The following is a 52,767-nucleotide window of genomic DNA, read 5'->3' on the forward strand; positions in this document are numbered from 1 at the left end:
AGAGGGGCAGGTGCTTGTCACCCGTCCCGACGACGAGCGCGAATCGCGTTCGCTGCATGGCCTGACCCGCACCCTGATCAACAACAACATCATCGGCGTGACCCAGGGCTACACCAAGGGCCTCGAGGTTGTCGGCACCGGGTACCGCGTTGCGCAGAAGGGCAGCTCGATCGAGTTCGCTCTCGGCTTCTCGCACCCCGTGCTCGTCGACCCGCCCAACGGCATCAGCTTCACGGTCGAGGGCAACAACAAGGTCACCGTGAGTGGTATCGACAAGCAGGCCGTCGGTGAGGTTGCTGCCAACATCCGAAAGATTCGCAAGCCGGAGCCGTACAAGGGCAAGGGCATCCGCTACGCCGGCGAGGTCGTGCGTCGCAAGGCCGGAAAGGCTGGTAAGTAACCATGAGCGTCAAGACGAAGTCCGACGCCCGCGCGCGTCGCCACACCCGTCTTCGCAAGAAGGTCGTCGGCACCACCGAGCGTCCGCGCCTGGTCGTCACCCGCTCTGCCCGTCACGTATTCGTGCAGGTCGTCGACGACAGCAAGGGCCACACGCTGGCCTCGGCATCCACCCTCGAAACCGACCTGCGGTCGTTCGACGGTGACAAGACCGCCAAGGCCCGCAAGGTCGGCGAGCTCGTCGCCGAGCGTGCGAAGGCAGCCGGCGTCGCCGACGTCGTGTTCGACCGTGGCGGCAACCGCTACGCGGGACGTGTCGCGGCGATCGCCGACGGCGCCCGCGAAGGAGGTCTGAACCTGTGAGCGAGAACAACAACCCCGTGGAGAACGACGTGACCACTGCCGAGGGCACCGAGCCGGTTGCCGAGGCCACCGCGGCCGAGGGCGCCGCGACGACCGAGCGCGAGCGTGAGCCGCGCCGCGGCAGCCGCGAGCGCAACCCCAACCGGGACCGCAACTCGCGTGACCGTGGCGACAACCAGTTCCTGGAGCGTGTCGTCACCATCAACCGTGTCTCGAAGGTCGTGAAGGGTGGACGTCGGTTCAGCTTCACCGCCCTCGTGGTCGTCGGTGACGGCAACGGTGTGGTCGGCGTTGGCTACGGCAAGGCCCGTGAGGTCCCGCTGGCGATCTCGAAGGGTGTCGAAGAGGCCAAGCGCAACTTCTTCCGCGTCCCGCGCTCCGGCTCCACCATCCCCCACCCCGTGCAGGGTGAGGCGGCAGCCGGTGTGGTGCTCCTGCGTCCCGCAGCTGCCGGTACCGGTGTTATCGCCGGCGGTCCGGTGCGTGCGGTGCTCGAGTGCGCCGGCATCCATGACGTTCTGTCGAAGTCGCTCGGCTCGTCGAACACGATCAACATCGTGCACGCGACCGTGGAGGCGCTCCAGCAGCTCGAGGAGCCGCGTTCGGTTGCCGCTCGTCGTGGTCTTGACTTCGACCAGGTCGCTCCGGCTCGTCTCGTCCGTGCCGAAGCTGAGGCTACGGCCGCACAGAAGGTAGGTGCCTGATGGCTGCTCGGCTGAAGGTGACCCAGGTCAAGTCCAAGGTGAGCGAGAAGCAGAACCAGCGTGACACGCTGCGCTCGCTCGGTCTCAAGCGGATCGGCGACTCGGTCGTCCGTCCCGACGACGCGCAGACGCGCGGTTACGTCAAGACCGTCGCTCACCTCGTGAAGGTTGAGGAGATCGACTAATGGCAGACAACGAGAACGTCGAGGCTGCAGAAGCAGTAGCCGCGGCGCCCAAGAAGGCCCCGGCCCGCAAGGCTCCGGCCAAGGCTGCTGCCGACGCGCCCGCTGAGAAGAAGGCACCCGCGCGCAAGGCTCCGGCCAAGGCGGCTGCTGACAGCGACGCCCCGGCAGAGAAGGCAGCGCCCGCCAAGAAGGCTCCGGCCAAGGCGGCGGCAAAGAAGGATGTCGCACCCGCGACCCGTCCCGGTGTGCTGAAGGTGCACCACCTTCGTCCGGTTCCCGGCGCCAACACGGCGAAGACCCGAGTCGGCCGCGGTGAAGGCTCGAAGGGTAAGACCGCGGGCCGCGGTACCAAGGGCACGAAGGCCCGCTACCAGGTCAAGGTCGGTTTCGAGGGTGGGCAGATGCCGCTGCACATGCGCACCCCGAAGCTCCGTGGTTTCAAGAACCCGTTCCGCGTGGAGTACCAGGTCGTGAACCTTTCGACGCTGGCCGAGCTCTACCCGAAGGGTGGAGAGGTCACCGTCGGTGACCTCGTGGCCAAGGGCGCAGTTCGCAAGAACGAGAAGGTCAAGGTCCTCGGTGACGGCGACATCTCGGTCAAGCTCACCGTGACCGTCGACAAGGTTTCGGGTTCGGCCGAGCAGAAGATCATCGCTGCCGGCGGGTCCGTAGCGACCGCCGCCTCGGCGAAGTAGTACCTGGAAAGAGGGGCCGGAGAGATCTCCGGCCCCTCTTTCGGTTAGCCTGGACGTTGGCGCGCCCGAGCGTGTCGGCATCCCCCTTGGAGGAATCCTCTTGTTCAGCGCCATCGCGCGGGTGTTCCGCACTCCCGACCTTCGTCGCAAGATCGGGTTCACCCTGGCCATCATCGCCTTGTATCGCTTCGGCGCGCACGTGCCCACACCGTTCGTGGACTTCCCGAACGTGCAGCAGTGTCTTCGGGAGTCGACTGGCACTGAGGGTCTGCTTGCTCTCGTCAACTTGTTCTCCGGTGGGGCTCTGCTCCAGCTGTCGATCTTCGCCCTGGGCGTCATGCCCTACATCACTGCGACGATCATCGTGCAGCTGTTGCGCGTGGTCATCCCTCACTTCGAGGCGCTCTACAAGGAGGGCCAGGCGGGGCAGGCGAAGCTCACGCAGTACACCCGCTACCTGACGATCGCGCTCGCGCTCCTGCAGTCCACGACGCTGGTCACCGTTGCCCGCAGCGGTCAGCTGTTCGGCACGTCAAGCGTGCCCGAGTGCCAGCAGCTGCTCACCAACGACGCGTGGTGGGCGCAGTTGCTCATGATCATCACGATGACAGCCGGTACTGGCCTCATCATGTGGTTCGCCGAGCTCGTTACCGAGCGCGGTATCGGCAACGGGATGTCGATCCTGATCTTCACCTCGATCGCCGCCGCCTTCCCCGCCTCGCTCTGGGCGATCTGGCAGTCGCGTGGTTTCGAGACCTTCTTGCTCGTCGTCGCTGTCGGGATCGTGGTGGTCGGGCTCGTGGTGTTCGTCGAGCAATCCCAGCGCCGCATCCCGGTGCAGTACGCGAAGCGGATGGTGGGTCGTCGCACCTACGGCGGAACCAACACCTACATTCCGATCAAGGTCAACATGGCCGGCGTCGTGCCCGTCATCTTCGCCTCGTCGTTGCTGTACATCCCGGCGCTCATCGCGCAGTTCAACCAGCCTGCGGCGGGGGAGACGGCAGCTCCGTGGGTCGTGTGGATCAGCAACAACCTCACCAACGGTGACAGCCCGATCTACATGATCGTGTATTTCCTGCTCATCGTCGGCTTCACCTACTTCTACGTCGCGATCACCTTCAACCCGGTCGAGGTCGCCGACAACATGAAGAAGTACGGCGGGTTCATTCCCGGCATCCGTGCTGGCCGCCCGACTGCCGAATACCTCGACTACGTGCTCACCCGCATCACTCTTCCCGGCTCGATGTACCTGGGTCTGATCGCTCTGCTTCCGCTGTTCGCGCTGGCGCTGGTCGGGGCGAACCAGAACTTCCCGTTCGGCGGGGCCTCCATCCTGATCATCGTCGGCGTGGGCCTTGAGACCGTGAAGCAGATCGACGCACAGCTGCAGCAGCGACACTACGAAGGGCTTCTCCGATGACGCGCTCCGCCGACCTTCCCTCCGCTCGCCTGCTGATCGTCGGGCCGCAGGGCTCGGGTAAAGGCACGCAAGGGGTTCGCCTGGGCGAAGCGCTCTCGATCCCCGTGATCTCGACCGGAGACGTGTTCCGCGCCAACGTGAGCGCCGGAACGCCGCTCGGTCAGCAGGTCAAGGCGATCATCGAAGCTGGCGATCTCGTGCCCGATTCCCTCACGAGCGAGATCGTGCGGGATCGCCTCACGCAGGATGACGCGAGCAATGGCTTCTTGCTGGACGGCTATCCCCGCAACCTCGGTCAGGTCGGTGACCTCGATGCGTTCCTCGAGGGCCGCGGCCAGGCACTGGACGCCGTCATCGAGCTCTCTGTTCCGCGCGATGAGTCGATCGCGCGCCTGAGCCAGCGTGCCATCGAGCAGGGGCGGACCGATGACACCGAAGAGGTCATCGCCAACCGGCTTGCCATCTACGAGCGTGAGACCGCGCCCATCCTGGACGTGTACCGCGAGCGGGGGATCGTCGACGCGATCGACGGCGTCGGCTCGCTCGACGAGATCGCTGACCGTATCGCCGCCGCCCTTGCTGCGCGCGGCATCACCGGCTGACCGGGCGTCGTGCTGCGTCGATCGATGTACAAGACCCCCGCTCAGTTGCGAGCGATGGTCGAGCCGGGGCTGATCACTGCCGCTGCCCTGGATGCGGTTCGCGAGCTCGCCGCGCCGGGGGTCACGACGCTCGAGCTGGATGCCGCGGCATCCGCGGTGATCACCGGTCGAGGCGCGCGTTCGAACTTCCAGCTCGTGCGCGGCTATCGGCATACGGTATGCGCGTCGGTGAACGAGCAGGTTGTGCACGGCATTCCAGGCGGGTATGTCCTGCAGCCGGGTGACATCCTCTCGGTTGATGCCGGAGCCGAGTATCACGGCTGGAACGGGGACTCCGCGTTCACCGTCGTCTTGGCAGACCCCGATCGGCCAGAGCTCGTGGCGGCACGCCAGCAGCTCTCGGATGTCACGCGCGGATCGCTCTGGGCCGGCGTCGCTGCCCTCGCGAAGGCGTCGCACGTCGGTGAGGTGGGAGCGGCGATCGAGAGCTATGTCGAAGATCACGCGCCCGAAGGCGGGTACGGCATTCTTCGGGACTATATCGGGCACGGGATCGGTCGGAAGATGCACGAGGCGCCGCCGGTGTTCAACTACCGCACGAGCGACCCGGGGGCCGAGGTGCGACCGGGTCTTGTGCTGGCCATCGAGCCCATGGTCGTCGCCGGCGATCAAGCGACGTTCGTCGAGGATGACGACTGGACAGTTTCGACCGACGACGGCACAGACGGCTCACATTGGGAACATAGCGTTGCCGTGCACGATGGTGGTATCTGGGTGCTGACGGCGCCCGATGGCGGCGCCGCGGAGCTCGCTCCGTTCGGTGTCACCCCGCAACCGATCGCCGGGGCCTGAGCGGCGCACGCTGGCAGGCCCGACGGACACCCCATCCGAAGGAAGCAAACATGGCAGCAACCACGAAGTCGAGCAATTCGTTCGCCATCTGGGTCAGCGTCGCGGTTGTGGCGGCGCTCGTCCTGGTCGGAGCTCTCGTGGTGTGGATGAACAACACGGCATCGGCACCAGGGCCTGTTCCGGCTGCCGCGAACATCAACACCGAGACCGGTGGGATCGCAGTCGGCGACGGGGCGAACAGCGTAGACACCTACGTCGACTTCATGTGCCCCTATTGCAACCAGTTCGAACAGACCGAGGGTGAGACCATCCAGCAACTCATCGATGACGGGTCGATCACGCTGAACGTCCACCCCGTCTCGATCCTCGACCGGGCATCGCAGGGCACCAAATTCTCCACCAGGTCGGCAAGCGCGGCCTACTGCGTTGCCGAGTCGGACCCCGATGCACTGCTGGACTTCATAACCGCCATGTACGCCCAGCAGCCGGCCGAGTCCTCGCCAGGACTGACCGACGACGAAATCGTCGCGATCGCCGAAGGCGCGGGGGCCACCAACTCCAGCGCGTGCATCAGCGATGGCACCTACATGGACTTCGCGACGACGATGACCCAGAACCTCCCGACGAACCCTGCCACGGGCGGGGCGAGCACGCCTGCGCTCGTCGTCAACGGAGAGTACGTAACCGTGACCTACGATCCGCAGACCGACATTGTCGCTCGCCTGAACTGAGCGCGACCGGCCCACCCAGCCGAACGGCCGCAGCAACGGCCACACATAGCACCCGGAGGAAGACACCATGGCAGCTCCCGCAAAGAAGAACAGCTATTTCGCCATCTGGATCAGCGTCGCCGTGGTTGCGGCACTGGTTCTGGTGGGTGCCCTGGTGGTGTGGATGAACAACACCGCGGCCGCTCCGGGTGCTGCACCGGAGGGGCCGGGCATCAACTCCTCGACCGGCGCGATCGTGGTCGGCGAGGGCGCTGACGAGGTCGACGTCTGGTTCGACTTCTACTGCCCTCACTGCCAGGACTTCGAAGACATCTACGGCCCGACTCTCGACGAGCTCGTCACTTCGGGAGACATCACCCTGAACCTGCATCCTGTCGCCCTGTCGGGCCTGAATGCGGCATCCGGTACCGACTTCTCGAAGCGGTCGGCCAGCGCGCTCTACTGCGTCGCGACGCAGGACACCGATGCTGCCTTCGCGTTCACCCAGACGCTCCTGACAGCTGATGTCACCGGTTCAGGATGGACGGATGAGCAACTCATAGCCCTCGCGGCCGATTCCGGGGTGACGGGGATCGACGAGTGCGTCACCCAGCGCACGTACGTCGATTTCGTCGACGCACAGACGCGGGAGATTCCGGTGAGCCCGCAGGGCGGGCAGGGAACACCGACGCTGGTGATCAACGGCGAGTACATCGCCCTCACCGGCGACGTGAACGTCGACATCGTCGACCGGCTGAGCTAACACTCGTCGGCGCGAACGATGCCCCCCCGGACGTGGATCCGCGGGGGCATCCTTCGCTTCTGGCAGGCGATGCGCCGGTTCGGCGGGGCGACTCTCGGCGACTACTCGGGGTTCTGGATCCGTTCACCTCTGCGTTGCCTTCGGCGGTGAGGCTGGCGGGGCGCCACCCCTCCGAGACACCGGCAGCGAGTTCGGCGCACCATCCCTTGCACCGATCCGCAGGAGTACTCGCCATGCGCCGACGCCTTGCCGCCGCCCTGTCCGTGATCCTCGGGCTCTCGTTCGCCGTCGCCGTCCCTGCGGTTGCCTCTGCCGAGCCGGTGCAGGCTCCGCCGGTGGTGATCAACGAGCTGCAGTCCAACGATCCCTCGAAGGCCAAGGACTGGGTCGAGCTCTACAACCCCGGCACCGAGGCCGCTGACCTCTCGGGGTGGAAGGTGCGCGACAACTCCTCGGCGGGCGAAGCGCTGCCGCAGAACACGGTCGTGCCCGCAGGCGGGTACCTCGTGCTGTCGCAGGACACACACTTCACCTTCGGGCTGGGTAACGGCGACGAGTTCCACCTGGCAACCCCCGATGGCACCGAGGTCGACTCCATGACCTACGCCGCTCACCCCACGACCTCGTGGGGTCGGTGCCCCGACGGGCAGGGCGCGTTCGGCAAGACCGCAGCGCAGACGCCGGGCGAGCAGAACCTGTGCACCGTGAACCCCGCCGATGTCGTGCGGATCAATGAGGTCGAATCCAGCGGAGGCGACCCGGCTGACTGGGTCGAGCTCACCAACACCTCCGACACCACCGTCGATGTCGGCGGACTGGTCATCAAGGACAACGACGACACTCATGCCTTCGTCATCCCCACCGGCACGACGATCCCCGGTAAGGGCTTCGCTGCCCTCGTCGTGGATGCCGCGGAGCTGGGGAGTGCGAAGTTCGGGCTGGGCGACAAGGACTCGGCACGCCTGTTTGCCGCCGACGGCACGACCCTCATCGACAGCTACACCTGGACTGCTCATGCCTCGACCACCTACGGTCGCTGCCCGGACGGCTCGGGAGCATTCGTCACGACGGCGGCATCCACCAAGGGCGCAGCCAATAGCTGCCCGCTCCCCGCCGGTGCCGACAAGGTCACCATCACCGAGGTCTCCTCGGACCCGTCGGACTGGGTCGAGCTCTACAACGCGGGCGCGAGCGACGTGGATGTCTCGGGGTGGCGGGTCGACGATGACCAGACCCGCACCGATGTGCTTCCGGCAGGCTCTATCGTGCCGGCGGGCGGGTACCTGGTGCTGTCGCAGAACACCCACTTCACTTTCGGCCTCGGCAAGGGCGATCAGTTCCACCTCTACCTTGCCGACGGCAAGACGCTCATCAGCGAGACCACCTGGCCCGCGGGAGCCCACGCGACGCCGTCCTGGGCGCGGTGCCCCGACGCCACCGGCACCTTCTCGCTCTCGGCCGTCGCGACCCCGGGAGCTGCCAACGACTGCCCCACGGGGAACCCGGTCGACAAGCTCGTGCTCAACGAGGTCGAATCCAACGGCGACGGCTCGGACTGGGTCGAGCTGTTCAACCCCACCCGCCAGGCGATTGACGCTGGCGGTCTGGTGCTCGCCGACAACGGCACCGCCAACAACGTCACGATCCCCGCCGGCACGACCATCGCCGCCGGAGGATATTTCGCGATCGATGTGACCGGCCTCGGCTCGGCCGACAGTGCGCGTCTGTTCGCCGCCGACGGGACGACCCTCATCGACAGCACCACCTGGAGTGCGCACGCGACCCAGACCTGGGGTCGGTGCCCGGATGGCGCGGGAGCGTTCGGACAGACCGCGACGGCCACGCGGGGATCAGCGAACGACTGCCCGCCTCCGGCCGGGTACCAGGATGTCGTCATCAACGAGGTCGAGTCCAGTGGCGGTGACCCGGGTGACTGGGTCGAACTGTTCAACACCGGCGCTTCCGCCATCGATGTGAGCGGCTGGATCGTGCGCGACAACGACGACACCCACACGCACGTCATCGAGGCAGGAACCACGATCCCCGCGCAGGGCTACCTCGTGGTGCTCACCGAGGCAGGCGCCGGCGGATTCGGGCTCGGCGGAGCCGACTCTGCGCGCCTGTACCTGCCGAACGGTACGACCCTGGTCTCCAGCTACAGTTGGGCCACGCACGCGGGGGTCACCTACGGGCGCTGCCCGGACGGTACTGGCGAATTCGGTCTGACCTACTCGGTGACAAAGGGTGCGCGCAATGACTGCTCGCCCGTGCGCATCAACGAGATCGACTCCAAAGATGCGGCCCCGGTCGACTGGATCGAGCTGACCAACATTGGCGCATCGCCCGTGGATGTCTCGGGCTACGTGCTCCGCGACGACAAGGACACCAGCGCTGTCGTGATCCCCGCGGGCACGACGCTGGCGCCCGGTTCCTATCTGGCCATCGATGTTGACGTGCAGGGCGGGTTCGGGCTGGGTGCTCCGGATGCTGCGCGCCTGTTCGCCGCGGACGGCGCGACGCTGCTCGACAGCTACAGCTGGACCGCGCATGCTGCGACGTCGTACGCGCGGTGCCCCGACGGCAGAGGGAACTTCGACACAGCCCAGCGCGTGACGAAGGGTGCGGCCAACGACTGCGTCGGGTACGCGGCCCTCGGGCGCTGGCCGGGCAACGTCGGCGTGGATGCCGTGTCGGCCCCGGCCGCCTACGGTCAGGACATGAGCGGGTTGGCCTACGAGGCCACCGGCTCGGGACGCGGGACGCTGTGGGCCGTGAACAACGGCACGGGAACTCTCGACAAGCTCGAATGGAACAGCACCGCCAAGCAGTGGGTCCGTCCCGCAACCGGCGACTGGAAGGCAGGCAAGACGCTGCGCTACCCGGGCGGCGCGGGCGCCGTGGATGCCGAGGGCGTGACTCTCGTCGGCGGCAGCGCAGCGAGCGGCGTGTATGTCGCCTCCGAGCGCGACAACACTGCCAGTAGCGTGAGCCGACCCTCCGTGCTGCGCTTCGATGCGGCGGCGTTCGGGACCGAACTGGTGGCCATGAGCGAGTGGAATCTCGCGTCCCTCCTCCCGACCCTTCCGGCCAACGGCGGGCTCGAGGGCATCACCTGGATTCCTGACGCGACACTCGTGGCGCAGGGCTTCCGTGATGAGAAGGTCGGCGGCGCTTACGACCCCGCCGCCTATGCGGGGCACGGCGACGGTCTGTTCTTCGTCGGGGTGGAAGGCACCGCGCGCATCTACGCCGTGGCGTTGCTCCCCGGTGGTCAGGCGAGTCTGATCGCCACGATCGACCCGAAGCTCGCCGTCGTTGCCGATGTCACATACGACGCGGCATCCGGCATGCTCTACGCGGTCTGCGACGACGCGTGCTCGGGCGAGATCCACGCGATGCGCATCGCCTCTGCAGGCTCGGCCGCGGGAACCTTCCAGACCGTGGCCGCCTACGCGCAGCCCTCGGGCATGCCCACGGGTGTGGGGAACGAGGGCTTTGCCATCGGAACCTGCAGCGCGGGAATCGCTCCGGTGTTCTACGCCGATGACAACGCCGCAGGCGGTATTGCCTTCCGCGAGGGTGCGATGTACTGCAACACCTACCGCGACAGCGGGGATGCCGTGCTGCTGAACCTGCTGAACATCAACGACTTCCACGGCCGGATCGATGAGAACACCGTCGCCGTGGCCGGCACGATCGAGCAGCTGAGGTCGATCGCGGGAGCCGAGAACACCCTGTTGCTCTCGGCGGGAGACAACATCGGTGCTTCCCTGTTCGCCTCGGCCACGGCGGAGGACCGACCCACGATCGATGTGCTGAACGCGCTCGGTCTTGCCGCCTCCGCGGTCGGCAACCACGAGTTCGACCGAGGATTCGCGGATCTGCGCGACCGGGTGGATCCTGCTGCCCAGTTCCCCTACCTTGGCGCGAACGTCTACACGGCGGGCACGAAGACCCCCGTATTGCAGGAGTACGCCCTCGTCGAGACGGCGGGCCTGACCGTGGGAGTCATCGGCACGGTCACGCAGGAGACCCCGTCACTGGTCTCTCCCGGGGGCATCGCGGGCCTCGACTTCGGTGACCCCGTCGAGGCGGTGAACCGCGTGGCTGCGCAGCTGAGCGACGGAGACCCGAGCAACGGCGAGGCCGATGTCATCATCGCCGAGTACCACGAGGGCTCGGCTGACGGTGTCGCTGAGGGTGCCACCCTCGAGCAGGAGATCGCGGCGGGAGGCGCGTTCGGGCGGATCGTTACCGAGACCGCCCCGTCGGTGGACGTCATCTTCACCGGGCACACGCACAAGGAGTACGCGTGGGACGCGCCGCTGCCTGGCGGCGGGACCCGCCCGGTGCTGCAGACGGGGTCGTACGGCGCGAACCTCGGCCAGGTGCGACTGTGGGTCGACCCGGCTACGGGGGCGGTGCGCTCCTACGACGCTCGCAACGTCCCGCGGACCACGTCCTCCGGCACGAGCCTGGTGGCTGCCTTCCCCCGTGTCGCGGTGGTCAAGCAGATCGTGGATGACGCACTTGCCAATGCCGCGGTCGTCGGTGGCCGCACCGTGGGCTCGGTGACGTCGGACATCACGACGGCATTCACCGGGGGTTCCTACGTGGGCGGCGTGTGGAGCGGAGGTACTCGCGACAACCGTGCGGCGCAGTCCACGCTCGGCAACCTCGTCGCCGATTCGCTCGTGGCGAGTTTGTCCGACTCCTCCCGCGGCGGCGCGGAGATCGGTCTGGTCAACCCGGGCGGGCTCCGCAACGAGTTGCTCTACAACGGTGACGGAGTCATCACCTACGCCGAAGCCAACGCCGTCCTGCCGTTCGTCAACAACCTCTGGACCACGACGCTCACGGGCGCGCAGGTCAAGAAGGTGCTGGAGGAGCAGTGGCAGCGAGACAAGGCCGGCAAGGTCCCCTCCCGCTCCTACCTGCAGTTGGGTGTGTCGCGGAACGTGTTCTACACCTACGACGCGGCGCGCGCCGAAGGGGATCGCATCACCGGCATCTGGATCAACGGCGAGCCCATCGACCCGAGTCGCGACTATCGCGTGGGATCGTTCAGCTTCCTGATTCAGGGTGGCGACAACTTCCACACACTGGCGCAGGGCAGCGCAACGCGCGACTCGGGCCTCATCGACCGCGACGCGTGGATCGACTACATCGCGGCGAACTCCCCGCTGTCGCCGGACTACGCCTCTCGCAGTGCGCAGGTCAGCGGCGTGCCGGCGACGGCTGAGCGCGGTCAGAGCATCACTGCCGCGATCTCGGGGGTCAACCTCACCTCACTCGGTGCTCCTTCGAACACCACCGCCCTGGTTTCGATCGCGGGAAGCGCCGCGATCTTGGACCCCGTCACGATGGCCGATGGCGCGATGACAGCCAGCGTCACCGTCCCGCAGGATGCCCCGGCCAGCACAGCTCTGGTGATCAACCTGGAGCCGTCCGGCACGACCATCCGGGTCCCGCTCACGGTTCCCCGCGTGGTCGAGCCGACCCCGACCTCGGAGCCTTCGCTCGAGCCCACCCCGACTCCGACGCAGACCGGGAGCTCGCCGGGCGAGACTGCCGCGCCGGTTCCGCCGGCCGAGACGGCGCTCACCCCCACGACGCAGGGCGCGATCCAGTCGCAGGGCGGGACGACCTTCGAGCAGGGGAAGACGGTGACGATCACGGTCGGCGCCCAATACGCGGGGCAGACCGTGGCGGGCTGGATCTTCTCGACCCCGACCTACCTGGGTACGGCGGTGGTGAGCGCGGCGGGAACCGCGACCTTCACGATCCCCGCGGATCTGCCGGTCGGCGCACACCGCCTGGCGGTCACGGACGCGGCAGGCACGGTGATCGGCTGGGTGTACGTCCAGGTCGAGGCGCTCGCCGCGACCGGCGGAACGGCCGAGTCCGTCGGCATGCCCGTGCTGCCCTGGGCTGCCGCAGTGATCCTTCTCGGTGTGGCGCTTGTCGTCATCCGTTCCCGCCAGCGGAAGGCCTGAGACACCGTATTCGCCGTGACGCACCGCGCGGAGGAACTGTGTCTCGCGCGGTGCGTCGTGTTTCACGCGGGATGCTGTGGCTCGTCAGTGCGAACGCGGGTTGTGGGCGACTGAGCGCAGCAGCGGCGTGCGCGGCGGTGCCACGAGGGGAACCCCTGCAGACAGGAGTGCGTGCTGCAAGGGTGCGACCTGAAGCGCGTCAGCCATGCTCCATCGGGCGAACCCGGCGAGGTGGCGGCGCAGCCGGTCCTCGCGCTGTTTCTCACGGATGAGCGCGGCTGTGGTCGTCGCGGCATCGCCGGAGTACTTTCCGTAACCGTCCGACTCACCGGCGACGCGTGCGGTGCGCCAGAAGAAGTCCAAACGGTAGGCATGTCCCTCGACGGTCGTTTCAGCTTGGATCTCGGGCATGGCGAAGCCGCACCACTCGATCACTGCTCGGCTGACCGATTCGCCCACGGACTCGGAGTAGCGGGTGAGGCGGGGAAGCAGCCACCGAAGCGTTGATCTGCCGCGCCGCGCGGAACTCGCATCCGCGAGTGTTTGGAGGTCTTCGCTGTCCACTCCGCGCGCACGTGCTGCATCCCCCACCGCGAGTCCGAATGCGGGCGGGAGCACCCGCATGAGCGCGATCGATGTGTCGGCCAGTCCGGTCGCGCTGATCCCGGCATCCGTCACCGTGTCGCAATCGTCTGTCGAAGCGTGGACCCGCACGTCTCCGTATGCCCGCGACGTTCCGCCGACATCAACCGTGTGGATGTGCCGGGGATGTCCGAACAGCGGGAGCCCGAGCAGCGCTGCGGCGGATTCGAGGGAGAAGACGGCGTGGGGATTCACACGTGCGTATGCATGGACTCTCGCCAGATAGCGTTCCCAGGGCGCGAGTCCTGCCCACTCTCCTGCTGGGGCGTAGATGCCGGGCCTCACGCGAACATGGTCGCGCACGCGGATGCCGGTGAGTGCGGCATCCGCCGCCCGGATCAGCACCGCTGGACTGGGTCGGAAGATGTCGCCGGCGACACGCGTGACGTTCATGGTGTCATCGTCGGTTCCGGTGAACATGATTGCCGGCGCGGATGCGCTCCCTGTCGCAGCGGGTGCACTCCGTGCGTGTTGGGGAGGAGCCGGACGGGGTTCGATGAGACGCCGTGTGGCGTGTGAGACACCGCGCGTTGCGGCGCGTCTCGCCGCGAAAACGGTGCCTCAGCCGGAATGCGGTGTTTCAGCGCGCGCTGGCAGGGCAGGCTGCGCTCGGAGCGGGGGAGCGGCGGCGACACGCCCGAGGTTGCCGGGGTGTTCACTATCACGTACTATTGATCTTTGGTGCTTTGCGCCTGCCTTGGCGTGTCCGGGCGGAGCGGACCGGCACCGACTCCCATCCACCGCAGACCGACCGGTCTGCATAAGCGTGAGCGAGGCTATGGCCAAGAAAGACGGTGTCATCGAGATCGAAGGCACAGTGTCCGAGGCGCTGCCCAACGCGATGTTTCGCGTTGAGCTGACCAACGGACACAAGGTGCTCGCAACGATCTCGGGAAAGATGCGGCAGAACTACATCCGCATCATCCCCGAGGACCGCGTCGTCGTGGAGCTTTCGCCCTACGACCTCACCCGCGGCCGCATCGTCTACCGCTACCGCTAGGCCGGTCGAGAAGTAACGCCCCGGGCATCCGTGCCCGCCCGGCGAAGACAGCGAACAGGAAACATCATGAAGGTCAACCCCAGCGTCAAGCCCATCTGCGACCACTGCAAGGTCATCCGCCGGCACGGCAACGTGATGGTGATCTGCAAGTCCAACCCGCGCCACAAGCAGCGCCAGGGCTGAGACGGATGCCGCTCCGGCGGCCCCAGAACCTATAACTCAATACACACAGGCAGGGTCAGAACCCGCATCCGGATGCCGGATGCGGGGGACACCTCGGGACGAAGGCCCGGGCACCGATTCTGCTCCACACCTTCGACATACTCCGCGGGGAAACCCGGGGGAAAGAGAGAACCGACATGGCACGTCTTGCCGGTGTCGACATCCCGCGCGATAAGCGCGTGGTGATCGCCCTCACCTACATCTACGGCATCGGCCGTACTCGCTCGCACGAGATCCTCGCGGCGACCGAGATCAACGAGGACATCCGCGTGAAGGACCTCACCGACGACCAGCTCGTCGCCCTCCGCGACTACATCGAAGGCACCTACAAGGTCGAGGGTGACCTCCGCCGTGAGGTTGCCGCCGACATCCGCCGCAAGGTCGAGATCGGCTCCTACGAAGGCCTGCGCCACCGCCGCGGCCTGCCGGTGCGCGGACAGCGCACCAAGACGAACGCGCGTACCCGCAAGGGCCCGAAGCGCACCGTCGCCGGCAAGAAGAAGGCCGGAAAGAAGTAAGGCGCGGAAGGTTTAGGAGAAAACGCATATGGCTACCCCCAAGTCCGCAGCGCGCAAGCCGCGCCGCAAGGAGAAGAAGAACATCGCCGTGGGCCAGGCCCACATCAAGTCGACGTTCAACAACACGATCGTGTCGATCACCGACCCCTCCGGTGCAGTGATCAGCTGGGCATCCTCGGGTGGCGTCGGCTTCAAGGGCTCGCGCAAGTCGACGCCCTACGCCGCCGGCATGGCAGCCGAGTCTGCTGCCCGCCAGGCGCAGGAGCACGGCGTCAAGAAGGTCGACGTCTTCGTCAAGGGCCCGGGTTCGGGTCGTGAGACCGCGATCCGTTCGCTGACCGCGGCCGGCCTCGAGGTCGGCTCGATCCAGGACGTCACGCCCCAGGCGCACAACGGCTGCCGCCCGCCCAAGCGCCGTCGCGTCTGACGCAGCCCCGTTCCGGGCCGGCTCTTTGCCACCCGGGTGAAGCATTTCGGATGCCGGGGCGTGCGCCTGCGCGCTGCGCCTCGGCATCCCCGAGAAAAACTCAACACCTCACCCATTGCACGTGTCATATAGCGGGCACGTGATCGAAAGGAACACATCGTGCTCATCGCACAGCGTCCCACTCTGACCGAGGAGAAGATCGGGGAGTTCCGCAGCCGTTTCGTCATCGAGCCGCTTGAGCCCGGCTTCGGTTACACGATCGGTAACGCGCTGCGTCGCAGCCTCCTGTCGTCGATCCCCGGCGCCGCCGTCACCAGCATCCGCATCGACGGCGTGCTGCACGAGTTCAGCACCATTCCGGGTGTGAAGGAGGATGTCACCGAAATCATCCTCAACATCAAGCAGCTGGTCGTCTCCTCCGAGCGCGACGAGCCCATCACGGCCTACCTGCGCAAGACCGGAGCCGGCGAGGTCACCGCCGCCGACATCTCCGCTCCTGCCGGTGTGGAGGTTCACAACCCCGAGCTGGTCATCGCGACTCTCAACGAGACGGCGAAGTTCGAGCTGGAGCTGACCATCGAGCGTGGCCGCGGTTACGTCTCGGCGACCCAGAACCGCAACGAGTACGCCGAGAGCGGTCAGATCCCGATCGACTCGATCTACTCGCCGGTGCTCAAGGTCAGCTACCGCGTCGACGCCACCCGTGCCGGTGAGCGCACCGACTTCGACAAGCTCATCCTGGATGTCGAGTCCAAGCCCTCGATCGCCCCGCGCGACGCGGTGGCATCCGCCGGTCGCACCCTGACCGAACTGTTCGGCCTCGCCCGCGAACTGAACGTCGAGGCCGAAGGCATCGAGATCGGCCCCGCGCCGGTCGAGACCGTCATGTCGAACGAGCTGTCGATGCCGATCGAGGACCTCGACCTGTCGGTCCGGTCTTACAACTGCCTCAAGCGCGAGGGCATCAACACCGTCTCGGAGCTCGTTGCCCTCTCGGAGACGCAGCTCATGAACATCCGCAACTTCGGCCAGAAGTCGGTCGATGAGGTTCGCGACAAGCTCATCTCGCTCGGGTTGAGCCTGAAGGACTCGGTTCCCGGGTTCGACGGCGCGCACTTCTATGGCGGCTACGACGACGAGACCGTCTGACCGGTACCCGAAACGGATGCCGCGGCATCCTGACCGACTTTCCCTGGAGTAATTGACATGCCCAAGCCCACCAAGGGTCCCCGCCTCGGAGGCGGCCCCGCCCACGAACGCCTGCTGCTCGCGAACCTCGCCGCGGCCCTGTTCACGCACAAGTCCATCAAGACGACCGAGACCAAGGCCAAGCGCCTGCGTCCCCTCGCCGAGCGCCTGATCACCTTCGCCAAGCGCGGTGACCTCCACGCCCGTCGCCGGGTGCTCTCGGTCATCGGTGACAAGGAAGTCGTGCACATCCTGTTCGCCGAGATCGCACCGCTGGTCGCCGAGCGTGAGGGTGGCTACACCCGCATCACGAAGGTCGGCAACCGCAAGGGCGACAATGCCCCGATGGCGGTCATCGAGCTCGTTCTGGAGCCCGTGAACCCGAAGCCGAAGTCGGCGAAGAAGGCTGCTCCGGCTGCCGCTGCGCCGGCTGCGGAGGAGGCTCCCGCTGAGGAGACGCCCGCCGCCGAGGCCCCTGCTGCCGAGGCCCCGGAAGAGTCCACCGACGCCGCTGCTGAGGCCGGGGCCGAGTCGCCCGAGGAAGGCGCTGCTGCTGAGGCCGCCGCCGAGGACGCTGTTGTCGAGGCTCCCGCCGAGGACGACGCGAAGTAAGCACCTGCCACCTGCGCCGTATCCGTGGCGTGGATGGATCACACACCGCATCCTCGGTGAGACACCCCGTGTCGGGGAGAGTCTCGCCGAGGATGCGGTGTTTCGCGTGTGTGGAGGGCGTGCGTAGGGTGGGACGGTGACCGAGAGCACCTTGCCTGCGCCGATTCCTGAGAACGCCGCGCCGACGGATGTGCGGCCGCTGTCGGAGCGCGTCGGAGCGCCCGAGACGGTCGCCGAGATCCAGCATCCGGATGTCGCCACCTGGCGCCCCGCAACGCGAGCGGATCTCGACGAGATGGTGGTCCTGGTCGACGCGTGCGACAGGGTCGACCATCCGACGTGGTTGACGCCGCGCGAGGACGTCGAGGAGATCTTCGAGCTCTCGCACATCGACCCGGAGCGTCACACGCGACTGGGCTTCACGGCCGACGGTGACCTCGTCGCCATGGCCGGCATCCTGGTGCATCCGTCCCAGGACAAGCATGTGTATGTCTATTGCACCGGAATGGTGCATCCGGGGTGGCGCCGCCGCGGTATCGGCACGGAGGTGCTGCGCTGGGAGTACGAGACCGCCCAGACCGAACTGGCGCGGACGGAAGCCGAACTCCCGGGTGCGATCTTCCTTCACGCGTACGAGCACGACGCTGATGCTCGTGCGCTGGGTGCGCGGCGCGGCATGCCCGAGGAGCGGTGGTTCACAACGATGCTCCGTGACCTGTCTCAGCCCATTCCCGATGTGCCGCTGGATGCCGGATCCCCGGGCCTGCGGATCGAGACCTTCGGCCCGCAGTGGCGGGATCCCACGCGCGTGGCGCGCAACGACGCGTTCCGTGACCACTGGGGAAGCCTGGAGACTCCGCCGGAGCGGTGGGAGCGATTCGTCGGCGGCGCGCAGTTCCGCGACGACCTCTCTCGTATCGTCGTGGATGGCGACCGCGTGGTGGCGATGGCACTGGCTACCGTCAACGAGGATGACTGGGAGGTGCAGGGCTACACGTCGGCGTATGTCGCGCTGATCGGTGTCGTTCGCGACTATCGCGGCAGGCGCCTAGCCCCGGCGGTGATCACTGCGCTGCTGAACGCGGCGCGGGATGCGGGGCTTGAGAAGGTGAATCTCGATGTCGACACCGAGAGCCCGACGGGCGCGAACAGCCTGTACGGCAGGCTCGGGTTCGATGCCACCGACCGCGAGGTCGCCATGGTCTCCCGGTTCTGAACGTCGCCGGCTCCGCAGCGCTGAGCCCACACCTTCGCGCGCGAGGCCACAGGATTCTTCGAACGGAAGGTGCGGGTTCGGAGCAAGCCGTGTGGGTTCGGTGGGAGGACGGGGTTCGGCGGGAGGACGGGGCCCCCGCAAGAACGGGGGCTACTGCGCGATGCGAGCGTCGGCGCGGGTGGCCTCGCGGTAGGCGCGGGTCTCGGTGAGGTACTCGTCGATCGCGCGCTGGTTCTCGGACTGACGGATCGCGGCGAGGACCGTATCGGCATAGATCTGGCCGCCCGAGGTTCCGGGATGGATGCGGTCACCGGCCAGGTAGTCCACGTGCGGGTCGATGGCGCTCGCCCAATCGGCGATCATCGTGCCCGGATGCGCGGCCGCAAACGCCGTGATGTCGCTGTTGACGCCCGGGATCCAATCGCGCGGCGCGTAGGCGTTCACGAGCACGAGGGTTCTGTCAGGGCCGGCAGTGGCGGCCATCCGTTCATAGGCATCGTGACTGATCGGGCCGTTCGTGCCGAGGGCGATGACGACGTAACGGCCCAACTGCCCGGCAGCAGCGAGCTGATCGATGATGCCCGGTCCCGCCCACGAGGAGCGCGACACCGCAGCATCCACCCGGATGCCGGGAAGCGTGTCATACAACGAGGGAGCGGCCGCGAGCATGACCGAGTCGCCGACAGCGGTGATCTCGCCGCCCGAGATCGGGGTCGGTGACGGGGCGGGCGGCCTCACGGCTCCGTCGGCGAGAGAGCCGTGAGGCGCAGGCTCATCGGGCTGCGGTCGGGCATCCGTCGACGGTGTCGGGCTGGCGGACGCGGCATCGACAGCTGCCTGGCCCTCGGCGACAACTGCCTCACCGGATGACACGCTCGCTCCGGTGAGGGCGGCGGCGACAGTCCCGAACACGAGGGCCGTTGTGGCCAGGCTCCCGATGACGGTGCCCCACAGCGCCCCGGCATCGACCCCGACGCGTGCCCGTGCCGCACGCCAGGTCCCGCGGAAGCCGAGACGTCGCACGGGTGTTTCCAGGAATCGGTAGGAGGCCTCCGCAATGACGACGGTAAGCGCCAGGGTCAGTAGGCCGGCCCAGAGCGGAACTCCCGCCTCCGGTGCTGTGCCCTGCACGGCGGCGACCAGCAGCACGAGCAGGGGCCAGTGCCAGAGGTAGAGGCCGTAGGAGCGCTCGCCGATCCAGCGCAGGGGGCGCGCGTCGAGAGCGTCGCCGAGCCGCGCGTGGGGCCAGACTGCCGCAACGATCGCGATTCCAGCCAGCGCGCTTGCGGCGGCGATCGTCAGGGGGAAGGTGAGGACGGAGTCGGTGGGCGCGAGAAGGGACAGCCAGATGAGGCCGGCGACGGCGGCTGCGCCGAGGACCGTGGCGCCGCGGCGGACCGCCCTGCGCTGCATCCACAGCGCGGGCGCAGCCAGGGCGTGGTGCAGCACGAACGCGAGTGCGACCCCGAGAAGGATGCCGAAAGCGTGAGAATCGGTACCGTAATACGCGCGGCTGACGTCGCCCGTCGACGACACGATCTCGCCCATCCACACGGCGGATGCTGCTGCCATCGCGACCGCCGCTACAACCCGCGCCCAGGTGCGCGGCAGCAGCAGGATCAGCGGCAGCATGAGCGGCCAGAGCACGTAGAACTGCTCTTCGATGCCGAGTGACCAGAGGTTCCGGTAGAGCTCCGGCGTGGTTCCGCCGAAGTATCCCTCGCCGATGAAGATCGCGACCCAGTTGTAACTGAAGGTGAGGGCGCCGGCGATCTGGGCGCCCAACCGGACCAGAACATCGCCGCCGATGATCCACGCGGCACTCGAGCACACGAGCAGGAGCAGAACCAGCGCGGGCAGCAGGCGCCTGGCCCGTCGTCGCCAGAATCCGACGAGGCTGATCCGGCCGGTCGCGGAGCGCTCGCGAAGCAGCAGGGTGGTGATCAGGAAACCACTGATCACGAAGAAGACATCGACGCCGATGAACCCGCCGACGAACCACCACTGCGGGAACAGGTGGTAGACGACGACGAGGATGACGGCGAGCGCGCGCAGGCCATCCAGGCCAGGCAGTCGGGCGCCCTGGCTGGCGCCCTGGCTGGCGCCGGGCGTGACACCGTGAGGGTCGGTGGGGAGGGGGCTGGACATCGGTAGCTCGATGGGGGGTGCGGGTTCGGGCACCCAAGTCTACGTCCGGGCGGGGGGTGTTCCCTGGGGCTGCGCCGGGTGCTGATTAGGCTGAAGAGGTGCGCATCCGGCTCGACATTTCCTATGACGGCTCGCACTTTCGCGGGTGGGCCAGGCAGCCGCATCAACGGACCGTGCAGGGAACCATCGAGGGCGCGATTTCTCGCGTGCTCGGGGGAGATCCCCGGCTGGTCGTCGCGGGCCGAACGGATGCCGGGGTGCACGCGAGCGGCCAGGTTGCTCACCTGGATCTCGACGACGGGCAGGCCGCGCGGCTCGCATCCACGCGTCGGCGCGGTGAGGATGACGACGGCGTAGCGGCGCTGGCCCGTCGCATCCGCGGCGTGCTCGGCGCGTACGCCGACGCCGCGGTGACCCGCACGTCGATCGCGCCCGACGGCTTCGATGCGCGGTTCTCGGCCGTGTGGCGCCGCTACGAGTATCGGGTTGCCGACGATTCCGTTCCCTACGTTCCCCTGGAACGGCACCGCACCACCCTGGTGCGCGGTGAGCTCGATGTCGCGGCCATGGATGCCGCAGCCGGCGCACTGCGGGGGTTGCATGACTTCGCCGCGTACTGCAAGCCGCGGGAGGAAGCGACGACGATTCGCACGCTGCTCGATTTCGGATGGGTGCGCGAGGCCTCCGGCGTGCTGGTCGCCACGGTTCGAGCTGACGCGTTCTGCCACAGCATGGTGCGCGCGCTGGTGGGTGGGTGCGTTGCGGTCGGTCAGGGACGACTCACCGTCGACGATGTCGTGCGCATCCGTGACGAACTCGTCCGTGTTCCCGAGGTCAAGGTGCTGGCTGCCCGCGGGCTCACCCTCACCGAGGTCGGGTACCCGGCCGATGAGCTGCTCGCGCAGCGCGCGTCGCAGACCCGCGCACGGCGGGACCTCGACACCGACTAACGAGGGCGGGCGCCCGCGGATGCGTAGACTGATCCCACCCCTGCGCGGGGTGAGGTTGGTGATCCCGAGGGGGGATGGAGATGAAGGCCGTTGGTCGCAGCGACGCGAGCGTCGGCATCCGTGAGGGTCAACCGGTGCGCGCTCTCGCGCGGGCGGGTGTGATCGCCGGATTTCTCGTGCTGCCGCTCGCGCTCGCCGGGTGTGGACCCGCTCCGTGGAACAACTGGGGCTACGAGACTTCGAGTCCGACGCCCACGTTCACCCGCCAGACCGTTGCCCCACCGGTCAAGAACGACCTCTCCAGCGGCTCGACGCAGCGAGACCTCCAGGCCGGTGCTGTGAAGGCCACCGTCGACTACTGGTCGACACTGTCGATGGACAAGTGGACTGCTGATGCGCTCAAGCCCATCAGCCTGTCGCTGATCACGGTGGTGGAGCCCAACGACGGTCAGAAGGTCTACTTGCAGCGGGCGACGATGGTCGCGGTGCCGCAGAGCGACACCGGAGATCTCGCTCCGCTGAATCCGCAGGTGGATGCCGCGAGCGTCAACCCCGGCTATCTCGTGCTCTCGCCCTACAGCTACTCCCAGAACTTCACTGTCGGTCCGGTGCCATCCAACGCGATCTCGGTGACGGTGCAGTTCACGTACGACTTCCTCGTACAGACGACGCCGACCTCGAGCGAGTACGCGAAGCAGACGGCATCCGACACGCTAACGATAGCCATCGCGCAGCAGTAGCACGAGCGCGCAGCAGTAGCGCTTCCCGACAGGAGAGTCAGGTGGTGACGCGCTCCCAGCGGTCGCCACCCTGCGCCCGGGCCGCTGCTGCAGCCTCGGCCGTCGTCGTAAGCAGGGCGTCAAGGTCATATCCCGATGTCGCGACGCTCGCCCAGCCGACGCTGGCTGAGGTGGTCACGGTGATCGGAGCCTCCGGGTCGCGCACGGCGATGTGTCGGAGGACGTCGCGCACGAGCTCTCGGATGACTGCCTCGGGGCGCGAAACCAGCACGATGACAGCGCTGTCGGGAGCGATCGCGACGTCGGCATCCGTGGGGAAGACCGCGACGACGCGAGACTGGACCTCGCGGATGAGTCGACCGAAGATGGCGGGGCCTCCCGCCGCTTGCAGATCTTCAGCGTCGTCGAGTTCGATGCGCAGCAGCGACCAGGTACCGGCATCCCGCGCGGCTGCGCGTTCGAGACGTTCGCGGGCTGTCCCGACGAACCGATCCCAGTCCCGCTGCGGCGCCCCGGACTCGATCGCTTGCGTCCCGGGGGTCACGAGCGGCACCAGTGACACAAGGGCGCAGACCATGTACACGAGCATTCCGATCGCGTTGAAGATGCGCGTCGACGCGAAGGCCTCGGCCGTGGAGAGCGGGGTGAACAGGGCGCCGATGAGCACCGCGACGCCGGTGAGCGCGTAGACCGCCGAGGAGATGACGATGGGCCACAGCACGCGCTCGGACCGCTCCGGGATGCGCCGCCACTCGAGGAGGAACAGCGCGCCGAAGATCGAGGACACGAAGAACACGACGCGGTAGGCAAGGCCGAACAGGTCGGAGTCCCCGACCGCCAGGAGAGCGCCGATCGAGGCCGCGGCGACCACGGCGCTGATCCATGCATACGTGCGCACCTTGCGGTGGGCGCGCAGTCCCGACCACAGCAGCGCCGGGGCGCCCATCAGCAGACCCATCGATCCTCGCCGCAGTTCCTCGGACTCGGCGGCAGTCGCAGCGAGATAGCCGAAGCAGGCCACCATGATGCCCATGAACGTCAGCGACCACAGCAGCGTCGAGCGGCGGGGCCGCGCGAGAAACGCCAACCCGACGAAGAGGATGGTGCCGAGGGTTGCGATGGTCGCGTGGGCGATACCGATGCTCGCGCCGCCGAGGTCCGGCCAGGGCAGCTCACCGGGTGCAGGAAAGAACATCACGACTCCGGGGCGACGGAACGGGGGAGGTGAAGAGTGACCGTCGTGCCGTGACCGAGTTCACTCGTCATCGTGAGGGTGCCACCGTGTGCTGTCACGATCTCGCGCGCGATGCCCAGACCAAGCCCGGTGCCAGGCGCATGCTCCTGGGCGCGCGTACTGCGAAACAGAGGGTCGAACACGTGCTCGAGATCCTCGGACGCGATGCCGATGCCGGTGTCGGCGACCACGATCACGGCGGTGTCCCCGTCCAGCGACGCCGAGACCTTCACCGATCCGCCAGCTGGCGTGTACTTCACGGCGTTGCTGACGACGTTGTCGAGAACCTGGCGAAGGCGGAACACGTCGCCATCCATCCACAGGTGAGGGGGGAGGTCGGCGTCCAGCGTCACGCTCTGTTCTCGAGCAGTCGCAGCGAAAGCTTCTCCGACGGCGGCCAGCATCGGGACGAGGTCGAACGAGCGGCGGTCCTGGGTGGGGGTGAATCCGCGGCGCGAGCGTTGCAGCATCGTCGAGGCGATACCGAGCATCCGTTCGCTGGCGGAGAGGATCGTCTCGAGGTGGTCCCGGATCTTCGGGGTCAGCTCGTCCTCTTCTTCGAGTGCTAGGTCGGCGTGGCCGATGATGACGGTCAGCGGATGCCGCAGCTCGTGGGAGGCCACCGCCGCGATCCGCTCGCGCTCGCGCTCGGCCTCGGTAACCGCGGTGATGTCGTGGGCGACGAGCATCGTCGATGCAGAGTCGTCGGCTGACGAGGTCAGCGGCATGGTTGTCACCGACAGGGCGTGCCAGGTGCCTTCGGCGTCGAAGATCCAGACGCGGGCATCCTCGAAGATCTCGCCGCGCTGCGCACGCGCGAAGGTCCGCTCGGATGCCGGAATCGCCGTCCCTTGCAAAGATGCGTACTCGACGGAGGTGGGCGGTGAGCTGGGGTCGTTGAGGCTCGTGCCGTAGAGGCGGTCGTAGGTGGTGTTGGCGGCCAGCAGTGATCCGTCACGAGCGAAGCGCAGGATGCCGACATCCACGCCATTGATCAACTCGATCGTGCTTCGCTCAGCAGCCGATACCCGTTCGAGCGTGGTCTCCAGACGCCGCGTCTGGCCGAGAAGCAACCGCTTGAACGCCCGCGTCTGGCGCATCGTGATGTTCGCCGTGACACCCAGGAAGGTGACGCCCAGGAGCACCGTGAACAGTTCGACGGCGCCGGGCGGTTCGGTGGAGGTAGCGGCTTCGATCAAGAGGGAACCGGCGATTGTGACGATGGCGGCCGCGAGGGCCCAGCGCGTGAAGTGCAGGCCGATCCACATGATCGGGAAGACCCAGAAGAAACCGAGCGGCAGGATCGAGGATGCCGCCATGAACCCGACGGCGACGATGTCGGCGAACGGGATGATCAGCGGCGACCACCGGGGTGCGCGGGCCCAGGGTACGACAAGTGTCACCGCGGTTGCAGCGATGATGATGGCCACCCCGGTGAGCATGAGCCACGACTCGAACAGTTCCGGCTCGTAGCCGAGCGATACGACCGAGATGATGATGATCGAGACGCCGAGGGAGAGCTGCGTGAGCCAGATCGACCTCACTCGCATCGTCGCGCCGTCGACGTCGCGGAATTGCGCGTCTCTTGCGCTCACCTTGTGCTCCCCCTTAGGCAGCGTTGAGTTCAGGCCTTTGTTCGTATCGTATACTTCCAGCGCATCCGGCTTGTGGAACCCGCCACGAGCCCGAGATAACCGCGGAATATCAGCCTTCGATGCCCTGCACGTCGGCCCGCTCAAGGAGAAACCATGGCCACCGCCCCGCAACCGTCGCGCACCGTACGCCGCGTCGTGCTCGGCGCCGCCGCACTGGCTTTGGGCGCCTCGTCCTTGACCGGATGCCAGCAGATCGCCGAAGCATTCAATTCGATCCAGGGTGAAGCACCCAGCACCGCATCGACGGCGACACCGGTGCCGCAGCCGGTCTCGACGACTGCCGCGATGGACTTCGACTCACTGTTCTCGTACGACGGGTCGGTTTCGTTGACGACAGATGTCGCATCCGACCTCGAGGTCGTGCTCGATGTGTGGGCGGCTGACCCGAAGCGCACCCGCGAGTGGACGCCGAACAACGAGAAGGTGTTCGGGTTCGCGATCAACGCGTACGACCGTCGGGTCGATGACAAGGCAGTGTTGGCGCAGAAGCGCCGGGTCTATGTGTCCTCGATCTCGATCACGTCACAGACCGCACAGACCTCGGGGATGGTGCAGCAGCCGTTTCAGTTCGCCGCCGACCCCCGGACGCTGGTGCCACCGGACACGCTGCGCTCGGACCGTGGGCTGCTGCTCAACAGCTATCAGGGCGGGCTGCTCGTTCCCGAGACGACGATCTTCATGCTGCCGGCCGACACCTACGGCATCACACTGCAGTTCTCGTTCGGCATCTACGTCGAGGGCACGGCAAACGACGATGCCTCGTTCGCGCAGCAGACGATCTATCAGTACCTGCCGATCGCGATCTACAACGATCAGGGCACGCTGAACATCGTGGCCAACCAGCCGACAACGGCGCCGCAGGGCTGATCGGGCCACCGCGCCGCGCCGCCCCGGTCAGGCGATCGCGCCGCCCGCCGGACTGGTCTTGAGGTCTCTGGTGCCGGGTGGAGCTGCGTCGGGCCAAACAGCGGCGAGCTCCTCCTCGGAGCGCAGTGCATAGCGCGTCACGCGGACCTCGATCGCTTCGCGATAGTCGAGGTTCGGCACGGCTCTCGCCGTCGCGGCCTTCACCACGTCATCGAGGTTCTCGATGCGCTGGTCGCCTGACACCGCGACGACGTGGCGACCGACCCGACCACGGTGGGCGGCATCGGGCAGCAGCTCATGAAGCGCCATCGACGCTGCGCGGTCGACCGCTACTGCTGCCGGGCCACCGAAGGCTGCGCGGATGAGGGCGAGGTCGGGAACCTCGACGACATAGACCGTCACTGCACCGTGGGAGGCGATATCTGAGCGCAGCGCATTGATGATGTATTCGATCTGGCGGGCTCGAGTCTCGAGCGCGCGATCGCTCCACCACACTGCAACGCACAGTGCCGTCACGAGCGCGATGCTCAGGACGGATGCCGTGAGGGGAGAAAAAAGGGTCCGGAAGGTGGGAGCGCTCTCACCGACAGCGAAAAACAGCACGATACGGATCGCCGAGTATGCGGCGTAGATCGCAAAGATGACTCCGATCAGCCGGAAAGGTGCGATGGTTCGTGCCGGCAGACGGAAAGCTTCGACCGCGACGCCCCCGCACCCCACGGCGACCAGGATCAGCCGCAGCACGAAGCCGTCGGTCGGACCTCCGATGACGGCGCTGACCGTTGCGCTGGTGACGAAGGTGACGGCGACGGCTCCCGCAACGACCCAGCCTGGGGCCATCGAGTTCTCGCGCAGCTGTCGCATTCCCGCCCAGGAGTATGCGGGCCCACCGACCAGTGCCGCGTTCGCCGCGGCGATGATGATCGGCGTCGGGTGTTCGGGCACGAGAGCTGATGCGATACCGGCAACGACTCCGCTCAGGGCTGCGGCCGCGGCAAAGCGCAGGAAGTTCCGCCGTGCGGCGCGGCCACCATTGGGGACCGAGGCTGCGGGAAACTGGACGAGGGCCGGAGCAGCGATCACAACGGCGATCGCCAGGACGGCAGACAACTCCAGTACACTCATTTTGCACTTCTGTTTCTCGGGGCCTCGGGTTTTCACCGGAGGCTTTCTTGAGGAAAACCTGAGGTGATGCTCTTCGACAACAGACCGGATGCTTGAGCCGAGTGTAGCAGTGTGGTAACAGCACTTCGGATGGCACGCGGATTGATGGAAGGAGCGTGCTGATGTCCCACTGGGAAGCCCCGTACGTTCCTCCGTACCCGCAGCAAGGTCAGCCCGCGATCGGGCAGTACCCGGGCACGGCTTACGCGGGTCCGCAGTACGCGGATCCGGCCTCCGGCCAGCAGTACGCGCAGCCGCAGTACGCGCAGCCGCAGTACGACCCCCGGTTCCCGAACGCGCAGGTCGAGACCTCTCACGCCGAGTTCACCGACGAGTTCGAGTCGGTGCTCGAGCGCATCTCTGTGCACCGGTCGACGATCGGATGCGTCATCCCCTGCTACAACGAGGAAGAGTCGATCGCCGGCGTCCTCGAGGGTCTGCTGCACCAGACGCGCGTGCCGGACGTCATCCATGTCGTGGTCAACAACACGACTGACGCGACTGTCGCCATCGCTTCGCAGTATGCCGGCCCGCACCAGGTCGTCACCGATCTCGGGGAGCAGTTCACCGAAGTCTTCATCCACGACATCGGCAAGAACCCCGACAAGAAGGTCGGTGCGCTGAACTACGGCTACGCCCTTGTCGAGGGGTATGACTACCTGCTCGGCGTCGACGGTGACACCATCGCTGATGAGCGCGCGGTGGAGTACCTCGAGACCGAAGCCGTGGGAGACTCCCGGATCGGTGGCATCTCGGCGATCTACACGATCGACGACCGGCCTATCAAGGGCCTGATCGGCAAGTTCCTGATCGCCGGTCAGCGCACGCAGTTCGCGGCCTTCAATCTGCAGAACCTGCTGCGCGGACGCAACATGGCGGTGCTCGGCGGCCAGTTCTCGATCTTCTCGACGGCGGCGCTGCGCGATGTCATGCGCGCCAACCACCAGAGCACGCCCTGGGTGAAAGACAGCGAGGTGGAGGACTCGCTCCTCTCACTGCAGATCAAGAGCGCGGGCTACCTCACCAAGATCAGCCCGTACGCGCGAGCCAGTGTGGGCGGCATGACCACCCTCAAGGGGTATGACGCGCAGCAGGTGAAGTGGACCTACGGCGCCATCGAGCTCATGTGGCCCGGTCAGCGCGGCGACACGAAGGGGCAGCCCTTCCACCCGAACCTGCGCCTTCGGTGGTTCGAGAACTTCGGCATGCTTACGAACCTGTTCGTGCGTGTCGCGTTCCTGACGCTGCTTGCCGCATCGCTGTCGATCAATGCCTTCGTCTTCTCGCCCTGGTGGCTCATTCCACCTCTGGTGGCGACGCTGCTGAACCTTCGTGTCGCCCTGACGATGAAGTACGTGAACCAGCGAGACATCCTGTTCTCGGCACTGGTGTTTCCCGCGGAGATCTTCATGTGGATCCGTATCGGCCACTTCCTGCGGTCGTGGTCGTCGTTCCTGTCGCGCAAGAAGGTCGACAACTGGGCAGCCCAGGCGAAGGCCGAGAAGGGTGGCGGGGTATCCCTCGGACACTGGGTTCCCATGATCCTGCTGGTGCTCACCGCGCTCGCGATGGCTTTCATCTGGAACCTGCTGGACCCGGTGGTGCAGTCGTCCATCCTGTGGATCGGGTGGCCGATCGTGGGTGTCGTCACCGTCATCCAGACGCTGCTCATGGCCTTCAAGCTGTTCCGTCGGCAGTACGGCTACAAGGTCTGACGGTCTCGCGCCCGTCCCGGAACGGCTACGGGCCCGGCGGCGGGGCGACGTTTTCGGCGGTCATGCGGTAGCCGACGCCCCGCACGGTCTCGACATAGCGCGGGTTGTTCGGGTCGTCGCCGAGCTTGCGGCGCAGGTTCGTCATGTGCGCTTCGATCGCACGTTTGTCGGCATCCCCGACGAAATACGACGTGACGTAGGACTCGCCGCGCAGCACAAGCGTCAGGTCGGCTTTGCTGCGTACGCGCCGCTTGGACTCCATCAGGGTCGCCAGCAGCTCGAACTCCGTGCGGGTGAGTTCTACCTCACGGTTGCCGACCAGTACGATCCGCGAGTCCGGGTCGAGGATGAGGTCACGGTGGACCATGGTGTGGGGGCCGAGGTGGTGACCTCCGGGACCGGCTATCGGGGCGCTCGGGGGTGTGCGTGCCACCAGCTGCGATCCGGGAGGCTGCTGGCTCCCGCCGGCGCCCGGGGGGTCGACCGGTGCCTGCGGTGTCGGGGGATAGTACGGGTGTGCGCCCCCCGGCTGCGGATAAACCGGATACTGACCCGGGTAGCCGGGCTGGGGTGGGGCCTGGGTCGGCTGTTGGCCTGCCGGGTACGGAGCCTGCGCGGGAGGCGAGCCCGGAGCCTGCGCGGGGTCACCGGGGGTGACCGCTCCGCTCGCATCGATGGTGGCGAACGGCTGCTGCGCTGCCGGGGGAACGGCGCTGGGCTGCGCGGGCTGGGTGACGATGGCGGGTCGTGCGCCAGGGAATGAGGGGCCCGAGGGTGCCTGCACGGGCGGCAGGGTGGCAGTCGGAGTCTGACGGGGGCGGCGCAGGAGCGCTTCGATCCGTGCCCGCAGCTCCCGTGGACGGAACGGCTTGACGATGTATTCATCGGCGCCGGCGCCGAGACCCAGCACGACGTCGGCCTCGTCCTCGAGTCCCGTCAGCATGATGATGTAGGTGTCGCTCTGGGCACGGATGCGGCGAGCAGCTTCGAATCCGTCGATGCCGGGCATGTTCACATCGAGTGTCGTGATCAGCGGCTGGTAGGACAGCACAGCGCGCACGCCGTCGATGCCGTTGCCCACCGAGACCGTGGAGAATCCGGCAGCCTCGAGTGTCTCGGCGAGGATATGCCGAATCTGCGGATCATCCTCGACAATGACGGCGGTCTTGCTCACCCCCGCGTCAGTGCTCATGCTCGGTGGTCTCTTTCGCGTCGGGCTGGGTGGTCGCGTCGGGCTGGGTAGTGGGGCATGGACCGCGCAATCCCAGGTGTTCGCGGCCGTCTCCCCCGATCGTACACAGCCGCGCCGGGACCGGGGGTGGTCATTCGTCGGCGTGTGCCCGCGTCCTCGGGGCCCGGTGCTCAGGGAAGAGTGACGTTGCGGGTGAGTTCGACAGCCGACGGGGGCCACCACGCGCCGGCTACCGGTCCGCCGTTGCAGGTGCCGTCGCTTTCGCCCGGCGGCTTGATCCAGAAGTTCGTGTCGACCACGTCGTCGCCGTAGGTGCCGCCCGGGGCGCCGATGAGTCGGCCCGGCGGGTTGCACCACTCGCCGTTCGACCCGGCGCCGTTGCGTGAGGTATCGATGATCGCGTGGAGTCCGCCCGTGAGGCCGGAGAGCTGGTGCGCGTAGTCGAACTCGAGCGCGGTGTCGTTGTAGTTCGACACGTTCGTTGCGAAGCCGCGGATGACATCGTTCATGCCGATGCCGTTGATGAGCTCGGCCATCTGTGACGCGGGCAGCCAGGTCGAGTGACCGCCGTCCACGTAGATCCAGGTGTTCGTCGAGGCGAGTCGGGCGATGGCATCCCGCAGCTGAGTCGTGCGGTCGGCGAGGTTGCCGCACTCCGGTGCGAGGGCAAGGCTGTCGGGCTCAAGGACGACGGTCTTCTGGATGTCGGGTGCGGCGTGCAGGGCATCACCGATGATCTGTGTCCACTCCGCGTAGGCTGCATCGTCGAGTCCGCCCGCCGAGAGGCCGGCGCTGCAGTCCCGCTCGGGAAGTCCGTAGACCACGATCGCCAGTGCATGGCCCTGCGTGCGCGCTTCGTCCAGGAGGTTCGTCATTCGTGCGCCGATTTCGCTCACCGGATCGATCTCCGGGGTCAACCAGTACGCGGTGGGTTGTGCGGCAAGGTAGGCAGTCGCCGCGAACTCGTCGGTGCCCTCGGGGAGGTCAGGAAGCGCGAGGGCAGCCTTCGATTCCTCGGGTGCGATGATCGTCGTCCCGACGGCCGGTGCTGTCGCGGTCAGGTCACGAACCCAGTGACTCAGGAACATCCAGACCGTCGCCGCGATGGATGCCACCAGAAGCACGCCGACGCCGACGATCGTCGCGATCGCCCAACCGGGCAGGATCTTCGGCTGTGATTCCGGGCGCACCGCAGCAGTCTGGGGCTGTTCGTGCACCGCGGAGGTGCGTCGGGAAGGCACGACCAAACTCTAGCGGAGCGCCCTTTGATAGCTGCTGGGATGCTCACGAACTCCCTCGTGCGGTGAAGAGATCGCAAACGCTGGGGATATGTCCAGCGCAGCGCGCGCGGTCGGCAGCCGTGCCCCTCTATCGTGGGGAGTGGCATGAAGGTCATCTCGTACAACCTGCGCAAGCACCGAGCTGCAACCGAGCTGCGAGAGCTCGTCGAGCGTCACGGCGCTGATCTGCTTTGTCTGCAGGAAGCCGACACCACCGACATCCCTGACGCGATCGGTGGCCTCGTGCTCGCCGACTCGACGCAGCGCAACCGCCTGGGGCTGGCCGTCTACTACCGCGAGAACACGTATCGCGCCGTTGACGTGCGAGCCATCGCCCTGAAGAAGTCGCTGCACGATCGCGTGCTCAAGCCCGCGGAGGAGCGGATGCTGGGCGTGCGCCTGCGCGACATCGACGCCGGCAGCGACATCGTCATCGCTTCGTTCCACGCGGCGCCGCTGACGGCGCTGAACTCGCTGCGTCGGCACCAGATCCGCACGGCGCTGGCCGAACTCGATCTGTTGGGCGAGGGGCTTCCGAAGCTCATGGTCGGCGACTACAACTACCCCGTGTTCAAAGAGCGCCTGGGGCAGCACGTGCGCGATCAGGGGTACGAACTGAACCTCAGCGACTCCCGGACCTATACGCGGTATCGGTTCTTTCGCGGGCACTACGACTTCGCGACATCCGTCGGCTTCACGATCGATACCGTGCGGACACTGCCGCAGGGTCTCAGCGACCACTTGCCGATCCTCGTGACGGCTGAACCGACGCCGGCTTCCGGCGCGGCGTCAACGGATGCCGCGAGCGGCGTCGCCTGACACAGTCGCCTGACGCGGCGCGCGGTTCACGCCGGGCGCTGGTCAGCGGATCGCTGCCGCGTAATGCATGAAGGCGGCGTAGACGAGCACGCCGACCCCGGATGCCAGGAGTGCGACACCGATATAGAGCAGCCAGTTGCGGGACTTGCGGGGGCCTCGCGGTTCGTGGGGGCTGCTCATGATGCCCGATCCTAGCCAGATCGAGCCGAGCGCGAGTGACGTGCGTGTTACAGGAGGGTTATCCCTTGTCTGCGGGTGTTGTGAGGGGGCATCCGCCGCTCGCGACGACGCCGCTGCCCCCGATTGTCGGCGTCATGATCGCTTCGAGCGTCGGGGTCTGCGGAGTGCGGACCTGGATCGTGGCGGTAGCCGTTTCGCCGGGGTTGAGGTTGGTCTCCCAGACGAGGACTGGTCTGCCGTCATGAGTTCCCTGGCCGAAGCCGGGAGTGGATCCGACTCCCCCCGAGGTGCTCGAGACGAGTTCTGACCCCTCAGGGAGGTAGAGGTACGCCACGGTGCGCGCTACCCCGGGATCGACGCCGAAGCTCCCGCCACCGGTGATGTATCGCGGCAGGCTCGTCGCGGCATCTGCGGGAGCTGTGCTCGTCAGGGACACGGTGAGAGTCGCAAGCTGCTCCCCGCTGCTCGCGGTGCACCAGCCGACCGCTGATGCAGCCTGCATGTAGTAGTCCATCTTTGAGCCCGTGCCGTCATTGAGGTATGCCCCGAACGCGGTGGTCTCGGCATCCGTCACCGGCAGTGTCCCCTGCAGCGAGGTGCCGTCGAGCATGGCCTGTTCGTCGGGGTTGGCGCTCCAGAAGAAGAGGCGGCGCTCGTTGCCCGCTCGGACGAGGGCGTTCACCAGTTGGGCCGGCTCTGCTGAGCCGTCGGCGATCGTCTGGAAGACCGCGGCTGCTGTTGCGGCGAAGAAGGCATCCTGATCGCGCGGATCCGGGTAGCGCAGGTACACATCGTTCAGGAGCAGTTGCACTGCGTTCTCGCTCGTGAGCTGCTCCCCGGTGGGGAGGGTCACAGGGCCGGTCGCCTTCAACAGGTACGACAGGGTGACGGGATCGAGGGCGAAGACGCCGTCGACGTTCACCCCCGTCTCTCGGAGCCACATCTCGCGGGCGAGGGGGCCATCGATCGTGTAGTCGGGGATCTGGGTGACGTTCTGGATGTAGAGACCGGGCTTGTCGACGAAGATGCCCAGGAGCTCGTCCGACAGGGGGAGTACGGGCTCGGTGTACCGGGTGAAGTCGGATGAGGAGCCCTGGTCGGTGAGGTCCATGCGGCCGGCGTCCGTGTGGATCATCGCCATTGCTCCGACGATTCCGCCGAGCGAGCGCCACTCGGCGTTGTTCTGGAACATCACGAGGTAGTTGCGAGGGCCCTCGGCGCCGAGCGCGAGAGGAAGGAGCTGGGAGGTGCGGCGCAGCGCGTCGGCCGCGGTGAGTCCATCGGTCAGGAGCTCACTGACGTCGCTGACGGGGGTTGCCAGTGCCGGGAGTAGCTGCGTCGTGTCGATCGCATCGACGGATGCTGACGCTGCGGCGAGACTGTCGGTTGCGGTGGTGGCGACATCCGCGAGGTTTGCGATGGCGGCGACATCGAACGCGCCGCCATTCGGTCGAAGGGTGTCGAGCGAGAAACTCGAGGCCGCCTGCGCGAGGGGCTCGAGGGCGGTGGTGGCGACGTCGTCGACCGATGCGATGACGGTGGCGGTCGCAGCCAGCTGCGGACCGAACCACGGCAGATGCTCGGCGGCGCCCCATACCGGGTCGGAGGTGAGGGAGCGGGCTGCTGCAGTGTCTGCGGTCAAGGTCGGGACGGCCGCGGCTACCGCAGCGGGGTCGGTGAGGGAGTCGGCAAGCTTCTCGGCCGCGCGCTGCGCGTCGGCGACATGGCCGTACGCGAGGGCGCCGCGGATGCCGATCCACGCTGCACCCGCCACGCCGAGGATCAGGATGGCGCCGAGCACCGATGCGAACACGATGCCAGCTGTGCGTTCGCGGCGGTGACGCTTGCGCGACCGCACCCGGCGAGACTTCTCGGTATCCACCGCACGGCGCGCGGCAGCGATCTCGTCATCGCTCGCGCCCTCGGGCGTCGCCGCGTCGTCAGTCATGCTCGGATGCCTTCCTGTCTTCAGGGAAGCCTATTCGTCCGTACCCGAGTACACGATGAGAGGCAACCGCTAGACCTGCCGTAACACGCGCCCTCTAGGGTGGGGTGCTGGGCGACGAGCTGAGGGACGGAGGGATCGGGCCCCATGGTGACGGCGAACGCGACGACCCAGCGTGTCTGGGTGGACGCGGCGGCGACCCCAGACGCTGCGGCCGGTCCCGTCGGCTGGATGGATGTCGTCACGCTGGCCGAAAAGGCCGTCGGGGTGACGTTCACCTACGATCCGACCTACCTCGCGCGACCGGATGCCTACGTGGTGTCGCCGGAGTTGCCGCTGGCGCCAGGACCTCGGGTCCTCAGGTCGATGCCCGGGGCGTTCGTCGATTCCAGCGCCGACTCGTGGGGGCAGAAGCTGATTCGCCGACAGCTGCGCGCCGAGGGTGTGACCCTTCTCTCGGAGGTCGATGCTCTCGTGGGTGTGTCGGATGAGGCGCGCACCGGCGCCTTCCGATTCCGTGAGGAGCCGAGTGCGGACGACGAGGAGGCGTACGTCGCGGGCCGCGCTGCGCGGGTTCCCGTCGTGCTCGACCTGCGCGAGCTTCGGGCAGCAGCGGATCGGACCCGCGCGGGGGCCTCCTCGAGCGAGCAGGCGATCGCGGAGCTCCTGGATGCCGGCACGGCCGTGCTCGGCGGCGCCAGGCCCAAGGCTCTCGTGCGGCGGAAGGGTCGCGCGCTGCTCGCGAAGTTTCCGGCACCGGATGACGAACACGACGCGATCCGGTGGGAGGCGGTTTCGCTGAACCTCGCGCACGCTGCCGGTCTTGCCACCTCTCGGGTGCGCACGATCGAGATCGGAGAGCACGCGGTGTTGCTGGTCGATCGATTCGATCGCGTCGGGAAGGCGGACTCGGTGGTCCCAACGAAATCCGGGGACGCCGGGGAGTTGCGGATTCCATATTGGTCGGCGCGTACCGCGACCGGGGATGGGCGCGACTATCTGGATGTCGCGCGCGTCATCCGTGGCATGGATGCGACGCGCGATGTCGTCCGTGCCCAGTTGCGTGATCTGTGGCGACGCGTGGCCTTTGCCGTCGCCGTCCACTGCACCGATGACCACCTTCGCAACCTGGGATTCTTGCGGCGGGAGTCAGCGTGGCGGCTGTGTCCGGTGTTCGATATCGAGCCCGATCCGGTGCAGGAGCGGTTGCGGTCGACCGCGATCGTGGGGGTGGTCGACCCGGATGCCGCGCCGGCGGCTCTTGTCGCGCTGGCCGGGGAGCTCGGGATCAAGACGTCGTCGTGGCGGCGCTCGCTTGCCCAGGTGCTCGTCGCGGTGGAGTCGTGGCCGGATGTCGCGAAGCGGGTGGGGCTTGCCGAGGACGAGTTCGCGGCGATGGATGCCGCCATCGGCCATCGCCGCGATGCGCTCGCGAAGCTCCTGACCTGACCCGACCTGACCTGGCCGGAGCCGGGAGGCTCAGGAAACGGCGAGCGGGGCGATAACGGCGGCGACGAGTTCGCTTGGATCGCGAACGAGGGTGAAATCCCCGGCATCCGGAACGACGCCCGGGGCCGCGTACCCCAGCGTGACGATGCCCGGCTGGCTCGCGCGGGCGCGCGCGAGGAACGCTTCGATCGCGGCGAGGTCGCTGTCGGCCACGATGCCGAACACCAGCGCGGTGTAGGTGCCAGCTGACAGGTAGGCCAGGGCGGCATCCGCATGCCTCGTCTTGAGGACCGCGGTGCCGAGCTTTTGCAGGGCGATCGTCTCAGACATGCTCGTGTCGGGGTCGTCGTCGACCCACAGCACGCGTCCCGGGTGCACGCGCTCTGGGAGTTTCGGCGTGACCCCGGCGCCTTGTCCGCGGGCAGCATGTGCTTCGCGCAGCTGCGTCGCGACAGCCTCGCGGTCGTCGGGCGCGAGGGCGATCTCGATGGTCGACAGTCGCTGCGCGGGGACGCGGACGGTGGAGGTGCGGCGGATCCAGAGGATGACGCCAACGAGGGCCATGACGACGATCACGCCCACGAAGCCGAGGACGAGCGTCACGAAGCCGGTGTCGATCTGCATGAGGTCAGTATGCCCGGTCGGCGCCGGAGAAACTCGGTGAATCATGCCTCGCAAGCGGTCGGCGCCGGCAATAGGGTGAGGGCATGACCGACATCCCTGCCAGCGCCGAGCCATCTGCCCCCGAGACGTCCACGACGATCGTTGTGGGTGCGACAAGTAAGCCGGGCTCGCGACGCGCCATCGAGTGGGCAGTCGCGCGTGCCGCGAGCACGGGCGCCCGCCTGGAGTTGCTTTCCGTGGTCGGGGGCGCCGTGGGTGCCGTCGGTGAGCAGGAGGTCGTGCAGCGCGCCGTCGACTACGAGGAGGCGTTTCTTCGGAACGAGGCAGCGGCGCTGTCTTCTCGTGGCATCGACGTCACGGTTCGGGTGACACACGGGAACCCGACGAAGGAGCTCGTCGAGACGTCAGCGGATGCCGCGCTTTTGGTGATCGGCAGTGATCACACCGGGGGCGTCGACAAGCATCGCGGGCCGCACGGCACACGGATCGTCGCCGGGGCTCACTGCCCCGTCGTGGTTGTGCCCGACATCGACACGACCGGGCGCACGGGAGTGGTCGTCGGAGTGGACGGTTCGGAGGTTTCGAACGCGGCGCTCGCTTTCGCTGCCGCCGAGGCATCGCGGTTCGCCGAGCCGCTCACTGTGGTGTCGACGTGGATGCCGGTCGTCTATACCGGCGACATCGCGCCCTACCCCGACATGTACCTGACGGATCTGCAGGGTACGACGGAGGCTTTCGCGCAGTCGATGGCCGATGAGGTGCGAAAGGACCACCCGCACCTCGAGATCGTCGTACACGTGGACGAGGGGGATCCCGCCACCGTGATCGCTGAGGTGGCGGCATCCGCTCGCCTTGCGGTTGTCGGAACCCACGGGCGCACCGGGTTCGCCCGGTTCCTGTTGGGGTCGGTCAGCACCCAGGTGCTCGACCATCTGACGACGGTCACCGCAGCGGTGCGCTGACCTCGCGGCTCGACTGCCGGGAGACGACAAGGCCCCCGGCTCGATCTGGGGGGCTGTCGAGCCGGGGGCTGTACGCGAGACGCGTACCTTCGCTGCGGATGAGTGACCCGAAACACTCAGCGCGCGGTCTTGCCACGATGAGAATGGCATGGTTCGGGACCTCGCGCCCGGGGGTTGTCAACGGCACGTCCCGGATGCCATAATCCGCCGCCCGGGCGCGGGGGCCGGCTCAGCGGCCGAGCAACCTGCCGACCACGCTCGGAAGCTCACCGGGGGTGGTGACCACCTGGTCGTGCGGCAGTTCTGGCGCACCGGGGCCGGTCACGATGGCGCCCGGGGCGTAGGCGATCGTCGGGACGCCGGGATAGTTGCGGCGCACCGTCCGGATGAAGTCGGCGGCAGTCATCGCGTCGCCCTCGCGGCCGCAGTCGGTCACAACCAGGAGGTACTTCTCGGCCGCGAGGTATGCCAGGGCTGCTTCGCAGTGCCGAGCAACGGTGACAGTGAGACCCATCCGGTGCAGGGCCACGACATCGGGAACGTGGCTGTCAGGGTCGTCGTCGACCCAGAGCACCCGCCCGAGGCGGAAAACGGATGTTTGAGAGGTGCGGGGAGGCGTGGCGTAGGTCTGCTTGTATCCCGCCCCCGGTGCTGCCGTGGCAACTGGTGCTGTGGCGGGGGGCGCCAGCGCCGGTGCGGGCGGGGGCGCCGGGGCGGCCGGGGGGACGGGGACGTACGCGGGCGCTGCCTGCGCTGGGGCCGGTGCTGCCGCGACCGGCTCATCGCCTGCCGGGTAGGCAGGTGCCTGGTATTCCGCGGGCAGCGGCGGCACGGGTGGTTGTGCGGGCTGCTCGGGGGCGTAGGCGGCTGGGGCAGGACCGAACGCGGCGCTTGCCACGTTCACGGGTTGCGCTGACGGGTTTGGTGCGTAGACGTATTCGGTGGTTCCCTCGGCGAACTGGGGTGCCTGGGGTTGCTGCTGGTACGCCGCTTGCGGGATGGCATACGGGTGAGTCATCGGCGTTCCGGTCACGGGTCGCGGTCCGGCTACCGTTCGGACCGTCGCTGTCGTGACGGCGGGACTGCTCATGTCGGGGTAGCGCGGCATGCGCTGGACGGGTTCTCGACGATCTGAGGTGGCCTCGGCCTTGTTGCTCTCCCACATCGCCCAGCCCACGACGAGTCCCAGCACGGCGACGACGCCGAAGCCGATCATGAGGGTGATGAGTGAATTACTGTCCATGTGCGAACCTGGTGCTGAGTCAGGGTGAGCCGTGTTGCGTGCTCTCGGGTTGAGCACTATTGTCTGCGATCCACGTGGCGCGGCAAGACAAACTGTGCGAACTCTCATCTGAGTCAGGAGAGATCCCCGGCTTTTGCGTCGTTTCCGGACGATTTCGAGCGCGAAAGCTACGTCGGACGGCGTAGGTTCAGCCGCCTACCGGGTGCGATTGTTACGACCGCGAGCCCAGTACGCGGCTGCGGCAGCGGTCATGATCGCAAGCATCACCACCGTCGTGAGGCTCGCTTCCAGTCCGAACAGGCCGCCCGAGACGAGGGGATTGGCATCCGTCGTCTCACCGACCGTCAGGAGCGAGTGCTCTGCGGGTATGCCCGAGACCGGGATGCCGAAGAGGCTGTTCTGTGCCCAGTTCCAGGTGGCGTGGAACGCGATGACGCCCCACAGGCCGCCTTCGCTGAGCGCCCAGAACCCGAGGAGCAGGGAAACGAGGACGAGGGAGAGGACCGAGAAGATGTTCATCCCCGTGTTGAGGGAGTGCGCGAGCGTGAAGAAGGCTGTCTGAGCGATCATCGCGCCGAGGATGCCGAAGCGCGGCATCCAGGACTGGAGGAGGTATCCGCGGGAGATGAGTTCTTCGGCGCCCCCCTGGATCGTGAAGGCGACGAGAGCGAAGATCACCCATCCGAGCGCCGTCCAGGCGGCGTAGCTCCCGTCGGGAGTCTGGAAGAACTGCATGTTGCCGGTGAGGACCGCGACCCCGACCGCGAGGGACATGGCGCCGACGGCGATCGCCGCCCCGCGGGCGATCTGACGCGGGGCGGCGGACCGGGAGCGGAAGCCGATACTCGCGAATGCGCGCCGTTCCTTGAATCGCAGCCACACCCACAGCAGGATCCACACCGGGAGGAAGGCGAGAGAACTCGCGATCGTGAGGCTGAGAGCCGTGATGCCCGGAATGAAGGCGAGCAGGATGCTGGTGGCCATCACCGATGCGAAGAGGACGATCGCGACGATCGAGCCCACGAGCGGGCCGGTGGGGCGCTGTGCTTCGCGCATCGCGCCGGCGAAACTGTCACGGTGGGTGTCGGTCACGGAAGGCCTCCCGGGTCGGTGGTCCCGACCGACCCTAGCGAATGGGCACCGGATGCCCCAGGTCTTGTGGCGCGGGCCGGTGTGGGCTAGGGCGACCAAAGTGCCGCATCAGCGGGCGGCGCGGCCGAGGAGGGCCGCCTTGGCGGACTTCATGACGATCGCGATGTCGCCGATGAGGCTCCAATTCTCGACGTAGGAGAGGTCGAGGCGCACCGCGTCTTTCCACGCGAGGTTGTCGCGGCCGCTGACCTGGGAAAGGCCCGTGATGCCGGGCTTCACGAGGAAGCGGCGCAGGGAGGCGTCGGTGTAGGTCTCGACCTCGCTCGGCAGCGGGGGGCGCGGGCCGACGAGGGACATGGTCCCGCCGATGACGTTGAACAGTTGCGGGAGGTCGTCGAGGGTGTGGCGATGCATCCATCTGCCGAGCGCCGTCGTGGACACGGTGTCGTCGACGCCGCCGCGAGTGGTGCGGAAGGCGAGCATCCGGAACGGACGGCCGTGGTAGCCGATGCGGGTCTCGCGGACGCACACCGTGCCGGGTGATGAGAGCTTCACGGCGAGGGCGAGGATGCCGAGCACGGGGCTGATCACGATCACGGCGCCGAGCGACCCGATGAGGTCGGCCATGCGCTTGCCGAAGCGTTGACCAGGTGAGAACCGCGGTGTCTCGACGTGGACGAGCGGCAGGCCCGAAACCGGACGAGTGTGGATGCGGGGGCCGGCGACGTCGGCGATGCCGGGTGCAAGCAGGAGATGTTGGCGGCCGGTTTCGAGGCTCCAGGAGATCTGCTTGACCTTCTCGGGCGGGAGGGCGTCGCTGCTGGTGACCAGCACAGTGTCGGCGCCGGTGTCGGCGAGGACGCGGGTGAGGTCGTCGAAGCTGCCGAGGATGGGGATGCCGGCATCCGTTGTCGCGATGGCCGTTGCGGGGTCGTCGGGTGGGAGGCAGGCCCCGACGACGAGGTAGCCGGTGTCGCGGCGACGCTGCAGCTCAGCGCCCACCTGGGCGACTGAGGCCGGTGAGCCGATGAGGATGACGCCGGAGGCGCACTTGCCGACGCGGCGTTTGGCGACGAGCCACTGTCGCCAGAGCCATCGGATGAGAAGGAGCAGCAGGATGCCGGCGGGGAGGCTGATGAGCAGGTAGCCGCGGGCGATGTCGATGCGGAACAGGAAAGCAACGATCGCGATGACCCCGAACAGGACCAGGGATGAGTCGACGACGCGGACGTATTCAGTCATGCCGGTACCGACGACGCCGGGTGTGCGGGTGTCGGCGAGGCTCAGAGCGAGCAGCCAGAGCGCGATGAGGATCGCCGAGGCCAGCCAATACGACACGGCGGTGAAGCGCAGGTCGCGCAAGAGGGAGAGCTGCGCGTTGCCGGTGCCGAACCACACGATCTGGGTACCGTAAACGACCCACACCAGAACGACGGCGTCACTGATCAACAGTCGTGTGCGGTAACTCTCATGCCACGGTCGTGGCTCACCCGTGGAGCGCACCTCTCCAGCCTTGCATACGCCGGTTGTTCACCGGCGCGACACCGGGCGTCTGCTGCCGTGAGGTGACTCAGCCCGAGTAACCGCCGTAGCGGGCGATCGTGGTGAGGAACTGGAGGGTTGCGAGGGTGATCTGGGCAGAGATCACGACTCCGACGATGATGCCGACCACCTGCGCTGCGATGAGGCCCCAGAGGGGAGCCCAGCCGGTGCCGGTGCGGCGGATCGCGACGACGATGCGCCCGATGGGGTAGACGATCGACAGGAAGATCCACGGCCACGGGAAGGGGCGGTCGATGCCGCGCTGTTGCAGTTCACGCTGGTCCAGGTAAGCGAACCAGGCGCTGAAGCCGTAGATCGCGAAGCCGAAGAGCGTGATCGCCCACCACCACGGCGAGAAGAAGATGTCGAACGGCTGCATGAACATCCGCATGTCGGGCATGTTGTCGGGCTGCGCGTAGGAATTGAACGCCATCCAGCCCTGCATTGCGAACATGGAGCGCCAGGGCACCAGGAGCGCCAGCAGGGATGAGGCCAGCGGCAGCAGCACGATGAGCCAGATCCAGACCGTGTTCGTGTCGACGCCGGGGCTCTTGCGTGGCTCCGGTGCGACCATCGGGACAGCCGCCGGCTGCGCCACGGGGTTGGGTGCTGGGTTTGGCGCGGACGTGTGGGCGGTCCAGGTGGCGCCGTCCCAGAAGCGCAGGATGCCGGGCGTCTGGGGGTCGGGGTACCAACCGGCTTGCGGCTGTTGCGGCGTCGACATGAGTGTGCTCCCGTTCGCGAGTTCCGTCCCCACTCTAGGTCGGTGACGGGACTCGCGTGAGGGGGCTAACCCCCGGGTTCGCGGCTTACTCCATCGCTAGTGCAGGTCGAGGGTGCCCCATTCGCCGGGTGCGGGGAGTTCGGCGTAACTGACCGCGACGCCGTCTGGTCCTACGGATGCCGCGCAGACCAGGAGCGAGAGCGTCGGGTAGCCCAGGGGCCGGTTGTCGCGGATGATGGCACGCTCGTCGACGGGGCCGAGGGCGGTGCTGCGCTCGAGGATCTCTAGCCAGGGTCGGTACCACTCGTCACCCGACTCCGGTTCGGCGAGGCGGAAGTGCTCGAGCCAATGGGAGATGCGGGCGGTGGCCGGGTCGTCGACGTCGTCGTGGGCGATCATATGGATGCCGGGTTCGATCTCGGTCTCGCGGCGGTGGGCGCCGTCCCACGAGATGACGCGGGCGGAGGTGGCGTCGACCTCGAGCAGGTTGAAACCGCGCATCGCGGGGTGCTTGCCGGGGGAGGTGCCGAGGACCGCGTCGAGGGGGAGGGTGCCGCGCGAGACGACCGCGGAATCGGGGAGGTCATCGCCGCCGGCGCGGTTGAGCAGGACGGCGAGGCGGTGGGTGTCGGCATCCGCTGCCAGCCAAGCGCCACCGGCGCGGATGTCTTGCACACCGAGGATCGAGGGGTGCTGTGGCCACCAGTGTCCGAGCGGGTTCCAGGGGCGGGTGGGGTCTTCGTCACGGATCGCGAGGAGGCGTACGGGCGTGCCCGGGTCGGTGGGGACGTCGATGATGACAGTGCACATGGGGGTTCCCTGCGACAGTCGTGGAAGACTGGGCGCGTGTTCGTAGTCGTCGGTGTCACGGGCGGAATCGCCGCATACAAGACGGTACATCTGGTCAGGCGCCTGATCGGCGAGGGCCATGAGGTGCACGTCGTGCCCACCGAGGATGCCTTGCGGTTCGTCGGGAAGCCCACGTGGGAGGCGATCAGTCGGAATCCCGTGACGACGTCGGTGCATGAGGATGTCGCGACGGTGCGGCACGTGTCGCTCGGGCAACGGGCGGATCTCGTGATCGTCGCGCCTGCCACCGCGAACACGCTCGCGAAGATGGCTTCTGGACTCGCCGACGACTTGCTCGGAACAACGCTGCTGGCGACCACCGCACCGGTGGTGGTGGCGCCGGCGATGCACACGGAGATGTGGCGGCATCCGGCGACGCAGCAGAACATGCGGGTGTTGCGCTCGCGCGGCGTGCACGTCGTCGGGCCCGCCGATGGTCCGTTGACCGGCGGCGATTCCGGGCCGGGGCGGATGAGTGAGCCGGATGAGATCGCGGATGCCGCGCTCGCGGTGGTCGCCGCGGCGGTGTCCGGGCGGGCTCAGGATCTTGCCGGGTTGCGGGTTGTCGTGTCGGCGGGTGGGACGCGCGAGCCGCTGGATCCGGTGCGGTTCCTGGGGAACCGGTCGAGTGGACGGCAGGGGGTTGCGCTCGCGGTCGCGGCCGCCGACCGGGGCGCCGAGGTGACGCTCGTCGCGGCGCACATCGACGGCGAGGTGCTCGGTGGGCTGAGCGATCGCGTGAGGGTCGTGTCGGTGGGGACGGCGCTGGAGATGCGGGATGCCGTGACTGACGCGGCATCCGTGGCCGATGTCGTCGTGATGGCGGCGGCGGTTGCCGACTATCGGCCGGCCGAGGTCGCCGAGTTGAAGCTCACGAAGGAGACCCAGGGGGATCGCGTGACCCTGGAGCTCGTCGAGAATCCCGACATCGTGGCGGGCCTTGCGGCGGGGCGGAGTCCGGGGCAGACGATCGTGGCGTTCGCGGCCGAGACCTCGACCGGTGAGGAGTTGTTGCAGCGGGCGCGACGAAAGCGTGAACGCAAGGATGTCGATCTTCTCGTCGTGAACGAGGTCGGATGGACTCGTGGATTCGAATGCGCGGACAACGAGGTTGTCGTGATCGATCGCTCGGGTGATGTTGCGGCGCAGGCTTCGGGGTCGAAGCGTGAGGTTGCGGATGCCGTCTGGGATGCGGTGGTGGCTGCTCGGCTGTAGCTGTAGCTGTAGCTGTAGCTGACGCGTGCGCGGATGGCTGGGTGCTATTCGCCCGAGGGCTCGCCCCAGACGCGGCGGCTGAGTGCGGCGATGTCTTTGTCGAGATGGTCGATGCGGGTGCCCATCGCGTCGAACCGCGCGTTCATTTCTGCGCGGAGTCCGCTGATCGATGCATCCATTTCGCCGCGGAGTCCGTCGAAGCGGCCGTTCATCTCGCCGCGCAGCCCGCTCATCTCGCCGCGCAGACCGCCGATCGACGCGGTCATCGTGCGGGTGAGGAGGGTCGTCATGACTGTCATACCACCGAGCATCAGGGTGGCGAAGAGGCCGATGAGAACCCAGCTCTGCGGTTCGGTCACGGCGGTCACCTTTCCAGTGTGCGGTAGGTCACATCAGGATGCCAAGGTTTCCCTTAAATTGACTTATACGCTGCTATAGTCAATTCCGATGAGTCGTGCAGACGGCTCCCTCCCTCCGCTATTCCCTCAAGGAGTCTCATGACTACTCGCCTGTCTTCGTCGCGCCTTCGCCCGCCGTGGGTGCGAACTGCCGGCATCCTGATCGCCACCGGTGGGGTGCTGCTGACTGCGGCTACCGCGCTGGAAGTGTGGACCGATGTCGCCACCGCTGCCACAGCCGCGACGGCGTTCTGGATCCTGTTCCTCGCGAGCACGCTCGCTCATGTCGTTGCGATGGTTGCGCTGGCGCTCGGCCGAGGTGATGGGGCTGGCGCTGTCGGTGCGTCACTCGTTGGCAAGGTCGCGCTGCTCGGATTCGGGGCGACGTTCCTGGCGAACCAGAGTATGTATCTGCTCGTCGCCTATTTGCTGCCGGATGCTGAGGTCGGGGCCGGGGGAGCCGAGGTGTTCCTCTTCGCGATGAGCGCGGTTCAAGGCATCCTGTTGCTGGTCGGCGGTGCGATGATCGCGGCGGTCGGTGTGCTGCAGGGCGCGGCGCGGTGGGCGATCCTCGTGTTGGCGCTCGTCGGCATTGCGCTCGGCATAACGATCAACGCGAGCGACAGTCAGGCTGTGCTCGCGACGGCGTACTTCGTGTCGACGATCGCGCAGATCATCGCCGGTCTCGTGATCGCCCGTGCGCGCGTGCGGGTGGCGACGAAGTAGCGTTCTGTCGTGGCTCGTAGCTATCACTCACCCCAACGGCAAGCCGTAGCAGCGGCGACCCGCGCGAGCATCGTCGACGCTGCAGGTCGGCTGTTCATCCGTGATGGCTATGTGGCGACCTCGATCAAGGCGATCGCTGCTGAGGCGGGCGTGTCGGTGCCGACGGTGCATCTGAACGGGCCGAAGCATGCCCTGCTGATCGCCGCGTTCGAGCGCACGTTCGCCGGTGATGAGGGGCGTCATTCGCTGACCGAGCGGCCGGCGCTGATCGAGATCATGAGTGAGCCCGACACCGACACGGCGATCGCGCGGTATGTCGACTTTCTCATCGATGCGAACGAGCGGTCGGCGGGGATCGTGCGGGCGATGCTTGCCGCAGCTGACAGTGATGACGAGGTGCGTACCGCGTATCTCGATCTCGAGCAACGGCGGCATCGCGACATGACGATCGCCGCGGGGTGGTTCCTAGATCGCGGTCGCATCCGTGCCGATCAGATCGCGCTCGCCGCTGACGTGTTGGGGCTTCTCACCGGTGCGGATCCGTGGACGCACTTCACCGTCGTGCGCGGGTGGGATGTCGCAACGTACCGAGTCTGGCTCATCGCCCAGCTCGTGCATCTTGCCGAGAATCTCGGCGCCACTTCTTAGGCCGGCTGCGGCGTTGTCGCGGGCGGGTTGATTTCTCTGGAGAGAACAATGACTTCTTCCGCGCTGCTGTGCAGCATGCCCGCCGTCGGGCACGTGGGTCCGCTTCTGGTCGTCGCGCAGGAGCTCAAGCGCCGTGGCTGGGATGTGCGGATGCTGACGGGCAAGAACTATGCCCGGATGGTGACGCAGGCCGGCATCCGTTTTCTGGAGCTGCCGCCCGAAGCCGACACGCTCGATGGGATCGGTGCGGGCGATGACGAGCGCGATCGAGGGCTTGCGACGATCAACCGTGGTGTGGAGCGTGCGTTCGTTGAGCCGGCGGGGCCTGCGGCGGTGCGGCTCGAGGAGATCCTGCGGGAGGAGCCCGCGGATGTCGTGCTGCACGATATGACGTTCTTGGGAGTGCAGACCCTGTTCAATCGCCCGCGGACTCGGCGCCCGGTGACGGTGATGTGCGGGATCGGTCCCGCAGGGTTCTCGAGTCGTGACACGGCCCCGTATGGGCTCGGGATCACGCCGCTGCGGGTTCCGGTGGTCAATCGCCTTCGCAACGCGGTGCTCGGGGTGACGGCGCGGATGGTGTTGCGACCTGTTCATCAGGCGATGGATCGGTTTCTTGCGAGCGTGGGTGCGCCGCAGCTGAAGGGCGCGTTCTTCATGGATGCGCTCTCGCGCAGCGATCTGCTGGCGCAGTTCACCGTTGCGGAGTTCGAGTATCCCCGCAGTGATGCGCCGTGGAACCTGCGCTTCTATGGGCCGATGGCGACGGCCGTGACCCAGCCGACGCCGGCGCCTGCGTGGTTCGACGATCTGGATCCGGCGCTGCCGCTGGTGCATGTGACGCAGGGGACTGTCGCCAATACTGACTACAGCGAGGTCATCATCCCGACTCTGGAGGCGCTCGCCGATCGGCCAGTGCAGGTTGCGGTGACCACGGGTGGTCGAGATGTGTCGACGCTTCCGCCGTTGCCGGCCAACGCGTTCGCGGCGAGCTATTTGCCGTATGACGAGCTGCTTGCGCGCACGAGTGTGCTGGTGACCAACGGGGGCTATGGCGGGCTGCATCACGCGATGCGCCACGGAGTGCCGATCGTGATTGCGGGGGATTCGGAAGACAAGGTCGAGACGTCGGCGCGTGTGCAGTACGCGCGTGTGGGAGTCAATCTGCGGACGGGTCGGCCGGGGCCAGATGCCGTGAGGGCTGCGGTCGAGCGGATTCTGGACGACCCGCGCTATGCCGCGAATGTGCAGCGGATCGGGGATGCGATTGCGGTGGCGCCGGGTGCGCCCGGGCTCGTGGATGACATCGAGCGGCTGCTTGCCGTGCGCGCTGCTCAGGGGTAGGGGAGGTGGGTCACTCGCCCGAGGGCTCGCCCCAGGCGCGGCGGCTGAGTGCGGCGATGTCTTTGTCGAGGTGATCGATGCGGGTTCCCATCGCGTCGAACCGGGCGTTCATTTCTCCACGGAGGCCGTTCATCTCGACCCTGAGCCCGTCGAAGCTGCCATTCATCTCGCCGCGCAGCCCGCTCAGAGTACCCAGCTCTGCGGTTCGGTCACGGCGTTCACCGTCCCAGTGTGCGGTAGGTCAGATCCGGATGCCAAGGTTGCCGTGCTGCCGGGAGTGGGCAAGGCGGCCTGGGGCTGTACGGCGGATCGGATGGCGCTGGGGAGGAACCCACACCCGGTGTCTGCCCGGGGAGTTTGGGGCCGCGAGAGTCGACTGCCACGACCTTGATGCCGTCGGCTCGGCGATAGGAGAGGCCGGATGCGGTGATGACCGTGAGGACCGGTGAGGTGCTGATGTCGATGAAACAGGCTGGGTGGCCTGTCTCGAGCGGCCCAGTCCTCAGTTGTATGTCGCACGGTCGTCAAGTTGGGCTTGGGCAGCGCGGCGTCGCCGGATGGTGCGGGGTTCAGAACGGTGCGTCGGATGGGCAGCGCGGAGTGCCCGCGCGGCCGGTACGTCAGAACGGTGCGTCGGAGGCGTCGGCGGGTGCGGCATCCGGGGGTGGGGGTGCGCTCGGGTCGTATGGGTCGGGCGCGAAATGAACCCCGGGTGTGGGCGGGTAGTCGGTGTAGGTGGTTCCGATCGGTGAGGTCCATTCGAGGATGCCGCCCTCGAGCTGTCTGACTTTCCAACCGGCGAATTGCTTCATCGAGTGATGTCGTTGACAGAGGTGGGCGAGGTTGCAGACATCCGTCTTGCCGCCAAGCGCGTGATCGATCGTGTGGTCGACTTCGCAGCGGATGGCGGGGAGGCGGCATCCGGGGAATCGGCAGTGCCGGTCGCGGGCTCGCAGGTGCCGGTCGATGGCGGCGGTGCGCTGGTAGCCGTTGGTGTGGAGGACGACACCGGTGACGGGGTGGGTGACGAGGCGTTCCCACCAGGTGTCGCAGGCTTCGGCGATGGCGCGGGCGGTTTCGGCATCGATCGGGGAGTAGCCGACGATGTCGGCCGGCTCTGCGTGGCCGTTCTCGTCGCCCTCGGGCTTAAGTAGGCTGAGGGCTGGAACGACGACCTGGATCTTCGCGCGGATCGCGCCGAGTGTGCCGGGTCCGTCGCCGGTGATGGTGGGGTCGGCGAAGGGGGATCCGGTGAGAAGGATGTCGGCGGCGATGTCGGCGCGGATCTGAGCCCGGGTGCGGGTGTCGGTGGCGAGGATGTCGGCCGGGATTCGGGCGTCATCGTCTCCCGGAGCGCCCGCTGCAGCCTTCGCTGCGTTGCGCACGTCGATGACGACCGTGGTCATCTGGTTCATGCGGTCGTCAATGCCCGCGATGACCGGGGTGGGGCCGATCAGGAGTAGTGACGACATCCCGTCGGGCAGGCGACTGGTGGTGACGCGACGGTCTTCCCGCGCGGAGGCATGCCGCTCGGCGAAGCTGCGGGGATGCATCCGCTGGGCGAGGATTTCGAGCTCGGCCTTGACGCGGCCGACGGTGTCGCGCCGGCATCGCTCGAGCGCTTCGGCTTCGAAGGCGGCGACGGCTTCGTCGGGGAGGTCGGCTGCGGCATCCTGAATCGCATAGACGTGCTGGCGGGTGATCTCACCCAGGCCGCGCGCCTCAAGGGTGCCGGGGTAGCGGTCGGCGAGCCGTTCGGCTTCGCCGATCTGGCGTTGCATCGACCGGTCGGACACGCGCGCCGGCACCCCGATCGTGGCGGCGATGCTGCGAAGCGCCATATCGTGCTCGCGCACCCGCGATGGCTTGCCCGCTGCAATCTCGCGAGCCAGTTCGCCGGCTCGAGCCAGAGCGCGGACGCGGGCTGCTTCGGCGGCGGCAAGCGCGGCATCGGCCCGCTGAAAGGCGGCAAGGATCGAGGCCAGCTCGGCGGTCTGCGCCTCGCTGAACTCAACGACCCCGTTCGAATGCATGTACTAATCATGACACTGACCTCCGACATTGGAGACCCGCTGACATGAACTGGGGATAAGTCGCGAATAAGCGAGCCTCATAGGCTGCAGGTTCATCGCCGGATCACGCCGAAAATAGTACATAAGTACGATACATGGCTGTAGGCAACGCACAGCATCACCCCGGCTGACAAAGCGACTGTCAGGAGTGCACTAGCTCCGCATCCGTCGGGGCTCGTACTGTATGCCCATGAGTCAGGATGGTGCGCGCGCGACTCGGAGCACGCCCGAGAGTCAGTTCCAGACGATGGTCGACAATCTGCCCGCGAAGACCGGAAAGTCGCTCGAGGAGTGGTTTCAGGTGTTGGATACCGCGGGAACCCTGTCGCACGGGGAGGCGATGACCTACCTGAAGTCGGAGCACGGTATGACGCACGGCTTTGCCAATCTGGTGGTCAGTCGCTTCCGCGCTCGCGGCCAGGAAGCTCCGAATGACGAGCAGCTCGTGGCGGCGCAGTATTCCGGCGCGAGGGCGGCGTTGCGGCCGATCCTTGATCGGATCGTGGCGGTGGTCGAAGGTTTTGGTGAGGATGTCGAGATCGCGCCGAAGAAGACGGGGGTGTCGCTGCGGCGCAGCAAGCAGTTCGCGCTCGTGGAGGTGCCGAGTGCCGCGCGGGTTGCGCTCGGTCTCAACCTGCGGGGAATGCCGGGAACTGACAGGTTGCGCGAGGTCACCGGCATGTGCACCCACCGGGTCAATCTGGTGTCGGCAGACGGTGTTGACCCAGAGGTGGTGGGGTGGCTGCGCGAGGCTTATGGTCGCGCCTGAGCGGCGTGTGTGATCGGTTCGGGGCGGCGCTCGACCCCCGAAGTGCTCGCGGTGAGGGGCCGCATGGGCCCGTTTTCTGCTTCCATATACCTATGTCGGAAGGTCTCGGGGGGCTACCGTCTGTCTTGACGGCCTATTTCAGCGCGATCAACGCGGGCGACATCTCTGGCGCGGTCGAGTTCGTGAGCCCGGATGCGACGGTCAGCATCCGTGACGCACTCCATGGCACCCTCGAAGGTTCCGGGCCTGAGGCGTTCGCGGCGTGGTTGGACCAGGCGATGTCTTCTGGTGCGGTGACGGTCGTTCCGTTGAGCGCCGAGCGCCGTGACGAGAGCGTGAGCGTCGAGCTGGCGGTGAGCGTCTTCCGGCCAGCGTCTGGTGCGGTGACGCTGCTTCAGCAGATCGACTACACCATTGACCGTGACCGGATCACTACCGCGCGCGCGTTCGGGGTTCGCCATGTTCGCCTGCCCGGGGTGACGACTCCCGTTCTGGGCGAAGACACGCGTCGCGGCGCCTGACAGTGCGTGGCTGTGGCTGGCCGCCGGATCATCGGCGCGGCCCCGGCACAGAACCCTAGGGGCGTCCCATGCCGTAGTAGGTCCAGCCGGCGGCGCGCCAGGCGTCTGCATCCAGGCAGTTGCGTCCGTCGACGATGACTCGTCCGTCGGTGAGCGTCGAGACGTGCTCGGGCGACATCTGCCGGCGGTATTCGTCCCATTCGGTCACGACGACGACCGCGTCTGACGACCGCAGGGCTTCGTCGCGGTCGGCGACGTAGTTGAGCTGCGGGTGCTTCGCCTGAGCGTTCGCGATCGCCTCGGGGTCGGTGACGGTGACCCACGCGCCGAGGCCGTGCAGGCGTACGGCGACGTCGAGTGCGGGGGAGTCGCGGATGTCGTCGCTGTGCGGCTTGAACGCGGCACCGAGCACGGTGACGTTCTTCTTGAACACGGATCCGCCGAGACCGTCGACCACCAGCTGTACGGCACGGTCACGGCGGCGCATGTTGATCTCGTCGATCTGACGTAGGAACGCGATCGACTCGCCGCGGCCGAGTTCTTCGGCGCGAGCCGAGAAGGCACGGATGTCTTTGGGGAGGCATCCGCCACCGAAACCGATACCGGCGCCGAGGAACTTGCGCCCGATGCGGTCGTCGTGACCGATCGCGTCGGCGAGCTGGGTGACGTCGGCGCCGACGACCTCGGCGATCTCAGCCATCGCGTTGATGAACGAGATCTTCGTCGCCAGGAACGCGTTGGCCGACACCTTCACGAGTTCAGCGGTGGCAAGGTCTGTGACGATGAACGGCGTGCCCTTCGCCACCGGCGGCGCGTACACCTCTTTCAGGATGTCGACAGCGGCGGCTCCAGCATCTGTTGACGGCACACCGACGACGAGCCGGTCGGGATCGATCGTGTCTTGCACGGCCCACCCCTCGCGGAGGAACTCCGGGTTCCACACGAGCGTCGCGCCCGTCGCCTCGACCCTCGGAGTCAGCTCGGCTGCGGTGCCGACAGGAACCGTCGACTTGCCTGCGACGATGTCGCCCTCCGAGAGGTAAGGCACGAGTGCGTCGACGGCGGCGTTCACGTACGTGAGGTCGGCGCCGTATCCGTCTCGCTGCTGCGGGGTGCCGACGCCGATGAAGTGAACCTTCGAGCCCTTCGCTTCGGCCATGTCGGTCGTGAAGCGCAGGCTACCGGATGCGACACCTTCGGCAAGGATCTCGGGTAGTCCGGGCTCGAAGAACGGCGCCTCACCCTTCGAGAGGGCGTCGATCTTGCGCTGGTCGACGTCGATGCCAACGACCTCATGCCCGATCGAGGCCATGGCTGCCGCGTGGACGGCTCCGAGGTATCCGCATCCGATGACAGAAAGCTTCACGCGCCAAGCCTAGGGGGCGCATGTGACGCGAAAGTGACGCACAGGCGTCGTGAGGGCTCGAGAGCGGTCGCGCGCAACAATCCCACTCCACAATGGACCCATGACCTACCTATCTGACGACCTGTATCGCCAGATCGAGCAGTCGATGCCGATCGCATGCGTCGACTTCGTCGCGATTCGCACCGCCCTCAATGGGACGCGCGAGTACGGTCTGATTCGGCGCCACTCACCGTACGGCGAGGTCTGGTGCCACCTGGGCGGCCGCATCCAGCGCGGCGAGACGATCGCTCAAGCTCTCCAGCGTCACGCCAACGACGCCCTCGACGCCGGACTCGACCTTCCGATCGATCCGCAGCCCCTCTATACCTACCAGTGGTTTCCTGCGACGGACTCCCCGACCGACGGCACCCCGTTCGGCCGTGACGAACGAAAGCACTCCATTGGAATGGCGTTCCTGATCGAACTCACGGGAGATCCGTCGCCCCGCAATGAAGCTCTCGACTTTGCGTGGTTCACGAGCGCAACCATTCCCGAAGATGTCTGGCCCGGATGCGAGCACCTCTTCGCGAAACTCGGACTCCTCGCGCGTCAGTGAGCTGTCTCTCCCGGCGCGAGTGCCGCCCGGGCAGTCTTGAGCAAGATGGTGAGATCTCCCACGAGCGTCCAGTTCTCGACATAAGAGAGATCGAGACGCACGCTCTCGTCCCACGACAGAGATGACCGACCGCTGACTTGCCACAACCCAGTGATGCCGGGCTTCATCAGGAAGCGGCGGTGTACGTGCTCGGCGTACTGCTCGACTTCGCGAGGGAGCGGC

The 52,767-nt window shown here is 67.1% G+C and carries 52 protein-coding genes (1 of these 52 only partly in view); 32 read left to right on the forward strand and 20 right to left on the reverse strand.

Annotation, left to right across the window (positions count from 1 at the left end; all coding sequences use genetic code 11):
- The 11 genes from rplF to BGO47_RS06420 form a co-directional block, all read left to right on the forward strand.
- Positions 1 to 400 carry the 3' portion of a 50S ribosomal protein L6 gene (gene rplF, locus BGO47_RS06370; protein ID WP_292709666.1) on the forward strand. Its footprint begins 137 nt before the window's first position, so 400 of the gene's 537 nt are visible here — the last part of the coding sequence; the start codon falls outside the window, past its left edge; the stop codon is at positions 398 to 400.
- A gap of 2 nt (positions 401 to 402) precedes the next feature.
- Positions 403 to 762, forward strand: coding sequence for a 50S ribosomal protein L18 (rplR, locus tag BGO47_RS06375; RefSeq protein ID WP_228177314.1), 360 nt, complete (start codon positions 403 to 405; stop codon positions 760 to 762).
- Positions 759 to 1,466: a 30S ribosomal protein S5 gene (gene rpsE, locus BGO47_RS06380; RefSeq protein ID WP_292709667.1), complete on the forward strand. Its 708-nt coding sequence runs from the start codon at positions 759 to 761 to the stop codon at positions 1,464 to 1,466. Before rplR ends, rpsE begins: the two co-directional genes overlap by 4 nt.
- On the forward strand, positions 1,466 to 1,651 hold the full coding sequence (rpmD, locus tag BGO47_RS06385; RefSeq protein ID WP_023954062.1) for a 50S ribosomal protein L30: 186 nt from the start codon (positions 1,466 to 1,468) through the stop codon (positions 1,649 to 1,651). The genes rpsE and rpmD overlap by 1 nt, the downstream gene beginning before the upstream one ends.
- Positions 1,651 to 2,346: a 50S ribosomal protein L15 gene (gene rplO, locus BGO47_RS06390; RefSeq protein WP_292709674.1), complete on the forward strand. Its 696-nt coding sequence runs from the start codon at positions 1,651 to 1,653 to the stop codon at positions 2,344 to 2,346. Before rpmD ends, rplO begins: the two co-directional genes overlap by 1 nt.
- Before the next feature lie 100 nt (positions 2,347 to 2,446).
- Complete coding sequence (secY, locus tag BGO47_RS06395; RefSeq protein WP_292709676.1) at positions 2,447 to 3,769, forward strand: preprotein translocase subunit SecY; 1,323 nt, start codon at positions 2,447 to 2,449, stop codon at positions 3,767 to 3,769.
- Positions 3,766 to 4,371 carry an adenylate kinase gene (locus BGO47_RS06400; RefSeq protein WP_292709678.1) on the forward strand — a complete coding sequence of 202 codons (606 nt, stop codon included), beginning with the start codon at positions 3,766 to 3,768 and terminating at the stop codon, positions 4,369 to 4,371. Before secY ends, BGO47_RS06400 begins: the two co-directional genes overlap by 4 nt.
- Positions 4,372 to 4,395: 24 nt before the next feature.
- A complete protein-coding gene (gene map, locus BGO47_RS06405) occupies positions 4,396 to 5,223 on the forward strand; it encodes a type I methionyl aminopeptidase (RefSeq protein WP_292709680.1) in 828 nt (275 codons plus the stop codon).
- A gap of 50 nt (positions 5,224 to 5,273) precedes the next feature.
- Complete coding sequence (locus tag BGO47_RS06410) at positions 5,274 to 5,954, forward strand: thioredoxin domain-containing protein (RefSeq protein WP_292709682.1); 681 nt, start codon at positions 5,274 to 5,276, stop codon at positions 5,952 to 5,954.
- A gap of 67 nt (positions 5,955 to 6,021) precedes the next feature.
- Complete coding sequence (locus tag BGO47_RS06415; RefSeq protein ID WP_292709683.1) at positions 6,022 to 6,696, forward strand: thioredoxin domain-containing protein; 675 nt, start codon at positions 6,022 to 6,024, stop codon at positions 6,694 to 6,696.
- A 233-nt stretch (positions 6,697 to 6,929) separates the two neighbouring features.
- Positions 6,930 to 12,692: a lamin tail domain-containing protein gene (locus tag BGO47_RS06420; RefSeq protein ID WP_292709685.1), complete on the forward strand. Its 5,763-nt coding sequence runs from the start codon at positions 6,930 to 6,932 to the stop codon at positions 12,690 to 12,692.
- 84 nt (positions 12,693 to 12,776) lie between these two features.
- Here BGO47_RS06420 and BGO47_RS06425 read toward each other — a convergent pair whose 3' ends face one another.
- Positions 12,777 to 13,727: a hypothetical protein gene (locus BGO47_RS06425; RefSeq protein WP_292709687.1), complete on the reverse strand. Its 951-nt coding sequence runs from the start codon at positions 13,725 to 13,727 to the stop codon at positions 12,777 to 12,779.
- Positions 13,728 to 14,112: 385 nt separating this feature from the next.
- On the opposite strand from BGO47_RS06425, the gene infA reads away from it, so the two are divergent.
- From infA to BGO47_RS06460, 7 genes are all read left to right on the forward strand, one after another.
- Positions 14,113 to 14,334 carry a translation initiation factor IF-1 gene (gene infA / locus BGO47_RS06430; RefSeq protein ID WP_013583992.1) on the forward strand — a complete coding sequence of 74 codons (222 nt, stop codon included), beginning with the start codon at positions 14,113 to 14,115 and terminating at the stop codon, positions 14,332 to 14,334.
- Positions 14,335 to 14,400: 66 nt separating this feature from the next.
- Positions 14,401 to 14,517, forward strand: a complete 117-nt coding sequence (gene rpmJ / locus BGO47_RS06435) for a 50S ribosomal protein L36 (protein WP_022893853.1) — start codon at positions 14,401 to 14,403, stop codon at positions 14,515 to 14,517.
- 176 nt (positions 14,518 to 14,693) lie between these two features.
- Complete coding sequence (rpsM, locus tag BGO47_RS06440) at positions 14,694 to 15,074, forward strand: 30S ribosomal protein S13 (RefSeq protein WP_292709693.1); 381 nt, start codon at positions 14,694 to 14,696, stop codon at positions 15,072 to 15,074.
- 28 nt (positions 15,075 to 15,102) lie between these two features.
- Positions 15,103 to 15,501 carry a 30S ribosomal protein S11 gene (gene rpsK, locus BGO47_RS06445; protein ID WP_228177304.1) on the forward strand — a complete coding sequence of 133 codons (399 nt, stop codon included), beginning with the start codon at positions 15,103 to 15,105 and terminating at the stop codon, positions 15,499 to 15,501.
- 159 nt (positions 15,502 to 15,660) lie between these two features.
- Positions 15,661 to 16,650, forward strand: coding sequence for a DNA-directed RNA polymerase subunit alpha (locus BGO47_RS06450; RefSeq protein WP_195692956.1), 990 nt, complete (start codon positions 15,661 to 15,663; stop codon positions 16,648 to 16,650).
- Positions 16,651 to 16,707: 57 nt separating this feature from the next.
- On the forward strand, positions 16,708 to 17,301 hold the full coding sequence (gene rplQ / locus BGO47_RS06455; protein ID WP_292709697.1) for a 50S ribosomal protein L17: 594 nt from the start codon (positions 16,708 to 16,710) through the stop codon (positions 17,299 to 17,301).
- Positions 17,302 to 17,437: 136 nt separating this feature from the next.
- Complete coding sequence (locus tag BGO47_RS06460; protein ID WP_292709699.1) at positions 17,438 to 18,517, forward strand: GNAT family N-acetyltransferase; 1,080 nt, start codon at positions 17,438 to 17,440, stop codon at positions 18,515 to 18,517.
- A gap of 150 nt (positions 18,518 to 18,667) precedes the next feature.
- Here BGO47_RS06460 and BGO47_RS06465 read toward each other — a convergent pair whose 3' ends face one another.
- Positions 18,668 to 20,665 carry an acyltransferase family protein gene (locus BGO47_RS06465; protein WP_292709701.1) on the reverse strand — a complete coding sequence of 666 codons (1,998 nt, stop codon included), beginning with the start codon at positions 20,663 to 20,665 and terminating at the stop codon, positions 18,668 to 18,670.
- Positions 20,666 to 20,763: 98 nt separating this feature from the next.
- Here BGO47_RS06465 and BGO47_RS06470 point away from each other — a divergent pair, with 98 nt between their 5' ends.
- Entirely contained in the window at positions 20,764 to 21,615 is an 852-nt protein-coding gene (locus BGO47_RS06470) for a tRNA pseudouridine synthase A (protein ID WP_292709703.1), read from the forward strand.
- Between the two features lie 80 nt (positions 21,616 to 21,695).
- On the forward strand, positions 21,696 to 22,355 hold the full coding sequence (locus BGO47_RS06475) for a hypothetical protein (RefSeq protein WP_292709705.1): 660 nt from the start codon (positions 21,696 to 21,698) through the stop codon (positions 22,353 to 22,355).
- Positions 22,356 to 22,392: 37 nt separating this feature from the next.
- Here BGO47_RS06475 and BGO47_RS06480 read toward each other — a convergent pair whose 3' ends face one another.
- Positions 22,393 to 23,550, reverse strand: coding sequence for a hypothetical protein (locus BGO47_RS06480; protein ID WP_292709707.1), 1,158 nt, complete (start codon positions 23,548 to 23,550; stop codon positions 22,393 to 22,395).
- Positions 23,550 to 25,184, reverse strand: coding sequence for a HAMP domain-containing sensor histidine kinase (locus tag BGO47_RS06485; protein WP_292709709.1), 1,635 nt, complete (start codon positions 25,182 to 25,184; stop codon positions 23,550 to 23,552). The genes BGO47_RS06480 and BGO47_RS06485 overlap by 1 nt, the downstream gene beginning before the upstream one ends.
- A 153-nt stretch (positions 25,185 to 25,337) precedes the next feature.
- Between BGO47_RS06485 and BGO47_RS06490 the strand changes: the two genes are divergently transcribed.
- On the forward strand, positions 25,338 to 26,111 hold the full coding sequence (locus BGO47_RS06490; protein ID WP_292709711.1) for a fructose 1,6-bisphosphatase: 774 nt from the start codon (positions 25,338 to 25,340) through the stop codon (positions 26,109 to 26,111).
- Between the two features lie 27 nt (positions 26,112 to 26,138).
- On the opposite strand, the gene BGO47_RS06495 is transcribed toward BGO47_RS06490, so the two are convergent.
- The gene (locus tag BGO47_RS06495) at positions 26,139 to 27,236 is read right to left on the reverse strand and encodes a hypothetical protein (protein ID WP_292709713.1); all 1,098 of its coding nucleotides are present in this window, start codon (positions 27,234 to 27,236) and stop codon (positions 26,139 to 26,141) included.
- A gap of 161 nt (positions 27,237 to 27,397) precedes the next feature.
- On the opposite strand from BGO47_RS06495, the gene BGO47_RS06500 reads away from it, so the two are divergent.
- On the forward strand, positions 27,398 to 28,990 hold the full coding sequence (locus tag BGO47_RS06500) for a glycosyltransferase family 2 protein (protein WP_292709715.1): 1,593 nt from the start codon (positions 27,398 to 27,400) through the stop codon (positions 28,988 to 28,990).
- A gap of 25 nt (positions 28,991 to 29,015) precedes the next feature.
- Here the strand turns inward: BGO47_RS06500 and BGO47_RS06505 are convergent, their stop codons facing one another.
- Both BGO47_RS06505 and BGO47_RS06510 read right to left on the reverse strand, forming a co-directional pair.
- Positions 29,016 to 30,182: a response regulator gene (locus BGO47_RS06505; RefSeq protein ID WP_292709717.1), complete on the reverse strand. Its 1,167-nt coding sequence runs from the start codon at positions 30,180 to 30,182 to the stop codon at positions 29,016 to 29,018.
- 170 nt (positions 30,183 to 30,352) lie between these two features.
- Positions 30,353 to 31,423, reverse strand: coding sequence for a glycoside hydrolase family 6 protein (locus tag BGO47_RS06510; protein WP_292709718.1), 1,071 nt, complete (start codon positions 31,421 to 31,423; stop codon positions 30,353 to 30,355).
- 144 nt (positions 31,424 to 31,567) lie between these two features.
- On the opposite strand from BGO47_RS06510, the gene BGO47_RS06515 reads away from it, so the two are divergent.
- Positions 31,568 to 32,281 (forward strand): endonuclease/exonuclease/phosphatase family protein, encoded by a 714-nt coding sequence (locus BGO47_RS06515; protein WP_292709719.1) that lies wholly within the window; start codon positions 31,568 to 31,570, stop codon positions 32,279 to 32,281.
- 42 nt (positions 32,282 to 32,323) lie between these two features.
- Here BGO47_RS06515 and BGO47_RS06520 read toward each other — a convergent pair whose 3' ends face one another.
- Entirely contained in the window at positions 32,324 to 32,461 is a 138-nt protein-coding gene (locus BGO47_RS06520) for a hypothetical protein (protein ID WP_292709720.1), read from the reverse strand.
- Positions 32,462 to 32,519: 58 nt separating this feature from the next.
- Entirely contained in the window at positions 32,520 to 34,409 is a 1,890-nt protein-coding gene (locus tag BGO47_RS06525; RefSeq protein WP_292709721.1) for a DUF4012 domain-containing protein, read from the reverse strand.
- A 144-nt stretch (positions 34,410 to 34,553) separates the two neighbouring features.
- Here BGO47_RS06525 and BGO47_RS06530 point away from each other — a divergent pair, with 144 nt between their 5' ends.
- Positions 34,554 to 35,855: a type II toxin-antitoxin system HipA family toxin gene (locus tag BGO47_RS06530; RefSeq protein ID WP_292709723.1), complete on the forward strand. Its 1,302-nt coding sequence runs from the start codon at positions 34,554 to 34,556 to the stop codon at positions 35,853 to 35,855.
- A gap of 30 nt (positions 35,856 to 35,885) precedes the next feature.
- Here BGO47_RS06530 and BGO47_RS06535 read toward each other — a convergent pair whose 3' ends face one another.
- Positions 35,886 to 36,479 carry a hypothetical protein gene (locus BGO47_RS06535; protein WP_292709725.1) on the reverse strand — a complete coding sequence of 198 codons (594 nt, stop codon included), beginning with the start codon at positions 36,477 to 36,479 and terminating at the stop codon, positions 35,886 to 35,888.
- 83 nt (positions 36,480 to 36,562) lie between these two features.
- Here BGO47_RS06535 and BGO47_RS06540 point away from each other — a divergent pair, with 83 nt between their 5' ends.
- Positions 36,563 to 37,441: a universal stress protein gene (locus BGO47_RS06540; protein WP_292709727.1), complete on the forward strand. Its 879-nt coding sequence runs from the start codon at positions 36,563 to 36,565 to the stop codon at positions 37,439 to 37,441.
- A 229-nt stretch (positions 37,442 to 37,670) separates the two neighbouring features.
- Here BGO47_RS06540 and BGO47_RS06545 read toward each other — a convergent pair whose 3' ends face one another.
- The 5 genes from BGO47_RS06545 to BGO47_RS06565 form a co-directional block, all read right to left on the reverse strand.
- On the reverse strand, positions 37,671 to 38,684 hold the full coding sequence (locus BGO47_RS06545; protein WP_292709729.1) for a hypothetical protein: 1,014 nt from the start codon (positions 38,682 to 38,684) through the stop codon (positions 37,671 to 37,673).
- A gap of 195 nt (positions 38,685 to 38,879) precedes the next feature.
- Positions 38,880 to 39,776, reverse strand: a complete 897-nt coding sequence (locus BGO47_RS06550; RefSeq protein WP_292709731.1) for a type II CAAX endopeptidase family protein — start codon at positions 39,774 to 39,776, stop codon at positions 38,880 to 38,882.
- A gap of 108 nt (positions 39,777 to 39,884) precedes the next feature.
- Entirely contained in the window at positions 39,885 to 41,279 is a 1,395-nt protein-coding gene (locus BGO47_RS06555) for a sugar transferase (RefSeq protein ID WP_292709733.1), read from the reverse strand.
- A 67-nt stretch (positions 41,280 to 41,346) separates the two neighbouring features.
- The gene (locus tag BGO47_RS06560; RefSeq protein ID WP_292709735.1) at positions 41,347 to 42,042 is read right to left on the reverse strand and encodes a DUF2510 domain-containing protein; all 696 of its coding nucleotides are present in this window, start codon (positions 42,040 to 42,042) and stop codon (positions 41,347 to 41,349) included.
- 96 nt (positions 42,043 to 42,138) lie between these two features.
- The gene (locus BGO47_RS06565; RefSeq protein ID WP_292709737.1) at positions 42,139 to 42,852 is read right to left on the reverse strand and encodes an NRDE family protein; all 714 of its coding nucleotides are present in this window, start codon (positions 42,850 to 42,852) and stop codon (positions 42,139 to 42,141) included.
- A 36-nt stretch (positions 42,853 to 42,888) separates the two neighbouring features.
- On the opposite strand from BGO47_RS06565, the gene coaBC reads away from it, so the two are divergent.
- On the forward strand, positions 42,889 to 44,106 hold the full coding sequence (gene coaBC, locus BGO47_RS06570) for a bifunctional phosphopantothenoylcysteine decarboxylase/phosphopantothenate--cysteine ligase CoaBC (protein WP_292709739.1): 1,218 nt from the start codon (positions 42,889 to 42,891) through the stop codon (positions 44,104 to 44,106).
- Positions 44,107 to 44,150: 44 nt separating this feature from the next.
- Here coaBC and BGO47_RS06575 read toward each other — a convergent pair whose 3' ends face one another.
- Positions 44,151 to 44,465: a hypothetical protein gene (locus BGO47_RS06575; protein ID WP_292709741.1), complete on the reverse strand. Its 315-nt coding sequence runs from the start codon at positions 44,463 to 44,465 to the stop codon at positions 44,151 to 44,153.
- A 138-nt stretch (positions 44,466 to 44,603) separates the two neighbouring features.
- Between BGO47_RS06575 and BGO47_RS06580 the strand changes: the two genes are divergently transcribed.
- The 3 genes from BGO47_RS06580 to BGO47_RS06590 are packed head-to-tail and all read left to right on the forward strand — an operon-like array spanning position 44,604 to position 47,222.
- Positions 44,604 to 45,230: a hypothetical protein gene (locus tag BGO47_RS06580; protein WP_292709743.1), complete on the forward strand. Its 627-nt coding sequence runs from the start codon at positions 44,604 to 44,606 to the stop codon at positions 45,228 to 45,230.
- 9 nt (positions 45,231 to 45,239) lie between these two features.
- Positions 45,240 to 45,878 (forward strand): TetR/AcrR family transcriptional regulator, encoded by a 639-nt coding sequence (locus BGO47_RS06585; protein WP_292709745.1) that lies wholly within the window; start codon positions 45,240 to 45,242, stop codon positions 45,876 to 45,878.
- 48 nt (positions 45,879 to 45,926) lie between these two features.
- Positions 45,927 to 47,222, forward strand: coding sequence for a nucleotide disphospho-sugar-binding domain-containing protein (locus BGO47_RS06590; RefSeq protein ID WP_292709747.1), 1,296 nt, complete (start codon positions 45,927 to 45,929; stop codon positions 47,220 to 47,222).
- A 10-nt stretch (positions 47,223 to 47,232) separates the two neighbouring features.
- On the opposite strand, the gene BGO47_RS06595 is transcribed toward BGO47_RS06590, so the two are convergent.
- Positions 47,233 to 47,355 (reverse strand): hypothetical protein, encoded by a 123-nt coding sequence (locus tag BGO47_RS06595; protein WP_292709749.1) that lies wholly within the window; start codon positions 47,353 to 47,355, stop codon positions 47,233 to 47,235.
- A gap of 487 nt (positions 47,356 to 47,842) precedes the next feature.
- The gene (locus BGO47_RS06600) at positions 47,843 to 49,255 is read right to left on the reverse strand and encodes an HNH endonuclease signature motif containing protein (RefSeq protein WP_292709751.1); all 1,413 of its coding nucleotides are present in this window, start codon (positions 49,253 to 49,255) and stop codon (positions 47,843 to 47,845) included.
- A 229-nt stretch (positions 49,256 to 49,484) separates the two neighbouring features.
- On the opposite strand from BGO47_RS06600, the gene BGO47_RS06605 reads away from it, so the two are divergent.
- A complete protein-coding gene (locus tag BGO47_RS06605) occupies positions 49,485 to 50,063 on the forward strand; it encodes a DUF4287 domain-containing protein (protein WP_292709753.1) in 579 nt (192 codons plus the stop codon).
- Between the two features lie 125 nt (positions 50,064 to 50,188).
- Positions 50,189 to 50,584, forward strand: coding sequence for a nuclear transport factor 2 family protein (locus tag BGO47_RS06610; RefSeq protein ID WP_292709755.1), 396 nt, complete (start codon positions 50,189 to 50,191; stop codon positions 50,582 to 50,584).
- Between the two features lie 55 nt (positions 50,585 to 50,639).
- On the opposite strand, the gene BGO47_RS06615 is transcribed toward BGO47_RS06610, so the two are convergent.
- The gene (locus BGO47_RS06615) at positions 50,640 to 51,950 is read right to left on the reverse strand and encodes a UDP-glucose/GDP-mannose dehydrogenase family protein (RefSeq protein WP_292709757.1); all 1,311 of its coding nucleotides are present in this window, start codon (positions 51,948 to 51,950) and stop codon (positions 50,640 to 50,642) included.
- A gap of 145 nt (positions 51,951 to 52,095) precedes the next feature.
- Here BGO47_RS06615 and BGO47_RS15110 point away from each other — a divergent pair, with 145 nt between their 5' ends.
- Complete coding sequence (locus BGO47_RS15110) at positions 52,096 to 52,545, forward strand: DUF4916 domain-containing protein (RefSeq protein ID WP_366246877.1); 450 nt, start codon at positions 52,096 to 52,098, stop codon at positions 52,543 to 52,545.
- Here the strand turns inward: BGO47_RS15110 and BGO47_RS06620 are convergent.
- Complete coding sequence (locus BGO47_RS06620) at positions 52,539 to 52,712, reverse strand: sugar transferase (protein ID WP_292709946.1); 174 nt, start codon at positions 52,710 to 52,712, stop codon at positions 52,539 to 52,541. The two genes, BGO47_RS15110 and BGO47_RS06620, sit on opposite strands and share 7 nt — an antisense overlap.
- Between the last annotated feature and the right edge of the window lie 55 nt (positions 52,713 to 52,767).

The sequence above is a fragment of the Microbacterium sp. 67-17 genome, from assembly GCF_001898325.1.
Lineage (GTDB): Bacteria > Actinomycetota > Actinomycetes > Actinomycetales > Microbacteriaceae > Microbacterium > Microbacterium schleiferi.

Excerpts from the sequence above, each read along its gene's own strand:
- BGO47_RS06495 (WP_292709713.1), bottom strand. The coding sequence starts at position 27,236 with ATGAGTGTACTGGAGTTGTCTGCCGTCCTGGCGATCGCCGTTGTGATC.
- infA (WP_013583992.1), top strand. The coding sequence starts at position 14,113 with ATGGCCAAGAAAGACGGTGTCATCGAGATCGAAGGCACAGTGTCCGAG.
- rplQ (WP_292709697.1), top strand. The coding sequence starts at position 16,708 with ATGCCCAAGCCCACCAAGGGTCCCCGCCTCGGAGGCGGCCCCGCCCAC.
- BGO47_RS06560 (WP_292709735.1), bottom strand. The coding sequence starts at position 42,042 with ATGTCGACGCCGCAACAGCCGCAAGCCGGTTGGTACCCCGACCCCCAG.
- BGO47_RS06490 (WP_292709711.1), top strand. The coding sequence starts at position 25,338 with ATGGCCACCGCCCCGCAACCGTCGCGCACCGTACGCCGCGTCGTGCTC.
- rpmJ (WP_022893853.1), top strand. The coding sequence starts at position 14,401 with ATGAAGGTCAACCCCAGCGTCAAGCCCATCTGCGACCACTGCAAGGTC.
- BGO47_RS06580 (WP_292709743.1), top strand. The coding sequence starts at position 44,604 with ATGACTACTCGCCTGTCTTCGTCGCGCCTTCGCCCGCCGTGGGTGCGA.
- BGO47_RS06525 (WP_292709721.1), bottom strand. The coding sequence starts at position 34,409 with ATGACTGACGACGCGGCGACGCCCGAGGGCGCGAGCGATGACGAGATC.
- rpsM (WP_292709693.1), top strand. The coding sequence starts at position 14,694 with ATGGCACGTCTTGCCGGTGTCGACATCCCGCGCGATAAGCGCGTGGTG.
- BGO47_RS06420 (WP_292709685.1), top strand. The coding sequence starts at position 6,930 with ATGCGCCGACGCCTTGCCGCCGCCCTGTCCGTGATCCTCGGGCTCTCG.
- BGO47_RS06600 (WP_292709751.1), bottom strand. The coding sequence starts at position 49,255 with ATGCATTCGAACGGGGTCGTTGAGTTCAGCGAGGCGCAGACCGCCGAG.
- BGO47_RS06500 (WP_292709715.1), top strand. The coding sequence starts at position 27,398 with ATGTCCCACTGGGAAGCCCCGTACGTTCCTCCGTACCCGCAGCAAGGT.
- BGO47_RS06505 (WP_292709717.1), bottom strand. The coding sequence starts at position 30,182 with ATGAGCACTGACGCGGGGGTGAGCAAGACCGCCGTCATTGTCGAGGAT.
- BGO47_RS06415 (WP_292709683.1), top strand. The coding sequence starts at position 6,022 with ATGGCAGCTCCCGCAAAGAAGAACAGCTATTTCGCCATCTGGATCAGC.
- rpsK (WP_228177304.1), top strand. The coding sequence starts at position 15,103 with ATGGCTACCCCCAAGTCCGCAGCGCGCAAGCCGCGCCGCAAGGAGAAG.
- BGO47_RS06530 (WP_292709723.1), top strand. The coding sequence starts at position 34,554 with ATGGTGACGGCGAACGCGACGACCCAGCGTGTCTGGGTGGACGCGGCG.
- BGO47_RS06540 (WP_292709727.1), top strand. The coding sequence starts at position 36,563 with ATGACCGACATCCCTGCCAGCGCCGAGCCATCTGCCCCCGAGACGTCC.
- BGO47_RS06520 (WP_292709720.1), bottom strand. The coding sequence starts at position 32,461 with ATGAGCAGCCCCCACGAACCGCGAGGCCCCCGCAAGTCCCGCAACTGG.
- BGO47_RS06480 (WP_292709707.1), bottom strand. The coding sequence starts at position 23,550 with ATGTTCTTTCCTGCACCCGGTGAGCTGCCCTGGCCGGACCTCGGCGGC.
- BGO47_RS06545 (WP_292709729.1), bottom strand. The coding sequence starts at position 38,684 with ATGGACAGTAATTCACTCATCACCCTCATGATCGGCTTCGGCGTCGTC.
- BGO47_RS06590 (WP_292709747.1), top strand. The coding sequence starts at position 45,927 with ATGACTTCTTCCGCGCTGCTGTGCAGCATGCCCGCCGTCGGGCACGTG.
- rpmD (WP_023954062.1), top strand. The coding sequence starts at position 1,466 with ATGGCTGCTCGGCTGAAGGTGACCCAGGTCAAGTCCAAGGTGAGCGAG.
- rplO (WP_292709674.1), top strand. The coding sequence starts at position 1,651 with ATGGCAGACAACGAGAACGTCGAGGCTGCAGAAGCAGTAGCCGCGGCG.
- BGO47_RS06425 (WP_292709687.1), bottom strand. The coding sequence starts at position 13,727 with ATGAACGTCACGCGTGTCGCCGGCGACATCTTCCGACCCAGTCCAGCG.
- BGO47_RS06465 (WP_292709701.1), bottom strand. The coding sequence starts at position 20,665 with ATGTCCAGCCCCCTCCCCACCGACCCTCACGGTGTCACGCCCGGCGCC.
- BGO47_RS06410 (WP_292709682.1), top strand. The coding sequence starts at position 5,274 with ATGGCAGCAACCACGAAGTCGAGCAATTCGTTCGCCATCTGGGTCAGC.
- BGO47_RS06400 (WP_292709678.1), top strand. The coding sequence starts at position 3,766 with ATGACGCGCTCCGCCGACCTTCCCTCCGCTCGCCTGCTGATCGTCGGG.
- BGO47_RS06565 (WP_292709737.1), bottom strand. The coding sequence starts at position 42,852 with ATGTGCACTGTCATCATCGACGTCCCCACCGACCCGGGCACGCCCGTA.
- BGO47_RS06475 (WP_292709705.1), top strand. The coding sequence starts at position 21,696 with ATGAAGGCCGTTGGTCGCAGCGACGCGAGCGTCGGCATCCGTGAGGGT.
- BGO47_RS06535 (WP_292709725.1), bottom strand. The coding sequence starts at position 36,479 with ATGCAGATCGACACCGGCTTCGTGACGCTCGTCCTCGGCTTCGTGGGC.
- BGO47_RS06605 (WP_292709753.1), top strand. The coding sequence starts at position 49,485 with ATGAGTCAGGATGGTGCGCGCGCGACTCGGAGCACGCCCGAGAGTCAG.
- rplR (WP_228177314.1), top strand. The coding sequence starts at position 403 with ATGAGCGTCAAGACGAAGTCCGACGCCCGCGCGCGTCGCCACACCCGT.
- BGO47_RS06515 (WP_292709719.1), top strand. The coding sequence starts at position 31,568 with ATGAAGGTCATCTCGTACAACCTGCGCAAGCACCGAGCTGCAACCGAG.
- BGO47_RS15110 (WP_366246877.1), top strand. The coding sequence starts at position 52,096 with ATGCCGATCGCATGCGTCGACTTCGTCGCGATTCGCACCGCCCTCAAT.
- map (WP_292709680.1), top strand. The coding sequence starts at position 4,396 with ATGTACAAGACCCCCGCTCAGTTGCGAGCGATGGTCGAGCCGGGGCTG.
- BGO47_RS06620 (WP_292709946.1), bottom strand. The coding sequence starts at position 52,712 with ATGAAGCCCGGCATCACTGGGTTGTGGCAAGTCAGCGGTCGGTCATCT.
- BGO47_RS06595 (WP_292709749.1), bottom strand. The coding sequence starts at position 47,355 with ATGAACGGCCTCCGTGGAGAAATGAACGCCCGGTTCGACGCGATGGGA.